Source organism: Nocardioides daejeonensis, from assembly GCF_003194585.1.
In the GTDB taxonomy this organism is placed as follows: Bacteria; Actinomycetota; Actinomycetes; order Propionibacteriales; family Nocardioidaceae; genus Nocardioides; species Nocardioides daejeonensis.
In genome coordinates this window covers 169256-225938 of the sequence record NZ_QHKZ01000001.1, presented here as the reverse complement: position 1 = coordinate 225938, position 56683 = coordinate 169256, and the positions used below count along the sequence as shown (strand labels likewise).

Here is a 56683-nt window from a genome sequence, read left to right as displayed (position 1 = left end):
GCACGGGCGACGTACGCCGCGGCGTCGGGTCGTGAGGCGACGACGATGTTGGTCTCCACCTCAGCCGGGTCGGTGCCGACCGCCTCGGCAAGGAGGCGCGCGTGAGCGTGGTCCTCGGCCAGGCGCTCCACATGGTGATCGAGCGCGTGCAGGGCAGCGGCGGCCAAGACACCGATCTGGCGCATCCCTCCGCCGAGGCGCTTGCGCCAGGTCCGGCATTCCGCGATCGTCTCCGCGCTGCCCACCACCATCGAGCCGACCGGGGCGCCAAGCCCCTTGGAGAAGCAGACCGCCAACACGTCGACCTGCGTTCCCCACTCCGCCAGCGGCACTCCGGTCGCCACGTGCGCGTTCCAGAGCCTGGCGCCGTCGAGATGGAGCCGGGCACCGACAGTGTCGGCGTAGCTCCGAAGCTCGCGCATCGTCTCGATCGGGGTGACCGATCCGCCGCTGAAGTTGTGGGTGTTCTCGACCGAGATCGCCTTGGTCCGCACGAAGTAGGGGCCGAGGTCGGGAGCGAAGAGACGCCGGATCTGCACGAGGTCCGGCAGGCCGCGGGAGTGGCTCCAGGTGCGGGTGGTCAGCCCGGTCACGGCGCCGTGCGCACCCAACTCGGCACGCACGATGTGGGCAGACGCCTCGCAGAGCACCTCTTCGCCTTCGCCGGCCAGCGTGCGCACGGCGAGCACGTTGGCCATGCTCCCGGTCGGGGTGAACAGCGCCGCTTCATGACCGAACAGCTCCGCGACTCTCTCCTCGAGCTGTCGCGCAGTGGGGTCCTCTCCGTACACGTCGTCCCCGACCTCCGCACGAGCCATCGCGGCCCGCATGGACTCGGTGGGACGGGTCACGGTGTCGGAGCGCAGATCGATCACGCTGCCACCTTAGAGAGCAGAGGGAAGCGCCGGTCAGCCGGCTCTCTTGTCTCTGGCTACAAGCGGGCGCGGCTTCTTCGTTCGATCGGACCTAGGAGTGCCGCCAGCGCGTAGGTGATCGTCGACGTGCACCAGATCACACGCATCCACGGAGGAATCCATGAGCCCCACCACCGCACTCGTGCCGCTCTTCGCGTTCATGCTGCTGCCGCTGATGATCCCCGTCGCAGCGGTCGCCATCGGTGCCGTCACGGATCGCCTGACACCGGGCCGGAAGTCGGCGGCGACCCTTGCCGTCGACGCAGCCAAGGAGCGCACGTCGGCACTCCGCGACGTCGGCGTCGTTACGGACATCCCGGCCGCACGGCACCGGGCCGAGGACGGCATCGCTGCCTGAGTACGCGTACTGAGAGTGGGGCCTGGCCGCGCCAGGAGCCCCGCAGCCGACCCGGCGCCCGTCAGCGCTGACGCAGGGTCTCGGCGACCAGGAAGGCGAGCTCGAGGGACTGCACCCGGTTCAGGCGCGGGTCGACGACCGACTCGTAGCGGTGGGCCAAGCCCTGCTCGTCGATCTTCTCACCGCCGCCGACGATCTCGGTGACGTCGTCCCCGGTCATCTCCACCATCATGCCGCCGGGCACGGTGCCCAGCGCCCGGTGCACGTCGAAGAAGCCCTGCACCTCGTCGAGGACGTCGGAGAAGCGGCGGGTCTTGTAGCCGTTGGACGTCTCGAAGGTGTTGCCGTGCATCGGGTCGGTCACCCAGGTCACGTTGACGCCCTCGGCGGCCACCTTCTCGACCAGCGGCGGCAGGACGTCGCGGATCTTGCCAGCGCCGAACCGGGTGATCAGCGTGAGCCGGCCCTCCTCGTTCTCCGGGTTGAGCTTCGAGGCGAGCGAGAGCACGTCGTCCGGCGTCGCGGTCGGCCCGACCTTGCATCCGATCGGGTTGCGCAGGTGGCGGAAGTACTCGACATGAGCGCCGTCCAGCTGCCGGGTCCGCTCGCCGATCCAGAGGAAGTGACCCGAGACGTTGTAGGGCTCATCGGTGCGCGAGTCGATCCGGGTCATCGCGTGCTCGTAGGGAAGCAGCAGCGCCTCGTGGCTGGAGTAGAAGTCGACCCGGTGGAACTCGTCGGGGTCGGCGCCGATGGCGCGCATGAACTCGAGCGCCTTCTCGATCTCGTTGGCCATCTGCTCGTAACGCTGCGCGAACGGCGAGTTGCGGATGAAGTCGGTGTTCCAGGTGTGCACCTGGCGCAGGTCCGCGTAGCCGCCGTTGACGAAGGCGCGGATGAGGTTGAGCGTCATCGCCGAGGCGTGGTAGACGTCCACGAGACGCTGCGGGTCGGGGATCCGCGACTCTTCGGTGAACTCGAAGCCGTTGACCGCGTCACCGCGGTAGGCGGGCAGGGTGACGCCGTCGCGGGTCTCGGTGTCGGAGGAGCGCGGCTTCGCGTACTGACCGGCCAGGCGGCCCATCTTCACGACCGGCATGGAGCCCGCGTAGGTGAGCACGACGGCCATCTGCAGGAGCACCCGCAGCTTGTTGCGCACGTTGTCGGCAGCGACGCTGTCGAAGGTCTCCGCGCAGTCGCCCCCAGCAAGCAGGAAAGCCTCACCCCGCCCGACCGCGGCGATCTTGTCCTGGAGCTCGTCACACTCACCGGCGAACACGAGCGGCGGGAATCCTCGAAGCGTGGCCACGGCGGCGTCGACCGCGGACGGGTCCGGGTAGGTGGGCTGCTGCGCTGCACCCTGAGCCTGCAGGGTCGCCAAGTCGGGGATCACTCCCCCAGCCTACGCGGGACGCTCTGCGCGCTCGTACGTGCGTCGCCTGGGTGGGACGCCGACGCCCGCGTCAGTCGTCGCCGAGGTGCTCCACGTCGGTGAACCGGCCACCCTCCGGGCGATGCACGATCATCGTGAGCACCCAGAGCACGATGCCGACCGCCAGCAACCCGCCGGCGATCTTGTACTGGATCATGTCTGCCTGCAGCCGGGCCCAGGGGCCAAGCAGGTAGGCACACGCGATCGCACCGACGACCGGCACCCACGACGGGGCCTTGAACGTGCCCGGCTTGCCGGGATCGCGGCGCAGGATCAGGACGGCGACGTTCACGAGGGTGAAGACGGCCAGGAGCAGCAGGGCGGTCGTACCGGAGAGGGCGCCGACGATGGTGCTCTCCGACTGGGTGCGCACCACGATGATCAGTGCGAGCGCGAGGCCGGTGGTGAAGATGATGGCGGCGTACGGCGACCGGCGACCAGGGAGCACCTTGCCCAGAACCGGAGGCAGCACGTCCTGCTTCGCCATGCCGTAGATGAGTCGCGACGCCATCAGCATGTTGATCAGTGCGGTGTTGGCCACGGCGAAGACGGTCATGAACGGGAAGAACTTGTCGATCGGGATGTCGGGTGAGCCGATCCGCACCACGTCGAGCAGGGCCCCGGCCTCCGGATTGACCGGATTGAGGATCTGGCCGGTCGGCACCACAGCGACCACGGAGACCGCGACCAGCATGTAGATGACCACCGAGATGCCCAGGCCGGTCAGCATCATCCGCGGGAAGATCTTCTCCGGCTCCTTGGTCTCCTCGACCATGTTGACCGAGTCTTCGAAGCCCACCATGGAGAAGAAGGCGATGGCGGTGGCGATCGTCACGGCCATGAAGAGGCCCTTGTCGTCGGGGGACTCGAAGACGGTGATCCGGTCGAGGCCCTCGCCGTCGCCACGGCCGATCACCCAGATGCCGATGGCGATGACGATCGCCAGAGCCGCCATCTCGATGAACGTGAGGATCACGTTGAACTTCACGCTCTCCCCCACGCCGCGCAGGTTGATCAGGGCGAGCAGCACCATGAAGGCCAAGGCGACCAGCAGTGTCGCGGTGTCTCCGGTCGGCACTCCCGGCACTACCTCGTCCAGCCCGATGAGCAGGTTCGAGGCGAGCAGGCCGGAGGAGGTCGAAGCGCTGGTGATGCCCGAGCAGACCACGGTGAAGGCCACCAGGAAGGTCACGAAGTGCACGCCGAACGCTTTGTGCGCATAGAGCGCGGCACCTGCCGCCTGCGGATACTTCGTCACCAGCTCGAGATAGCTGTAGGCCGTCAGCGTCGCCACAGCGAAGGCGACGAGGAACGGCAGCCAGGCGATGCCGCCGACCTGGCCGGCCAGCTTGCCGGTGACGGCGTAGACGCCGGCGCCGAGGATGTCGCCGACGATGAAGAGCAGCAGCAGGCCGGGGCCGAGGACCCGCTTCAGCTCAGGGTCCCGCTCCGGGGCGTTGGCCTCGCTCATCCGCACTCCTTCCGAGATCCCGGCGGCCCTGTCGTCGCCGTGTGCTCCAGGTCACTCTTCCCTGCCGTGTACCCCAGTGGCAACCACCGCAGCCCGCGTGCCGGAGGTCGATCTCCGGCCTCCGGTTAGGCCTGAGGTTGCGCCGGCGTCCACCCGCGCAGCGCAACCTCTAGGCTGCGGCCATGACCTTCTCGATCGTCGCTCGGTCCGCAGACGGTGAGTCCTGGGGCGTCGCCGTCGCCTCGAAGTTCCTGGCCGTGGGGAACGCCGTCCCCGCCGCGGTCGCCCAGCTCGGCGCGATCGCCACCCAGGCGGAGGCGAATGTCGCCTTCAAGGGCATGGCCCTGGCCCATCTCGACGAGGGTGCCACCGCCGGTGTCGCGTTGCAGCGGCTCCTCGAGGAGGATCCCGACCGCGACCATCGCCAGGTGGGGATCGTCGACGGGGAGGGCAACGCGGTCTCGCACACCGGCAGCGCCTGCTATCCGTGGGCCGGAAGCGTCGTCGGTGACGGCTACGCGATCCAGGGCAACGTCCTGGCTGGTCCCGAGGTCGTCGCAGAGATGGAGCGCGCCTTCCTCGCCAGCGACGAGAGCGCTCTCCTGGCTACACGACTCCTCGCCGCGATGGACGCCGGCGAAGCAGCCGGGGGCGACCGACGGGGGCGCCAGTCGGCGGCGATGCTCGTGGTCAAGGACGGCGCCGGGTACGGCGGCCAGGACGATGTGGCGGTCGACCTGCGGGTCGACGACCACCCGGAGCCGCTCACCGAGCTCGCCCGGCTGCTGGAGCTCAACGACCTGTTCCTGACCGCCTCGACCGAGGAGGACAAGATCCCCGTGACGCCGGAGCTCGACACGGAGATCACTCGGCTCGTGCAGGCCCTGGGGCACGAGGACCTGCGCGCCTGGACGGGCCACGAGAACTTCGAGATGCGGGTGGCCCCCACCGGCTCGTGGATCGACCGCCGTGTGCTGACGATCCTGCGGCGTACCGGGGAGGCCGCCGCCGGAGGAGAGGGCTGATGGCCGTCCTCGCCATCGACGCCGGCACGACCGGCGTCACCGCGCTGCTGATCGACGAGCACGGCTCGATCGTGACCAAGGCCAACCAGGAGTTCGCCCAGCACTTCCCCCAGCCCGGCTGGGTCGAGCACGTGCCGGAGGAGATCTGGCAGGCCACCTTGGAGGCGACGCGGACCGTCCTGGCGGCGTACGACGGCGAGGTGACGGCGGTCGGGATCACCAACCAACGCGAGACGATCATGCTCTGGGACCGCGAGACGCTGGCGTCCCCGCGGCGGGCGATCGTCTGGCAGGACCGGCGCAGCGCCCAGATCTGCGCCCGCCTGGAGGAGGCCGGCCACGGCCCCCGCGTCACAGAGCTGACGGGACTCCGTCTGGACCCATACTTCTCCGCGACGAAGTTGCGCTGGCTGGCCGAGCACGAGCCCAACACCTGGGCGCTGGTGGAGTCGGGCCGCTACGCCATCGGCACCGTCGACTCCTATCTGGTGGCGCGGATGACGCGGGGCACGTGGCACGTCACGGACGTCTCGAACGCCAGCCGGACACTGCTCTTCGACCTCGAGGCCGGGGACTGGTCCGACGAGCTGTGCGACCTCTTCGGCGTACCTCGCGCGGCTCTGCCGGAGCTGGTGCCGAGCTGGGGCGTCATCGCCACCACGGACCCGCGGACGTTCTGCGGACTCTCCGTGCCGATCGCCGGCATTCTCGGCGACCAACAGGCGGCGCTCTTCGGACAGACCTGCTTCGACCCCGGCGACGCCAAGTGCACCTACGGCACCGGGTCGTTCATCCTCACCAACACCGGACCCGACCTGGTGCGCAGCGACGCCGGACTGTTGACCACAGCAGCATGGCGCTCCCCCGACGGCACGCTCAGCTACGCCCTCGAGGGGTCCATCTTCGTGACGGGCGCCGCCGTCCAGTGGCTGCGCGACGGGCTGCAGATCGTCGGCTCTGCCGCAGAGACCGCCGCGATCGCCGCGACGGTGGACGACACCGAGGGCGTCGTCTTCGTGCCGGCGCTGACCGGCCTCGGTGCACCCCACTGGGATCCGCATGCCCGCGGCCTCCTCATCGGCCTCACCCGCGGTACGACACGCGCGCACATCGTGCGGGCGACCTTGGAAGCGATCGCCTTCGAGGTCCGGGACGTGATGGAGACGCAGGGCGCAGCAGCCGGCGGTGCCCTGCGCGTCGACGGTGGCGCCGCTGCCAACGACCTGCTCTGCCAGGTGCAGGCAGACCAGCTCGGGATCGCCGTGGAGCGTCCTCGGATCGTCGAGACCACCGGGCTGGGCGCAGGCTTCCTCGCGGGCCTGGGCACCGGCGTCTGGTCGTCGACCGAGGACCTGCGTGACACCTGGCAGCTCGACCGGCGGTTCGAACCCGCGGCCGACCGGAGTCGCGCCGACTCCGCACACGAGCGCTGGCTGACTGCCGTCGATCGTGCCAAGGGCTGGGCCTGAGCGATGACCGACGGCCTGGCCGACGTCGCAGACCGGCTCTACGGGCTTCCTCTCTCGGAGTTCACCCCCGCCCGCGACGAGGTGGCCAAGGCGCACCGCACCACGGACCGCGCCTTCTCCGACGCCGTACGCGCGTTGCGCAAGCCGTCCACCGCGGCTTGGGTGGTCAACCTCTTGGTGCGCCGCGACCCGGGCCAGGTCGATCAGGTGCTGGCCGTCGGAGCAGCGCTGCGCGAGGCGCAGGCGACACTCGCCGCCGACGAGTTGCGCGCCCTGACCCGGCAACGCCGCCAGCTCACCGCAGCAGTGACGCAGCGGGCGCGCACCGTCGCGCTGGAGCACGGCCAGCGGGTCACCCAGGCTGTCGCCGATCAGGTGGAAGCGACGCTGACCGCGGCGATGATCGACGAGGGGGCGGCTGCCGCCGTACGCAGTGGACTCCTGGTCGCACCGCTCGCCGCCACCGGGGTCGAGGCGGTGGACCTCTCGGCTGCGGTGGCGCTGCCGGAGCTGGTGGACTTCACACCGAGCCCTCTCGCCGAGCCTGTGCCAGGGCGTCCCGAGCTCCATGTGGTGCCCGACCCGGATGCCGAGGAGAAGCGCCGCGCCGCCGCGCGGGCCGAGCTCGAGTCGGCCTCCGAGGAGCTGAGCACCGCCGCGGACGCCGTCAGGACTGCTGAGGAGGAGCTGGCCTCCCTGGAGGCACGGAGCCTCCAGCTCCAATCGGAGATCGAAGAGCTGCGACGACGGCTGGCCACGCTGGAGGCGGATCAGGAGGAGGTCGACGCGCACCTGGGCGACGCCGGCGATGCCCTGCGGGACGCCCGAACCGATCTCGCCGCCGCCACCTCCGCGCGAGACCGTGCCCAGGCCGCCCTCGACCGACTCTAAGCATCGGCGCGAACCGTGCCTGCCAACGGCGGGGCAGCGTGTTGCGCGAGGCCCGCTCGTACGCCGCCTCGATCCGCCCGACCACCAGCTGCCGGTTGTGCAACTCCCCACCGACGACGGAGAAGTACTCGAGGCCGTGGTTGCGCAGGCTGACCTCGCGCGTGATGTCGTTGGCTCGCGAACGCGTCGCACGGTGGTGCCATCCGTCGTATTCGCCGACGACGCCGGAGGCGGGGTCGAGCAGATCCACGCGTCCCAGGAACAGGCCCGAGTCGCTGTAGAGCTCGACGTTCGGCACCGGTGGCCCGAGGAGCGCATCCAGTTGCCAGAGCAACCGAAGTCCAGACTCCGGCGGTGACTCGGCACCGGGTTTCGCCAGGTCGAGGGCGCGGCGTGCCAGCGCTACCCCTGGCACTGCGTGCACTCCGTCGAGCCACGCGCGGAACCCGCGCATCGTGGTCAGCCCCGCATGGAGGACCATGTCGATGGCAGCGACCGCGGGACGCAGCTGATGACGTGACCGGATCTCGTCGAAGAGCGCTTGATGCACCTCGGTGCACGGGACCCCGTGGCGCACGACCAGTCGTTCGGGTTCGACGTCGGTGCGCAGCAACCGCGCGTCGTCGGGGAGTCTGATCTGGCGGGGACTCACCACGAGCACCGGCAGGTCCCTGCCCCGGGAGTCCCGCCCCTCGAACCACCGCGCGCCGGCGAGGTGGAGCGCTGCCCATCCGCTGACGGCACCGGGCCGGTCGCCGAGGCGGAGTGAGGCCTCCAGGATACGTTGGGCGGGCTGTTGCAAGGCGGCGTCGACAGGCACGAAGAGCCGCGGCGCCACCCGACGCCACCGACGGCCGCGTGCGGTGCTCGGCTTCGGCCCCGTCACCCCACGAGCATCGGCGCGCGTCGGCCAGACCAGGTGCGGCGGTGGCAGCAGCGGAGGCGGAGCCCAGGACATGTGCCGACCCTGCCGGGTTCGAAGAGTCCGCTGCCTTCGTTCTCCACAGGCGGAGGATCCCGTGTGAATCCTGTGCACTTCTGCGGCCGAAGAAGTGCACAGGATTCACATGGGATCCTCCGGGTCCTCGTCGAGCCCCTGATCGATCGCCCAGCGGGTGAGCTGCACACGGTTGTGCAGTTGCAGCTTGCTCAGGGTGTTCTGCACGTGGTTCTGCACGGTGCGGTGCGAGACCACGAGGCGGTCGGCGATCTGCTTGTAGGAGAGCCCCTTCGCCACGAGCCTGAGCACCTCGGTCTCACGCGCCGTCAGCTTCGGACCGGGCTCCTCCTGGAGGCGGCGGTACTCCCCGAGCACCAGACCGGCGAGTCCGGGAGTGAAGACGGTGTCGCCCCGAGCGACGCGGCGTACGGCGGCGATGAGCTCCTCCCGGGATGCGGACTTCACGAGGTAGCCCGTGGCGCCCGCCTTCACTGCAGCAAGCACGTCCTCCTGCTCGCCCGAGGCGGAGAGGATCAGCACCCGGGTCGACGGGTCCTGGCGAATGACCTCGGCAGTGACCTCAACGCCACCCGGGCCGGGGATCTGCAGGTCCAGCACGAGGAGCTGGGGGCGGTCGGCGCGGAAGCGGGCGAGGGCCTCGTCGCCGCTGGCGGCGACGGCCACCACGTCGAAGCCCGCGGCCAACAGGTCGCGCCCCACCGCGTCGCGCCACATCGGGTGGTCGTCGACGACCATCACCCGCACCGGATCCGAGACGTCCTGGGTCATGGCAGCACCGTAGACGACGTGCCTCCGGTGTGCCCGGCAACCCGGTGGTGTCGGGGTCAGCCCTTCTTCGAGATGCTCTCGGCGATCGGGATGATCACGATGGCGGCGATCACCGCGACAACGAAGCCGATGAAGTTGAGCTCGTCGAGGCTGCCCGAACCGATCAGCGTGGCAACCACACCACCGATGAGGGCGGCGACCAGTCCAACGCCGATCGTCGCCATCATGCTCAAGGACTGCTTGCCCGGGCGGAGCACCCGCGCCAGGACACCGATCACGACACCGATGAGCAGGAAACCCAGGATCTGAATCATGTCTCCATGACACACCCACCGCCGACCGGTGTCCAGAACCCTCGCGGCGGGTCACTCCGGCCGGTGCCAGCGGCCACGCCGGTGCTCGAGCGGCTGGTGCTCCTCCCCCAGCGTGATCTCCTCGATGACGGCGCAGACCTCGGTGGACCACCCGATGTCGCGCAGTGACTCCACACGCACCCCCGCCCAGGTCGAGGCGGTCGCTAGCCGCGGCCCCCACGCGGTGTCGACGAACGGCGCGTGGGCGAACGGACCACCCGGTGCGGGCGCGGTGCCTGCGAACATCTCGGCCAGGTCCCGGTGCTCCCAGGCAAGCAACTGGACGACGCATGGAACGCCGATCCGCACCACATCGGCCAGGTCCGAGTCCGGGTCGACCAGTGCCAGCACCCGGGCCGGATCGCCGGGCGCCACCATGAGCGAGGAGACCGTGAGACCGGCCCGCGCGGCTGCCTCGCCCGTCGTCCAGAGGCTCACCGCGCCGCCGAGCCGCCCCCGGAGGCGTCGGGCCTGGTCGCGCTGCTCCGGCGGCTGGGCGAACGGGTGGGAGTCATGGATGGTCATGCGGGCGCCCTCCTCGGCACAGTGAACTCCCACTCGACGCCGAGGCCGGTGTCGGTGAAGAGCAACGCCTCCCCGCCCAGGTCGCGGATCCGACCGCGGATCGACTCCACCACGCCAAGGCGGCCCTCGGCGGCGGCCGCCTCCAGGCGGCCGGCCGGGATCCCCGGCCCCTCGTCCCTGATCGTGACGACCACTTGGTCGCTCAGGCTCTCCACCAGCACCCAGGCTCGCGCGTCGGAGCCCACGTGCCGGGCGACGTTGGCCAGGCACTCCGTGGCCACCGCAGCGATCTCGTCGACGGTGCCGCGCGCCATCTCGACCGGACCGCCCGGCCCGGAGGTCTCGACACGGAGGCCGCTCGACGCCGCGACCTGCTCCAGGGCACCGACCAGGTCGGCGACCGCCGACCACGGTGCCGCAGAGGTGTCCTGCTGCCGGATCAGGGTGCGCAGCGCCTGCTCCTGTTCGCCGGCGAGAGCACCTAGCTCCGCGGCCGGACCGCCGAGCTCCGTGCCTCTGCGCTGCACCAGGGCCAGCACCTGCAGCACGCCGTCGTGCACCACGCGAGCCAACCGGGCCCGCTCCGCGGCGGCTGCGGCAGCGCGCTCCGCCGCCGCTCGGGAGGCCGCCATCTCCTGCAGCGACCCACAGAGGTAGCCGACGATCGGCCCGGCGATCATCAGCAGGAAGACGTTGGCGTAGTTGGTCTGCGTGATGTGGTCACGGATCGCCAGGTCGACCGTGCTGATCACCGCAGCGGCCACGAGACCGCCACGCCACCGCCACTGGACGGCGCAGGCGAGCAGGGCTCCGGCGACCCAGAAGCCGGGGACCGAGGCGTTGAACCACGGCCCCTTCACGACCAGGGTCGACAGGAGTGACGCCACCGTCATCGTCATGTCGGCGATCAACAGGGCGGGCACCCGGCGTTGCGGGGCGGCGTACGCCCAGATGGCGAAGGCGGTCCAGGCGCCCATGGCGACCAGGACGGCGACGCCGAGGCGCGGGTGGGAGAAGTTGGCGCGATGCACGTTGAGCGCGATGGCGTTCAGCAGCACCACGATCCGCAGCACCGCCAGTGCACGGTACAGCCGGTCCTCGACAGCCACGACCGCAGGGTCGAGGGTGCGCGAGGCGAGCAGGGAGGGCATGGCCCGGCTCAGGAGGCCTGCTTGCGCTCGGCCGCTGCCTCCCGCTCGGCGCGCTTGGACTCCTCCTTGGCGCGCGTGGCGTACATGTCGACGTACTCCTGACCGGAGAGGTTCATGATCTCGTACATGATCTCGTCGGTCACCGAGCGCAGGATGTAGCGGTCGTTCTCGAGTCCCTCGTAGCGGGAGAAGTCCAGCGGCTTGCCGTAGCGGACGACCGGACGGGTGAAGCGGCCGAACTTCTTGCCGGGGGGCGCGACGACGTCGGTGCCGATGACGGCCACCGGGATCACCGGGACGCCGGTCTCCAGGGCGAGGCGGGCTACGCCGGTCTTCCCGCGGTAGAGCCTGCCGTCGTGTGAGCGGGTCCCTTCGGGATAGATGCCGAAGAGCTCACCGCGGTCGAGCACCTGCTTGGCGGAGATGAGTGCCCCCTCCGCCGCGTTCGCCCCCGAGCGATCGATGGGGATCTGGCCCGAGCCACGGAAGAAGTGCTTCTGGAACCAGCCCTTGATGCCCGGGGTGGTGAAGTACTCCGCCTTCGCCACGAAGGAGACGCGACGCGGCAGGGTGAGCGGCATGAAGAGCCAGTCGGCGTACGAGAGATGGTTGCTGGCCAGGATCGCCGGGCCCTCGGTCGGCACGTGCTCCAACCCGTCCGCCTGGGGGCGGAACACGAGTCGCAGCAGCGGCCCCAGCGCGATCAGCTTCAGGAACCAGTAGAACACCCGACCAGACCTCCTCGAGAACGACGTGTGTCGTCGGACGAAACACTATCCCCACTCGCCGCCCAGACCGATGCTCGTGCGGCAGAATCGAGACGTGACCGACGACTCCTTGCAGCCTCTGTCCCTGCCCGGCCAGCCGTTGGGCCCCGACGGCCTCCGCATCGGCGTGCTGGTCTGTCACGGGTTCACCGGCTCGCCGGCATCGATGCGACCGTGGGGCGAGCACCTTGCCGCCGCCGGTTTCGCCGTCGAGCTCCCTCGTCTGCCGGGGCACGGCACAACGTGGGAGGAGATGGACGGTACTCGCTGGCCGGACTGGTACGCCGAGGCGAAACGGGCGTTCGCGATCCTGCGGGAGCAGAACGATCTCGTCTTCCTCGCCGGCCTCTCCATGGGCGGCACGCTCTCGTTGCGGCTCGCCGCGGACCACCCCGGCGAGGTTGCCGGACTGCTCCTCGTGAACCCCGCCGTGCGCTCCGACAACAAGCAGCTTCTCGCGCTCCCGTTGTTGAAGTGGGTCCTGCGCAAGATGCCGGGCATCGGCAACGACATCAAGCTGTCCGGCGCCGACGAGCGCGGGTACGACGTCACTCCGCTGAAGCCGCTCGCCTCGATGGTCGGCGCGTGGAAGGAGCTGCGGCCCGTTCTGCCCACGATCACGACCCCGCTGCGGCTCTTCCGCTCCACCGAGGACCACGTCGTGGACCCGTCGTCAGCCGCCCTGATCATGGCGACCGTCGGTTCGTCGGACAAGCGGGAGATCCTGCTCGAGAACAGCTACCACGTCGCCACGATCGACCATGACGCACCGCTGATCTTCGCCGAGTCGGTCGCCTTCATCCGCTCCGTCGCACATCTCCCGGACTGAGGGGTTCCGGGGTCGTCTCCTGCTTCGGGAGGGTCGTAGGCTCGTAGGCGTGAAGCCCGGGGACGAGGACGAGGCCTGGCGGCAGATCGTCGAGAACTACGGCGATACGCCGTCCGTGGGCGATCTCGCCTCGACCGATGAGCCAGGCGCCTCCTCGCAGCTTCCCGAGGAGACCTCAGCCGAGGCTCTGGCCGCGTGGAGCGTGGATCCGGACCCGGAGCCCGAGCCTGCACGGTGGACCCCGGAGCCCTGGGAGGACGAGGGCGGCTTCGTCCCTCCACCCACCCCGCCGTTCCCCTGGGCGGAGCCGAGGCGCCTGGTTGCCTGGCTCGGCGTCTTCCTCGCGCCCTCCGTGATGCTGATCGGCCTGGTCCTCGCCCAGCGCTTCCCCGGCTGGCTGAGCGGCCTCCTCGTCGCCTGGTTCGTCGGTGGCTTCCTCTATCTCGTCGCCACCATGCCTCGCGGCGGTCGCGACCCCTGGGACGACGGCTCGCGGATCTGAGCCGCTCGCTCAGCCCTCCAGCTTGCCGTTGCCGCCCGTCGGCGCGCGTGTGTAGCGGGCCGGGGTGATGCCGAAGACCGCCTTGAACGCAGAGATGTAGGAGCTCACGTTGGAGTAGCCGACGTGATGCGCCGCGTTGCTGACCGACAGACCGGCGTTGAGCACCTCGATCGAGCGAACCACACGGACCCGTTGGCGCCATTGCTTGAAGGTCAGCCCCGTCTCCTGCCTGAAGAGGCGCTCCAACGTCTTGGAGGACGCCCCCACGCGGCGGCCCCAGTCGTCCAGCGTCAGCTCGCTCTGCGGCTCCTCCAGGAGCGCCTCCGTCACCTTCATCAGCCGGTCGTCCTGACCGGTGGCCAGGTCGATCTGCACCACGTCGAGGTCCGCGAGCTCATCAAGCAGCACCCGGGCCAGGTTGCCGGTCGAGTCGCGCTGGTCGTAGTGCATGTCACGTGAGGTGAACTCAAGCACCAGATGCCGGAGGAAGTCCGACATCTGCACGGCACAGGCGGCAGCGGGGCCGGTCGGCCGCGCTGCGGTCACATAGATCGTGCAGTGCAGAAGCGGGCCGTCACCCACCCGGATCGCATGCTCGACCATCGGGGGGATCCACAGTCCCTCCCGAGGCCCGATGATCCATCGTCGGCCCGGCGTGGTCAGCGTCATCGTGCCGTAGTCGGCGAAGACCAGCTGCGCGCGCGCATGGGCATGCGGCGTGATCACCGCGCCGGCCTCGTGATGACGCGTGACGGCGACGACCGGTTGCTGGTGCGGCAACCACGGGGAACGCAACTCCACCCGGCCACCCTAGACCATGATGTCGTTTCATCAGTATTTCTTGGCCAGATATCGCTACAACTCCCGCGCCTCCCGCTGCAAGCATGGCCCGCATCACACGCCCCGATCCTGCCGCGGGCGGTGTTCACCCAAGGAGATGAACCCCGAAAATGACTCCCCCACCGTCCTACGACGTGGTTGTCGTCGGAGCCGGCAACGCCGCTCTCTGCGCCGCCCTGTCGGCGCGCGAGCACGGCGCATCGGTGCTGATCGTCGAGGCTGCCCCCGAGAACGAACGCGGTGGCAACAGTGCCTTCCACGGCGGCATCTTCCGCTTCGCCTTCGACACCGTGGACGACCTGCTTCAGGTCTGCCCCGACATCAGCCAGCACGAACTCGACACGATCGACTTCGGCAGCTACCCAAGCAGTCAGTACTACGAGGACCTCGCCCGCCTCAGCGGCTACAAGGCCGATCCCGACCTGATCGCCCTGATCGCCGACGAGAGCTTCTCCGCCGCACGCTGGCTCTACACCCAGGGCGTGCGCTTCCAGCCCAGCACCGGTCGCCAGACCTTCCGCGTCGAGGGCAAACAGAAGGTCTGGGGCGGCGTCGGCCTGATCATGTCGGGTGGTGGAGCCGGCGAGATCGAGCGGCTGTTCCGCCGGGTGGCTGAGGAGTCCATCGACGTCTGGTACGACACCGAGGCTCGCTCGCTCGTCAGCGACGCAGCAGGCGTGCACGGCGTGCTGGTCCACCGCGGGAAGGAGACCATCGAGATCTCGTGCAAGTCCGTCGTCCTGGCCTGCGGCGGGTTCGAGGCCAACGCCGAGATGCGGGCCCGCTACCTGGGCGTCGGCTGGGACGCCGCCCACGTGCGGGGAAGCCGCTTCAACACCGGCCGCGGCCTGCAGATGGCGCTGGATGCCGGCGCCGCCTCCTGCGGGCTGTGGTCGGCGAAGCACGCGGCCGCTACCGACCTCAACACGCCGCCCTTCGGCGACTACAAGCTCGGCGACCGCTTCCAGCGCCACAACTTCCCCATGGGCATCCTGGTGAACCGGGACGGCAAGCGCTTCGTCGATGAAGGCTCCGGCATCCAGAGCTACATCTACTCACGAGCCGGGGACTGGATCATCCAGCAGCCGGGCAACATCGCCTATCAGGTGTTCGACCAGCGGGTGGTGCCCATGCTGCGCGACGAGTACCGGACCAGGGAGGCCACCCGGATCGAAGCCGACACCCTGGACGGGCTGGCTGCGAAGCTCCCGCAGATCGATGCTCAGCAGTTCGTCGAGACGGTCCGGGAGTTCAACGAGGCCGTGGATGTGACGAAGGAGTTCGACCCGAACGGCCTCGACGGTCGCGGCACCCGCGGCCTTGCGATCAACAAGTCGAACTGGGCGAACCCCTTGGACGCCCCTCCGTTCGTCGCCTTCCCGGTGACCGCGGGCATCACCTTCACCTTCGGCGGCATCCGGGTCGACACCTCGGCCCAGGTGCAGTCCACCGTCGGTCAGGCGATCGATGGTCTCTACGCCGCCGGCGAGATGGTCGGCGGCCTCTACTACGACAACTACGCAGGCGGCACCGGTTCGGTCTCCGGTGCGGTCTTCGGCCGGATCGCCGGTCGTGAAGCGGCGCTCAGCGCCCAGAAGGGACGATGACCCATGACCATCTCGCTCATGAAGCGCGTCAAAGTGGCGATCGTGGCCCTCGCCCTGGTCGCCGCCGCATCCGCCTGTGCCGTCGGCGAAGGCAGCGGCAACGGTGACGAAGGCGGCGACTACCCCAGCCAGGCGATGGACTGGACGATCGCGTTCGGCCCCGGCGGGGGCAACGACCGGCTCTCTCGGCAGATCGTGGAGATCCTGCAGCAGGAGGACCTCTACCCCGAGGACATCATGCTGGAGAACCGCGAGGGCGGGAGCGGTGCTACCGGTTGGGGCTACCTCTACAGCCAGAAGGGCTCCGGCTACGGCATCGCCACCACCTCCGGCTCGTTCATCACCACGCCACTCCAGGCCGACACCGGCTGGACCGGAGCCGACTTCACGCCTGTCGGATCCCTGGTGACCGAGGACTCGTTCTTCATGGTGCGTGGCGACTCGGCGTTCAAGACCTGGGCCGACTGGGTGGCCTACGCCAAGGAGAAGGGCACCGTCACCGTCGGCGGCACCGGACTGATCCAGATCAACTTCATCCTGCAGAAGCTGATCGCGTCCGAAGCCGGCTACAAGATCAAGTACGTGCCGTTCAACGAGGACGGCCAGGTCCAGTCGGCTCTGCTCTCCAAGTCCATCGATGCGATGTTCGCCGGCCCCGGCGAGGTGCTCGGCCAGATCGAGGCGGGGAAGATGCGAGCGCTGATGTTCACCGGGCCTGAGCCGTTGGCCCAGGCGCCCGACATCCCCACAGCCGAGTCGCTGGGCATGGCACCGCTGCCCTCTCAGCCCTACGGCCTGGTCCTGCCTCCCGATGCTCCCGACTCGGCCAAGGATTGGTGGATCGCCACCATGAAGAAGGTCGTCGAGACCCCGGCGTGGAAGAAGTTCATCGAGCAGCAGGGCTTCTCCGAGAACGTGATGTGGGACGCCGAGTTCACCACCTACCTCGAGCAGACGACCGAGACCTTCAAGCGGATCCTCACCGAAGAGGGCGCCCTGTGACCAGCGCACGCACGAACGTGGCCTCGGCTCGGGCCGAGGCCACGTTCCTCGGGGCGATGGCGCTCGTCCTGGCCTGGTACACCTGGCACGGGTTCCAGCTCGCCTGGAGCACCCCGTCCTCCGCCATCGGCCCGGGCCTCTTCCCGCGCAGCATCGGAGTCGCAGGCCTGGCCATGACGCTGGTGCTGTTGGCGCGCACCCTGGCGGGCCGGGCCACCTCGGGCGAGGACGGCGCGGGCGCGAACCGCCACTGGCTGCCGCTGGTAGCCGCCCTCGTGGGCGTGTACGTGTGCTTCGTCATGCTGTTCTTCGTCCTCGGCGCCTTCCTGGCCACCGGTCTCTTCTCGATGGGGCTGCTCTCCGTCATCAACCCGGGGCGCCACCTCCTCAACGCCGTCCAGAGCGCAGGGCTCGCGGGCATCCTGCTCCTCCTCTTCGACGGGCTGCTCGGCACCAACTTCCCGAGCGGCATGTTCCTGCCGTTCTGATCCGGAGACGACATGGAAACCATCAACTATCTCGTGGACGGGCTGGCCGCGATCCTGACGGTCAAGAACCTGCTCCTCCTCTCAGCCGGCGTCCTCCTCGGCCAGATCATCGGCGTCATGCCGGGACTCGGCCCGACGGCGGGCATCGCCATCCTTCTTCCTCTGACCTTCAACGCCGACCCGACCGGCGCGATCATCATGCTCGCTGCGATCTACTACGGCTCGATGTATGGCGGCACCATCACCGCAGTGCTCATCAACACGCCAGGCGAGTCAGCGACGGTGGCTACGACGTTCGACGGCTATCCCATGGCGAAGAAGGGACGCGCCGGGCAGGCCCTCGTGATCGCCGCGGGCGCATCGTTCATGGCCGGCATCGTCGGCGCCGTCCTGATCTGCGTGGCGGCTCCCCTCGCCACCAGGGTGACCACGAGCTTCGGACCGCCGGAGATCTTCCTCCTGGTGCTCGCCGGCCTGTTGACGCTCGTGGTGATCATCGACGGAAGCATTCTCCTGGGCCTCCTCTCAGCCCTGCTCGGCTTCGCGATCGCCACCGTGGGTCTGGACGTGGGCACCGGGGCCCAGCGATTCACCTTCGGTTCGCCCGACCTGATCGGCGGCATCGACTTCGTGCCGGTGGCGATCGGCATGTTCGGCGTCGCCGAGGTTCTGCAGGCCTTGCTGCGCGGCGAGCACCGCGGTCCCGGCTCACCCGTCGACTCGAGCGGACGGCTCCGCGACATCTGGCCGAACCGCCAGGAGGTGCGGGAGTCCACCGGGCCGGCTGCCCGCGGCTCCGTGCTCGGCTTCTTCGTCGGAGCCACGCCCGGCGCCGGAGCAACCATCGCCTCGCTCATGTCCTACAACCTGGAGAAGTCGATCTCCAAGGAGCCGGAACGGTTCGGTCAGGGAGCTCCGGCCGGCGTCGCCGGGCCGGAGGCTGCCAACAACGCGGCCGCCACCGGCGCGCTGGTCCCGATGCTGTCGCTCGGCATTCCCGGCTCGTCCTCCACCGCGATTCTGCTCGGCGCGTTCCTGATGTGGGGTCTGCAGCCAGGCCCTCTGCTGATGGAGCAGAACCCGGAGTTCGCCTGGGGGCTGATCGCCAGCATGTTCTTGGGCAACGTCATGCTGCTGCTGATCAACGTGTTCACGATCCCGGTGTTCGCCTCGATCGCGAAGGTGCCGCTCCGCTATCTGGCCACCCCCATCATCGTCCTCGCGACCTACGGCACCTACGCGATCAACAAGAGCGTGTTGGACGTGGCGGTGATGCTGGCCGCGGCGGTCCTGGGCCTCTTCATGCGGAGGTTCGGCATGTCCTGCGCGGCGCTGATCATCGCCCTCGTTCTCGGTCCCCTGGCCGAGATGTCGCTGCGGCAGACGCTGATCATCTCTGACGGCAGCCTCGGCATCTTCCTCGAGCGTCAGGCGTCCGTGGTGCTCCTCGCCTGCCTGGGCGCGATCTTCGCCCTTCCCTTCGCGATCAGCCGGATCCGGAGGCGGCTCTCCGCCTCGTCTGCGAAGCCATCGGAGACCGACGAGCCGAAGCTCCCCACTCCCCTGGGATGACCACCTGGCGGATGCTCCTGGCACATACCTGCCTGCTGCACGCGATCGCCTCGCTCCAGCGCCCGACCGCTACCTATCGGGCGCTGGAGCTCGGCGCCTCCGTGACGGAGATCGGCATCGTGGGCGGCGCGTTCGCGCTCCTTCCGCTCATGCTCGGGCGCCGGGTCGGCGTGGCGATGGGCCATCGGGGCGGGCGCTGGGCCCTGATCATGGGTTCCGCGCTCGTGCTCGCCTCATGCACTCTGGCCGCCCTCGCGAACAGTGTCGCGTTGCTCATCCTCTCCATGCTGCTTCTCGGCCTCGGTCATCTGGCCTGTGCGCTCGGCCAGCAGTACGAGGTGTCGCTGTCTGCATCGGCCGAACGGCTGGATGAGCGTCTGGGCCACTACACGGTGGCCGGGTCCATTGCCCAGGCCGTGGGACCGGCACTCCTCATGCTCGGAAGCAGCGGCTCCGCCGTACCCAGCCAGCGGCTGCTCGGCATCGGCGCGGTGCTGGCGGTGGCCATGATGCTTGTCGGCTGTGCGACATCGGGTTCGGTCCTGCGCGCCGGCTCTGCCGCGGCCGAGCAGGTGGACGCCGCTCCGCGTCGTGGCGAGCTGCGCAGCGCCCTGATGACGGGCGCGTTGGTCCTGGCCTCGGTCGACATCCTGGCCGTCTATCTGCCGCTGGTGATCAGCGAACGAGAAGGCCCCGCCTATGTCGCCGGCCTGCTGCTCACACTGCGCGCTGTCGCCTCAACCCTGTCGCGGGCCGGGTTCGGCCGCCTGATCCGCCGCCTGGGCCGAGAACGGCTTCTGGTCGCATCGCTGCTCGGCGCCGGGACCGGGATCGGGCTCCTTGCCTTCGACCTGCCGGTGGCGGTGCTCGTCGTTACCGTGCTGGTCGCGGGCTTCTGCCTCGGGGTCGGCCAACCCATCACCATCTCCTGGGTGGTGGCCATGACCTCGATCCACCGCCGGGGCGAGGTGCTCGCCACGCGACTCGTCGCCAATCGCGCTGCGCAGCTGGTCCTGCCTGTGGCCGGAGGTGGTGTCGCTGTGCTCGGCGGCGCGGGGGCGGTGCTGCTACTCACTGCCGTGTGTCTCCTCGGGGTGGGGGTCGACGTACGACGCGTCACCTCTCGATGAAGCGCCTCGCGAGGTCGGCAGCGCCGAGGAGGCCGGCATCGGGGCCGAGGCCGGCGGGAAGAACCGGCGGTACGTCGCGGTGCCCGGCCCCGACCAAGGAGTGCTGGAGTCGATGGCGTGCCGGTTCGAGGAGCCGGTCGCCGGCCGCCGCGACCCCGCCTCCGACGACCACCACTGCCGGGTCGAGGGCAGCGACGACGTTGGTGAGGCCGACGCCGAGCCAGTCGCCCACCTTCGAGAAGGCCGCCAGCGCGGCCGTGTCTCCCTGCTCCGCCGCCTCACTGACCATCGGTCCGGTCAGCGCCGCGGGGTCACCACCACAGAGGTCTGCCAGGATCGAGGGGCCGCGGGCGAGAGCCTCCCGGGCGAACCGCTGGAGGGCGTTGCCGCTCGCATACTGCTCCCAGCAGCCGCGGCCACCGCATGGGCACTGCACTCCGTCCGGCACCAGTCGCATGTGGCCGAACTCCCCCGCCATGCCGTTGCGCCCGCGCACCACCCGCCCATCGACGACGAATCCGCCCCCGATTCCGGTGCCCACGGTGATCAGCAACGCCTGGTCCGCGCCGGCGGCCGCGCCGAAGCTCGCCTCCGCATGCGTGGCCGCGGTCGCGTCGTTGTCGAGGACCACCGGCAACGCCCAGCGCTCGGTCAGCCGGGTCCGCACCGGCGCGTCCCGCCACGCCAGATGGGGTGCGAAGCGGATCGCGTCGCCGGACGCGTCGACGAAGCCTGCGGCCGCCAACCCGACTGCTCCGACCTCATGCCCCTCACGCACCTGCACGAGCAGGGCGTCGATCGCGTCCTCGAGCGCACGCTCTCCCAGCGCCCTGGCGGGGGTCACGGCGCGGGCGGTAGCCAGCAGCTCGCGCCCGGCGGAGACCAGCCCGGCAACGATCTTCGTACCACCGACATCGATCCCGACGACGGCCGGCGCCGCGGTCACGCCCGCTCCATCAGGGCCAGATGGGCGGCGCCGACCAGACCCGCGGTGTTGCCGAGCAGCGCCGGCACCAGGCGCGGCGCCGGCCGCTCCGGCCCGCCGGGCAGCTCGGCGAGGAGCGCGGTGCGCGCCGGCGTGAGCAACAGGTCACCGACCTCTGCGACCCCGCCGCCGAGCACGATGACCTCGGGGTCGAGCACCGCGACCAGCGAGGCCAGGCCCACCCCCAGGTGCGTGCCCAGCTCCTCGAAGAGCCGGACCGCGCCGGCATCTCCGGACTGGGCCAGCTCTGCGAGCATGGGGCCGTCCGTGTCGGGCGGGGCAGCCGCGACGAGCGCGCTTCCGCTGGCGTACTGCTCCAGGCAGCCCCGACGGCCGCACCCGCACGGCCGACCGTCCGGCACGAGGGTGACGTGACCGATCTCGGCTGCCATGCCATGGCCGCCCCTGCGCAGTTCGCCACCGAGCACGATGCCACCACCGACGCCGGTGCCGACCGCGACGAGCAGCAGGTCATCGACGCCCCGCCCCGCGCCGAACGTGCGCTCGCCCCAGGCCGCAGCGTTGCCGTCGTTCTCAACGACCGCCGGAAGACCGGTCCGTGACGAGACGAGGTCGCGTAGCGGTACGTCTCGCCAAGCGAGGTTGGGCGCGGTGACCGCCCGCGCGCGATCACGGTCGACGAAGGCGGCGACGGAGAGCCCGACCGCCTCGACGGCATGGTCCGTGCGGAGCGACTCGACGAGGCCGACCACCGCCTCGACCAGTTCGTCGCTGGAATCGGACGGGGTCGCCGTACGGCGCGAAGCGAGGACGTGCCCGTGTTGATCCACCACACCGGCCGCGATCTTGGTGCCGCCGACGTCGATCCCGACGGCAAGCCCCCTGCTCATGGCGTCGGACGGTCCCCGTGCTCCGGCACCTCCGAGTCCGGCCACTCATCGTCCACGGGGATGTGCTCCACGTCGTCGGAGCGTCTCTTGGGCGCGTCGTCCGGCACCGCGGTCGCCATCAGCGCCGCGGCTGCCTGCAGCAGGTTGGCGCCGGCGACCGCAAGGTGGGACTTCACCTCGGGGCTGAGCTCACGGATCGTGTGCACTGCCCGGCACACCGGGCAGTAGGTGCACTCCGAACTGCCCGTTGCGATGTGCTCGTTGACGTCGTTGAACGCGTGCGCGGCCCCGGTCGCGAAACCCGAGAGTCCATCGCCGAGGTCGCCGCCCTGATCCTTCGCCCAGTCCGACAAGGCACCGAAGAGCTTCATCGCCTCTTCGGCGACCGAGCCGACCGGCTCGCCCGTCGGGCCGCCCGGGGGCACGTGGCCGTCGGTTCCACTCACTTGCCCACCTCCTCGAATCTGACCTGTAGGGCACCGTCCACCACCCGCGCGCCGCGCACCGCGTGCCGCGACAGTCCGGGTGGGAGGGTGAGCAGTCGACGATAGGCCCCCACGGTCACCACGAGGTCATCTCCGTGCCGAGCGAGATCAACGTCACTGCGGTCCACGTTGGGCAGCTCCAGGGTCAGCACCGCGCCGGCGGAGGTGCGCGAGAGCCGCAGCGGACCGTCCCCGAGCGGTGGCGCGAGCGGGTCGCTGTCGGCGTACACCTCGTCGGCCAGCGTATGCAGCGCCGGGACGCCGACCGGCTCTGCAGCCCGGTACGTCGAGCGCCACCGGGTCAGGCCACTGAAGGACTGGTCGACCTCGGTCAGCACCTTGCTCTGGGCGGCCACCCAGCCCTCACGCCACGGATCGCCGGAGCCGGCCGGGAAGATCCGGTTCACGACCACGCCGTCGACGCGGTAGCCGAAGAGCGACAGCGTGGTGAAGGAGCGCCGCGCCTCCGCGAGCACCACCGTCTCCGGTGTCATCACGATCCGCACGCTGGCGTCAGGCCCCGACAGCAGCCGACGTACCTCGTCGAGCTCCGCGTGCAGCCGCTCGACGGCGTCGAAGACCGTGTCCTGCGGCATCGGCACGCCGGCAGCCCGCGTCAGCACCGGCTTCAGCGCCTTGACCACCTTGCGCTCGAACGGGAAAACCCGCTCCATGTACCAACCGAGCGCCTCCGGCAGCGCGAGCAGCCGGAGCGTCTCGGCGGTGGGCGCGCAGTCGACGACGATCACGTCCCAACCTCCGGAGAGCGCGTGCAGACGCAGCTCGAGGAGGGCCAGCACCTCCTCGGCGCCGGGGATCACGGTCAGCTCCTCGGCAGCCACCGGGTCGACGCCGGCGACATCGAGCACGGAGAGCAAGTAGCGCTGGATGTCGGACCAGGACTCCTCGAAGCGACGCTGCGCGTCGACCTGCTGCACGTGCAGGTTGGCGGAGATGAGCGTGGGCTCGGAACCGACCTGGACTCCGAACGCATCGGCCAGGGAGTGTGCGGCATCGGTCGAGAGCACCAGCGTGCGCAGGCCCCGCGCTGCAGCCTGGGCGGCGGTCGCGGCGGCCACGGTGGACTTGCCGACGCCTCCCTTGCCGGTGAAGAGCAGGATCCTCACGCGGTCAGGCGGACTCGACGCGCTTCTTGAGACCCTTCAGCGCGGTGTCGATGAGGATCTTCTCGCCCTTGCGCTTGAGCATGCCGATGAGCGGGATCGAGACGTCGAGGGAGAGCCGGTAGGTGACCTCGGTGCGACTGCCGCCGAGGTCGCGCAGCACGTAGGCACCGTTGAGGGCACGCAGCATCTTGCCCTCCACGAGGGTCCAGGTGACCTGGCGGTCGCCGTCCCAGATGTAGGCGAGCGTGTATTCGTCCTTGATCGGCGGCACGTCGAGCTCGAAGTAGACCTGCTCGCCGCGACCGTCGGCGGTGCTCCGACGCACGTCGGCGGTGCGTACGCCCTTGGCCCATTCGGGGTAGGCGGCGAAGTCGGCGATCACGGCCATCACGGCGCTCGGCGCCGCGTCGACGATGATCGACGACGTGGTCTGTTCAGCCATCGCGTTCCCCTGCCATGTGTGGGCCGACCGGTTCGGCGAGCGTACCGGATGGCGGCGACGGCCCTACGGGGCGGTAACGTGCAGCGACACTGTATGGGACGAGTGCCAGCGGCACCGCACTTTCAGGAGGTATCCCCTTGCGTGAGTTCTCCACGCCTCTGACTGTCGAGATTCCCGCCACGGGCAACCTCACCGACGATGTGGTCACCAACGGACGCGACCACGCCGATACTGTCGTCTTCAGTCGCAACGTCGCCGGCGCGTGGGAGGACGTGACCGCCGCGGCGTTCCTCGCCGAGGTGCAGCAGGTCGCCAAGGGGCTCGCCGCCTCCGGCATCGAGCCCGGCGATCGCGTGGCGCTCCTGTCCAAGACGCGCTACGAGTGGACGCTGCTCGACTATGCGATCTGGTTCGCCGGCGCCGTGACCGTGCCGATCTACGAGACCTCCTCCGCCGAGCAGATCACGTGGATCCTGGAGGACTCCGGCGCCAAGGGGCTCGTCGCCGAGACCGCCGCACATCGCGACCGGGTCGAGCCGCTGCGCTCCGAGCTGCCCGAGCTCGCGCACCTGTGGACGCTCGACGACGGCGCCGTGGCCGCCCTGACCGAGGCCGGTGCCGGTTTCGACGACGGCGAGCTCGAGACGCGCCGTACGACCGCCTCTCCGGAGAGCCTGGCCACCCTCATCTACACGTCGGGCACGACGGGCCGCCCCAAGGGCTGCATGCTGACGCACGGCAACTTCATGTTCGAGCTGGGCGTGGCAGTCGACGAGCTGGAGCGTCTCTTCGGCGCGCAGAAGTCGTCAACGCTGCTCTTCCTGCCGCTGGCGCACGTCTTCGCCCGGATCATCCAGATCGGTTGCGTGAAGGCTCGCGTGCGTCTGGGACACAGCGCTGACATCAAGAACCTCGTCGACGACCTGGGAGCCTTCCGTCCGACCTTCATCCTCGCGGTACCGCGCGTCTTCGAGAAGGTCTACAACACGGCCTCGCAGCGAGCCGCCGCGGACGGCAAGGGCAAGATCTTCCAGCGCTCCGCCGAGGTCGCCATCGCCTGGAGCCGCGGCCAGGACACCGGCAAGGTGTCGCTGCCGATCCGTCTTCAGCATGCGCTCTTCGACAAGCTCGTCTACTCCAAGCTCCGCACCACGCTGGGCGGCCAGTGCGAGTACGCCGTCTCCGGCGGGGCTCCGCTCGGCGACCGGCTCGGACACTTCTACCGCGGGATCGGCCTCACCATCCTCGAGGGCTACGGCCTGACCGAGACGACGGCCGCGCTGACGGTCAACCTCCCGGACGCGATCAAGATCGGCACGGTCGGTCGCCCGATCGGCGGTACGACGGTGCGCGTGGCCGAGGACGGCGAGCTGCTGTTCAAGGGCGGCCAGGTGCTCACCGGCTACTGGAAGAACGAGACCGCCACCGCGGAGGCACTCACCGACGGCTGGTTCCACACCGGCGACGTCGGCGAGGTCGACGACGAGGGCTTCGTCCGCATCACCGGCCGCAAGAAGGAGATCCTCGTGACCGCGGGGGGCAAGAACGTCGCCCCCGCCGTCCTGGAGGACCGACTGCGCATGCACCCCCTGGTAAGCCAGTGCATGGTCGTCGGCGACGGTCAGCCCTTCATCGCCGCGCTGGTCACGATCGATCCCGAGTACTTCCCCTTCTGGGCGAAGGAGAACGGCAAGACGGGCAGCATCGCCGACCTGGTGGACGACGAGGACCTGCGCGCGGCCGTCGAGTCTGCGGTCGAGGATGCCAACGGCGCCGTCTCGAAGGCGGAGTCGATCCGCAAGTTCACCGTGCTTCCGGTCGACTGGACCGAGGAGGGCGGGCAGCTCACCCCCAGCCTCAAGCTCAAGCGCAACGTCGTGATGCGCGAGTTCCGTGAGGACGTCGAGGCGCTCTACGCCCGCTGACGGAACTCCGCACCGCACCGCTGGCTCCCCGGTTCTCCAGGACCGGGGAGCCAGCCGCATGCATGGGCCCGCTCCAACAATCTCTTGGACATTCGTCCCACAGCCGCCTGGCTCGCGACCGCGCATCCGCTTTGACGGTTTTGCGACTGGTCTAGTCATTTCGAGCCATATGCAGGCAACAATGCTTCACACGCGTCACATATTTGGCATCTTTGACCCCGCGTCGGCCGAGAACCCTCGTGGGGAGGGCTTGGGCGTCTCGTTACGACTCAACGGAAAGTGGTGGTCATGGACCGTCGGAAGATCCTGCTCGTTCTCGCGGCAGTGATTGCAGCTCTCGGCACCCTGTTGGTCTTCCTCTATGTGCAGGGAGCCGATGAGCGGGCGAAGAAGGACATCGAGGCCGTGTCGGTCCTCCAGGCGGTCGAGGACATCGACCCCGGCGAGGCGTTCGACGACGCGGTCACCGCTGGGAAGATCAAGGAGGTCGAGGTACCGAAGGACCAGATCCTGGCCGGTGCCCAGAACGACTCGGAGGCGCTCAGCGGCCTCCGCGCAACGACCCGGATCTTCGCCGGGGAGCAGATCACGTCGAACAAGTTCGGCGGTGGCGTGGTGGAGAGCGAGACCCTGGCCATCCCGGAGGGCATGATGGCGATCTCGATCAACCTGACCGATCCCGCGCGCGTGGCCGGCTTCGTGAACCCGGGCTCCGAGGTGACGCTCTTCGTCACCAAGGTCGACAAGAACACGCAGCTGCCCGTCTACACCGGCACCCTGCTGGAGAAGGTCATGGTGCTCGGCGTGGGCACGACCTCGACGATCACCACCACCTCGACGAACGAGGACGGCGAGTCGGTCACCGAGCAGCTGCCGCGGACGCTGATGACCCTCGCGGTCAACCAGGAGCAGGCCACCAAGATCACGTTCGGCTCCCACGAGGGCGAACTCTCGTTCGGCCTGCTCAACGACGAGTCGAAGGTCGGTCCGGGTCCGGTCGTGAAGCCGGAGAACTTCTTCCCGAGGGCCCGCTGATGACCGTCATCGTCGACAAGGACCCTGCGGTCATCGAACGTCTCTCAACGGCGCTCCCCCGAGCGCACGGCGTCGACTCCGCGGAGACCATGCACGCCTGGCTCGGTCGGCACACCGGCGAGTACGCCGTCGTGTGCGGGCCGAGCCTGGCGCTGGCCGATGCGATCGACATCGCCGAGGGCATGCGCTACACGCGGCCCTCCACCAGCGTCATCCTCGTGCGCGAGGAGGTGGACGCGGAGGTCCTCTACAAGGCGATGCAGTCGGGCGCCCGCGACGTCGTACAGACCGACGACGCCAGTGGTCTGCTCGCGGCGATCGGCCGTGCCGAGCAGTACTGGAAGGCGCTGCACGGTGGTCAGCAGGCCAACATCGTCCGCGACGGCACCGTGGTCACGGTCTTCTCCCCCAAGGGCGGAGTCGGCAAGACGACCACCTCGGTCAACCTGGCGTTGGCCCTGGCCGACGGTGGCACCCGCAAGGTCTGCCTGGTCGACCTCGACCTCGCCTTCGGCGACGTGGCGATCACGATGCAGCTCTTCCCGCACCACACGATCGAAGAGGCCATCGGCGGCGAGGACTCGATCGACTTCGCGATGGTGGAGTCGCTGCTGACCCGGCACGAGCAGTCGCTGATGGTGCTGGCCGCGCCGAGCCTGCCCGATGCCCGCGACCGAGTCACGGCGACGCTGGTGGCCCGGATGATGCGCACCCTCAAGCGGGAGTTCGACTACGTGGTGGTCGACACCTCCCCCAGCTTCGACGAGCAGACGCTCCAGGCGCTGGACGAGACCGACGAGTGCGTGATCGTGGCGACCCTCGACGTGCCGACCCTGAAGAACGTGAAGGTCGCGCTGGAGACTCTCGACCTGCTCAATATCGCGCAGGGCAGCAGGCACCTGCTGCTCAACCGGGCCGACGACGCCGTGGGACTGGACAGCACGAAGGTGGAGGCGATCCTCGGGATGCCGATCACCACGCTCATCCCCTCCTCGATCGACGTCGCCGCCGCCACCAACGCCGGCAAGCCGATCGTGATCGGCGCTCCCTCGCACCCGGCCAGCATCGAGTTCCGCAAGCTCGCGGCGAAGCTGGCCGGCGAGGAGCACGCCGAGCGCAACGAGGAGGTCGCTCCCGCGAAGCAGGAGAGCGGCAAGAGCGGCGCCCTGTGGCGTCGCAAGAAGTGACCTGAGGCAACGCCGGGCAACGGAAGCCGCTGAGCCCTCGGGCACAGGCTATGGGGAGGAAAAGCAATGAGCAGCTTGGGTGATCGGATCGCACGAGCGAAGGCGGGGATCGACGCGCCGACCGACAGTCGCGACGTCGATGCTGCCGAGAGCGTGGTCAACACCGCAGGTACGGCGAGCCGGCCTGGCAAGCGCGCGGCCGTCTCCAGCGAGGTCGACCCGTCGGTCAGCCGCCGCCTGGCGCACGCCGCGACCCAGCACGCGGACCGGCTGGAGGAGCTCAAGGGCAGCATCCACGCCGAGCTGCTTCGCCAGCTCGGCCCGCAGCTCTACGACCTCAACGTGGACCAGGCCGACCTGGAGCAGCGCGTCAAGACGGTGCTGCGCGAGGTGCTGGGCTCCCAGGACCGCCCGCTCAGCGCCTCCGACCGGCAGCAGGTGACCCTCGAAATCACCGACGACATCCTCGGCTACGGCCCGATCGAGCCGTTGCTCCGCGACGACGAGGTCAGCGAGGTCATGGTCAACGGCCATGACCAGGTCTGGGTGGAGCGCAAGGGTCGCCTGCAGTGGGTGGACGTGAAGTTCACCGACGAGGCCCACCTGCGCCGTACGATCGAGAAGATCGTGTCGCGGATCGGTCGCCGGGTCGACGAGTCGAGCCCGATGGTCGACGCTCGGCTCCCCGACGGCTCCCGTGTGAACGCCGTGATCCCCCCGCTCGCGATCGACGGCTCCAGTCTCACGATCCGCAAGTTCGCAGCCGACCCCCTGACCGCCGCCGACCTGGTGCGCTTCGGCTCCATGTCGCAGCGGACCAGCGACTTCCTCGACGCCTGCGTACGCGGCCGGCTCAACATCGTCGTCTCCGGCTCCACCGGCGCCGGCAAGACGACGACGCTCAACGTGCTGTCGTCGTTCATCCCCAGCGACGAGCGCATCGTCACCATCGAGGACGCCGCCGAGCTCCAGCTTCACCAGGAGCACGTGGTGCGCCTGGAGTCGCGCCCGGCGAACCTGGAGGGCAAGGGCGAGGTCGACATTCGCGACCTGGTGAAGAACAGCCTGCGCATGCGCCCCGACCGCATCATCGTCGGTGAGGTCCGTGACGCCTCCGCGCTCGACATGCTGCAGGCGATGAACACCGGCCACGACGGCTCGATCTGTACCGTCCACTCCAACGGTCCCCGCGACACCCTGGCACGCATCGAGACGATGGTGCTGATGGCAGGCATGGACCTGCCGGTCCGGGCTATCCGCGAGCAGGTGGCGTCGGCGGTGGACCTGATCGTGCACCAGGCACGCTTCAAGGACGGCTCCCGCCACATCACGCATGTGACGGAGGTGGAGCGCATGGAGGGCGACGTCATCACGCTCCAGGACATCTTCGTCTACGACCACTCCGCCGGGTTCGACGAGAACGGCCGCAGCCTCGGCCGGCTGCGGGCGACCGGCCTCCGGCCGAAGTTCCTCGAGAAGATGGCCTACGCCAACGTCTCGGTCGACCCGGCCCTCTTCGCCATGGACGGCATGTGATGCGACGCCCCATGATCCGCACGCTCGCGGGAGGGCTGCTCGCCACGGTCGCGACGGCCACCGCCCTGCTCGGCGTCTCCCCCGCCACCGCCGCAGACGGCGACCTGTCGATCAGCCACGCCGAGGCCGACGGCGACCAGCTCAACCTGGTGCTCTCGGTCCCGGCCGGTGCACAGGTGGCGCCGACCGACGTCACCGTGAAGATCGCCGGCAAGTCCGTCGACGTCTCCGCAGAGCTCGCCGAAGACGCCGGTGAGACGATCCTGCGTACGACGGTGCTGGCCATCGACACCAGCAACTCGATGGTGAACGCGAACCGCTTCGAGCCGGCCAAGGCCGCCGCGCTCGCGTTCCTCGACGCCGCACCCGACGATGTGCGGATCGGCGTGGTGAGCTTCGACTCCGACGTCGTCGTGGAGCTTGCCCCGACCACCGATCGGGCGCAGGCCACATCGGTGATCGAAGGACTCAGCACGGCGAAGAAGACCTCGCTCAACGACGGGGTGCTGGAGGCGATCAAGGCCGCGGGGACCGAGGGCGCACGGCAGATCCTGGTACTCTCCGACGGCCGCGACACCACCAAGACGCCGGACAACGCCGTGGTCGACGCGATCACCGCCGCCGGCGTGCAGGTCGACGTGGTCGCCCTCGACCAGGCGCCCGCGGATCTCGGCCCACTGCAGAGCTTCGCGGAGGCCGGCAACGGATCCGTCATCCCGGCGACCACCGAGGCCCTCACCGCAGCCTTCAACGAAGAGGCCGCGAGCCTGAGCCGCCAGATCGTGGCCACCGCGACCATCCCCTCCGAGGTGACCGCCCGTGAGGGCACTGTCGAGGTGACCGCGGGTGAGCTCTCCGCGAGCCGCCTGGTCTTCCTCCGCTCCGGCGCGCAGACGCCCGCACTGGAATCGACGAAGAAGGAGGACTCCGGCTCGCTGCAGATTCCGACAGCCGTCGTCTACCTGGGCATCGCCGCTGTGGGCGTCGGTCTGTTGGTGCTGCTCGGTGGCCTCATGTACACCGCCACCGAGCCGAAGGCCGCCCCCAGTGCGGAGGATCGGATCTCGGCCTACACGGGCGGGCAGGGTGCGCCCGGCGGCAGCGGCGGCCCGGCGATCACTCTCGACCAGGCCAAGGGCGCTGCCGCCCAGGTGCTCAAGCGCAACAAGGGCCTGGAAGAGCGGATCTCGGCTCGCCTGGTGGCGGCCGGCTCGCAGATGAAGGCGGCCGAGTGGATCCTCATGCACGGCGGCATCACCGTGGGCGCGGGTCTGGTCGGGGTCCTGCTCGGTGGCGGCGACTGGGTCTTCCTGCTGCTCTTCCTGCTGCTGGGTGCGCTGGTGCCGTGGCTCTGGTTGGGTTGGAAGCGGAAGCGACGTCTTGACGCCTTCCAGAGCGGGCTGGCCGAGACGCTGCAGCTGATCGCTGGCTCGCTCAGCGCCGGCATGTCGCTGGCCCAGTCGATCGACGCCGTGGTCGCCGAGGGCAGCGAGCCCATCGCCGGAGAGTTCCGGCAGGTGCTCGTCGAGGCGCGCCTCGGCGTTCCTCTCGAGGACGCCCTGGACCAAGTCGCTGAGCGGTGCCAGAGCAAGGACTTCGCCTGGGTGGTCATGGCGATCCGGATCCAGCGGCAGGTCGGCGGCAATCTGGCAGAGCTGCTGACCACCGTCGCCGCCACGCTGCGCGAGCGGGAGTACCTGCGGCGGCAAGTGAAGACGCTCTCCGCCGAGGGGCGGTTGTCTGGGTGGATCCTGGGCCTGCTGCCGATCGGCATGTTCCTCTACATGCTTTTGTTGCGCAGGGAGTACATCCGACCGCTCTACACCGAGTTCCTCGGCATCGTGATGCTCGGTGCAGCCGGCGTCTTTCTCGCTCTAGGCGTGTTCCTGATGAGCCGTATCGTGAAGGTGGAGGTCTGAGATGGTGCTTCTGGTAGGCGCTGCCTTGATCTTCGGCGCGCTCTTCTTGGTCTTCTCGTCCGTGGGTGGGTTGAGTGCCGAGCGGCAGGGAGTCAACAAGTCGCTTGAAGTTCTAGAAGCGATGACTGGTTCTTCGACTGCCGCTGACGAGCTGGGCAAGGAAGCCGACAAGCCGTTCGCGGAGCGTGTGCTGGTCCCGCTCCTTGAACGTTTGCAGGGCCTCGGCAGGCGGATCACCGGAGCGGACCAGGCGGAGCGGATCCGACAGCAGCTCGACCGCGCTGGAAACCCGGCCGGCTGGACCATCGACCGTGTCTCTGCGGGAAAGATCCTCGGTACGGTCGTCGGAATCGGAGCAGGTGCCTACTTCACCCTCCTGACAGGTATGTCGCTCCCCGTGATTCTGCTTGGTCTCGTCGCCGGCGCGGCTCTCGGTTTCTTCGGGCCGAACATCTGGCTCTACAACACCGCAGTGAAACGCGAGGAGGCGCTGCTCAAGGAACTTCCCGACGCGATCGACCTACTCACCATCTCCGTCGAGGCCGGACTCGGCTTCGACGCCGCGCTGCAACAGGTCGCCCGGAAGACCGAGGGGCCGCTGGCGGGCGAGCTCTCCCGGGTCCTCCAGGAGATGCAGATCGGCCGGAGCCGCAGCGAGGCACTCCGCGCGCTGGGTGAGCGGACCCAGGTCAAGGATTTGAAGTCCTTCGTCGCAGCCATGGTGCAGGCCGACGCTGTGGGCATCCCGATCGCCCAAGTGCTCCGGGTGCAGTCGGCAGAGATGCGCACCAAGCGGCGGCAGCGCGCCGAAGAGAAGGCCGGCCAGGTGCCGGTCAAGATCATGGTACCGGTCATTCTCTTCATCCTGCCCTGCCTGCTCATCGTGGTGATCGGGCCCGGGATCCTCAGCATTATCGACGCCTTCTCGCGGACGTGACCTCTCTGGACGATCGGTCCCGCTATGCCTCGGTCACGGCCGGGGCACGTGTCTTCGCGCTGCTCATGCTGGCGCTCCCGGTGGCAGTCAACGGCACCATCGGCCCGATCCTCTCGGTCGTGCTGTTGGCAGCGGTCTGGCTGGCTGCGGTCTTCGTCGAGGGATTCGCCCGAGTGCCGATCATGCCGGCGCTGGTCATCGAGGCCAGCCTGGTCACCCTGCTCGCCGCCCTGACGCTGGCAGAGTCGCCGGTCCTGCTTCCCGCTCTCGGCGTCCCCCTCTTCGTGGCCGGGTTGGTGCGCGGCTCCCGGGGCCTCCTGGAGGTGCTGGGCGCCGAGGCAATGGTATTGGTCGCAACGACGGTGCCGAATGATCGCATCCGGGTCGAAGTCGACCTGGTCTCCACCGTGTTCACCTGGCTCATGGTCGGCGTCGGGCTGGGAGCCATCGGTGCCGTGGTGCACAACCTCAAGGGCGAGGAGTCCAGCACCGCCGGCTCCTACCGCGAGGCGCGCTCACTCATCACCAGGTTGCTGGACCTCTCCGGCGACCTGGTCGACGGCCTCGACCCCCTCAGCATCGCCCAGAACATCATCGACCTCTCCAAGGAGGAGGTGCCGATCTCGGGCGCTGTCGTCTTCACGCGCGATGAGCGCGGCATCACTCCCTTGCTTGAGGGCGACGTCCGTGTCGACCATACGCTGCGCGACGGATTGGTCACGCAGGTCTTCCGCGGCGGACGCGCGGTGGTGCAGGGTTCGGACCTCGCCTTTCCGCTGCTCACCGAGGCCGGCGTGATCGGGGTTGTCCAGGCCACCATGCACCCCGCGTTCGGACAGCCCAAGACTGCCACCCTGGCCGCGCTCAACCACCTCTCCCAACGCCTGGGACCGGAGGCCGTCCAGCTGGACACAGCCCTGCTCTTCGCGAGCATCCAGGCCGATGCGACCTCCGAAGAACGCCAGCGGCTGGCCCGCGACCTGCACGACGGCATAGCTCAAGACCTTGCCGCGTTCGGCTACCTGATCGACGGAGTGGAAGACCTCGCAGACTCCCCCGAGCAGCAGGAGGCCGCCCAGGAACTGCGCGACGAGCTCTCGCGCGTGGTCACCGAGCTGCGCCGTTCCATCTTCGGGTTGCGCAACGAAGCAGCCTCCGAGCTCAGCCTCGGGGAGAGCGTGCGCGCGATGGCCGAGCACATCACCTCACGCACCGGGCTGCCGATCGACATCACCCTCGATGAGGATGAGACGAGGCTGCGCTCCGATGTGGAGACCGAGTTGTTGCGCATCGTGCAGGAGGGGATGAATAACGCGGTGAAACACGCCCGGGCTTCGCGGATCCGCGTCGCCTGCGTGGTCCATCCGCCCTACGCCCGGGTACGCGTGATCGACAACGGCCGGGGCCTGCAAGAGAGTCGCGACGACTCGCACGGCCTACGGATCATGCGCGAGCGGGCTCGGCGGATCGGTGGAAGCCTCGAGTTGCGCAACCGCGATGGCCGACCGGGTACGGAGCTCTCTGTGGAACTGAATCGGGCGTCCCGCCCCAAGCACCTTGCAAATACGACAGAGTGGGAGGCATGACAGTGAGTGACGGCGAGAACCGACCGCTCCGGGTCGTCTTGGTGGACGACCACGAGCTGATCCGCACCGGCCTCTCCCGGGCCTTCGACCGCGAGAACGACATCAGCGTTGTCGGCGTCGCCGGCAGCGTCGGGCAGGCCCTGCAGGTGATCAGCGAGCACCGCCCCGACGTCGTGGTCACCGACCTGCAACTGCCCGACGGCACCGGCCTCGACATCGTGAAGACCATCCGGCAGCGCAACGACCGAGTCGGCCTCGTCGTGCTCACCATGCACTCGGGCGACGATCACATCTTCGCCGCCATGGAGGCGGGCGCCTCCGCCTTCGTCGGCAAGGATGCGCCCAGCCGGGAGGTGGTCAGCGCCGCCCGTCACGCTGCGGTCTCACCCCGCACCTTCCTCTGCTCGGGTCTGGCGGGTGCGATGATGCGACGGGCCAACGACGACCGGCCGCGCCTCTCCGAGCGCGAGAAGGAGGTCCTCGACCTGCTGGCCGAGGGGCTGGGCACTGCCGCCATCGCCGGCAAGCTCTACATGAGCGAGTCGACCGTGAAGACCCACATCGCCAAGCTCTACCAGAAACTGGGGGCCACCAACCGAGCCCAAGCGCTCGTCACCGCGATGCGGACCGGCCTGTTGTCGGCGGTGAACCCTACGTAGTCATGGTGTCGGAATAGTCCGAAAGAACTATTCAGCGGCGACCGAAGGCCCGATGTTGCCCCCGCGACAACTCCGGCAGAGTTCTACTTGTGAGCGGGCCACCCGGCCCGGACCGAACATGTGGGATAGACCAAAGGGGAACACCATGAACGAGAAGCTGATCGCCCTCTACGCGAACATGATGGCCTTCGTCACCGCCGACCGCGAGGACGAGAAGGGCGCGACCGCCGTCGAGTACGGTCTGCTGGTTGCCCTCATCGCTGGTGCCATCATCATCACCGTCACCGCTCTCGGCGGCGCCCTTGACGGCCTCTTCGAGCGGCTTCGCGAGGCGATTGCCGGCGCCTGATCAAGAGCCTCGATGCGGTGGCTGCAGGGTTATCCCTGCGGCCACCGCATCATTTTTGGCAGACTAGTCTGGATGCCAGTTTCTAGAGATGAGCCAACAATGCGCCGAGAAGAAGACCGTTCCAGGGAGAATCGCTCCGACTGCGGCGCATCGGCAGTCGAGTACGCACTACTTGTTTCCGGTGTTGCCCTAGGCATCTTCGTCACTGTGGGTGCTCTTGGCGGGGATGTCCTGGGTCTCTACGAACGCGTCTGTCCCGCCTTCGGCGGTTGCTAGGCAAAGCCCGGTCCTGGTGCGCACTCGCGAGGAACGCCTCTGCTCCGCGAATGCCGCGCCGGGTCCCCAAGCGTCGAGAGCCCATCCGCCACCCTTTCAGTGCTCTCGCTGGCGCCCGTGCGGCACGCAGCAAGGTCGCCACAGCAGCGGCCACGGTCAGCCCGCGTGCCGTGCTAAGGCGATCCGCTGCAGCACGGTGGGGTGGGTGCCAAACCACCACTGCGCCCAGGCAACGGGGGTGGGGTCGCAGACCGCGCGGATGCAGAGCTGCTTCTGCAACGCGATGAAGGCCCGGGGGTCCTGGGTCGTCTCCAGAGCGACCACGTCAGCGCGAGTCTCGATCTTGCGGCTGATCCCGGACTGCACGGGGCTGGCGAGCAGCGACCCCACCGCGACCAGCGCCAGCACCAGCGGTACCACGGTCGGCCGGGCCACACCTTCCGTCCCGGTGCGGCGGCGTACGGCTGCGGAGGAGCAGAGCAACGCCAGCAGGCCGACGCCGAGAGCGGCCCCGGCAGCGCCCAGCGAAGTTCCGACAAGGACGTCGTTGTTCTTGGCGTGCGCCAGTTCGTGGGCCACCACGGAGAGCACCTGATCGTCGGGAGCGCTGTCGAGGAGGTTGTCATAGACGACCACCCGGCGCGTGCCCGCGAAGCCGGAGACATAGGCGTTCAACGTGGTCGTACGTCTCGACGCATCGGCAACCAACACCTCGTCGACGTCGACTCCCTCCTCGTCTGCCAGCTTGAGGATCTGCGCCTTGAGCTGCTCGTCGGCCATCGGCGAGAAGTCGTTGAAGATCGGTTCGACGACGACCGGGTAGAGGAACGAGCCCACCACGACGAGCCCGGCTGCTCCCCCGGCTGCCACCGCTGGCCACCACCGCCGCCATCGGCGAGCGCAGCCGACCAGCAGCACGAGACCCAGAGCGGTCATCACCCCTTCGACCGCGATCCCCCGCAGCAGGTCGACAAGCCACGCGCCCAGCGTCTGGTGCGTCAGGTTGTAGTCGAGCCGCCGGCCCCTGGAGAGGAGCGCCAAAGGCAAGGTGGCGAGGCTGCTCACCACGGTGAGCCCGAAGCCGGCGCCAGCGGTCCAGAGGATCCAACGACTTCCGCCCCGCGAGAGGAGGCGAGCGCCGACCCGCGTGAATCCGAAGACCGCTGCCACGACGAGCGAGACTGCGAGGGCCGACCAACCGATCCAACGCGCACCCGAAGCGTAGGTCTCACCGCGCTCGAGCACGGCCTGGGTGAACGTCCCCCGCGCGGGCGCCGCCTCCGGCATTCCCCCGGGGACGGGCGACCACGGCACCAGCCACCAGGCCAGGAGGCCGAAGACGACCGCCCCGACGACCAGCACGCCCAGCGCGACATCGCGCTCCGAGGCGGTCACTTGATCAGTCTGCTCAACTCGGCTCGCCACAACTCCACCAATTCCGTCACCGATAGGTCGAAGGTCGCTCGCAGAGCGACCTCAAGCTCCGCCCCTCGCGCCAGTCGCCTCTGCAGTTCCAGCAGCGGCGCGGCGCCCCCGCGCTCGCCTAGGACCCGAACCAGGAGCCATGACACCTCGTAGGCAGCGCCGAGGTGAGTAGTCCGGGAGCCGAAGTCCTCATCGGCGGGCAAGCTCCCCGGCAGGCCGTCGGCCTTCACCTGAGCGATCGCCTGCGCGGCGCTCACCCGATCGGGAACCGTGCTGCGCCGCAAGGCCACCCAATCGGCGAAGCCTTCGACGAGCCACAGCGGGACGCCGAGCTCAGTGGCCGCTCCCGTCACCAGATGAGCGATCTCGTGAGTGGCGACGACCTGTGCACCGTGCGCGGTCAGCTTCGCGAAGACCGGATCGTTGACGAAGACGTGCACTGGTGACCCGGGAGCATCAGAAGAGTCCGTGGTGGTCGTGACCGCAGCGATCGCCTCGTAGCTCCCGGGTTCGGCATTCAGCACCCGCTCCAGCTCAGCTCCGTTGGCCGGCACCTCGATCACCAGCCCCTGCGAGGTACGGATGTCCGGCAGCGCCGCCTCGACCTGCCGCAGCCCGACCGCGCCAAGCTCCTCGTAGCTACGCGCCTTGACCTGCTGGTTGCCGGCGACCATGACCAGCAGATTGTCACGAGCACGCACGGTCACCGGCCCGGAGAGCCAGAGCGGCTGCACCCGCGCCCCGCCGCCGAAGGCAGCCACCCGAAGATCGCTCCCCGAGCCGTCGAAGATCACCGTCACCTCAGCATGCGCGGCATGGGGATCACGCCCCTGGAAACGCCAGGCAACCTCGACCGAGGCCGCCCACTGTCCCCCGGGAAGTCCCTGGGAGACGCTCGAGTCGTCAGTCAGGTAGCGCACCGAGAAGTCGACGACGTCGGCAGCCTCCGCGTTGGTCACCAGGTACGACGGCCAGGGCGCCGCAGCAGTGTCGCGCTCGGCGACCGCCCGGGTCAGCTCTTCGAGAACCTCGATCGCGGCCGCAGGATCGACTGCGACCGCGGTCGGTGCGTCCTCCAGCGGAGCGCTGTCGTCGCAGCCCACCAGGCTCGCGAGGAGGAGCACCCCGGGAAGCACCAGACCGGCCACCCAACGTCGTGGGTGGCCGGTCTGAGAAGTGCGGGTGTCCAGGGCGTCAGCCCGGGCGTACGGCGCCCGAGTAGGGCATCGAGAAGACCCCGGAGATGACCACACCGGTGCTCGGGTTCGCAGCGTGCACGATCCGGCCGCCGCCGATGTAGATGCCGACATGGCTGACCGGGCTGTAGTAGAAGACCAGGTCACCTGGCTGAAGGTTGTCAGACGACACCGGAGTGCCGTAGCCCTGCTGCGCCCGCGAGCTGTGCGGCAGGCCGACGCCGGCCTGCGCCCAGGCCATCATGGTGAGACCCGAGCAGTCCCAGGCGCTGGGACCAGCAGCGCCGTAGACATAGGAGTCGCCGAGCTGGGAGAGCGCGAACTTCACGACGGCGGCCGCGCTGCCTGTCGCCTTGACGTCGGTCGGCATCCGGGTGGAGTTGCCCGACCGGGAAGCCTCAGCGACCCGGGCGGCCTCCTCGGCCTTGAGGTCCGAGAGCAGGTCCTTCGCCTCGGCAAGCTTCTTGTCCGCGGTCGCCTTCTCGTCGGCGAGGGTCTCCTCGACGTCGGCGAGCTCTTCTGCCCGCTCCTCCGTCGCCTCACGGCGCAGCTCCAAGGTCTGCTGCTCGCGCTCCAGCTCGTCGACCGTGCGGGACTGGAAGTCGTTGTAGGCAGAGAGCGCGGTCAGCTCGCTGAGGAAGGCCGCGGGGTCGTCGGAGAGCACCAGCCGACCGGTGGCCGAGAGAGACTGCCCCTCGTACTGCGCAGCCAGAGACTGGTCCACCTCGGCCTGCAGGTCGGCGACCTTGACGGCTTGGGCCCTCTCGTCGGTCCGCAGATCCTTGAGGTCCGCCTGCAGGTCGGTCAGCCGAAGCTGCGCGTCATGGTGACGCTCGGTGGCTTGCTCCGCCTCGTGGAAGAGACGGTCGACCTTCGCCTGGACATCATCGATGTCAGGTTCAGCGTTGCTGGGGACTCCCGCGATGAGGATGGTCCCGATGACAGTGGTAGCGCTAGCGAGCCCTGCGATGAGCCGCAACCGTGCAGAAGGCACGAGCTGACGTTCTCCTCTTTCTCGACGTCGATCCCCGCGGCATGATCACGCATATGCCTGGCGGGAGCACCCCCACTCCCGCTACCGGAACCGGCGCGGCGCCCGAGCCGGTCCGGTCTGACCAACTGGTACGGGCAACCAAGTCGGCATCAGGTTAGTCGCTCACCTCGGTGCCACCAAACGCATCCCGGTCATTGATCGGGATTCCTTGCGTCACTTGCGTCTCACAGGTCACACAAGACACACGTGCCTCAGCAGTGCGTGATCAGGCGGAGTCCACGACGGGCTCGGTCACCGGCGTGACCAAGCGCAGCGGGGGGACCAGGCCGCCAGCCGCCAGCACCTCGAGCGCGCGGCGCTCCTCCTCGTCGAAGGAGAGTTCGGGCGGCGGACCGAGCAGCACGCTCACCACGCAGTCGTGGCAGGCGGGTCCGCGCACCACGCAGGTGTCGCAGTCGACGCGGGTAGCGTCATCCTGGATCAACGGAAGATAGGGGCGGTGCTGGTGTTGCTGGTGGTGTTGCTGGGTCACGGAGGACCTCCTCTCTCGGGCCAGGAGGGGAAGTTCCCGGCACGACGGGAGCGTGACACCACCCTCCGACACTTGCCCCTCAGCGCGTCAGCAGCCCCAGCAGCGACCCGGCGCCCACCACCCGGGCACCCGCCCGGCGTACGTCCCGCGCCACTGCCTGGTCGGAGGTGACGACGACGACGGGCCGGCCCTCGGGTTCGGCTGCGACCAGGTCGCGGATCACGTCGTCGGCGATCACTCCCGTCGGGCTGAAGAGCACCTTCACGCCGCGAGGCGGGTTCACCAGCGGTCGGTTGGTGGTCTCCGCCGCGTCGAAGACGACCGTCGTCTCCGCACCCGTCCGAGCGATCAGCGCCGCCATCCCGTTGAGCAGGCGGATCCGCTGGGCCTCCAGCGAGGAGCCCGGCCATCCCTCCTTGCTCACGTTGTAGCCATCCACCAGCAGGCGAACGCGCGGCATAGCCAGGTAGTTCTCCAAGAGCATCGGTTCCGAGGGTCGGTGCTCGTGGGCCGTCGGTCCGCGCGCCGCGGCGATCCGGGCCTCCAACTCCTCCGCCGGCGCTCCGGTCACCGGCGGCAACGCCAACTCGCGGCGCAAGCCCTGGCTCGCGTCCAGCAAGGTGTCCAGCAGGAGCCGGGCTCGCAACGTGACCTGATCACGCTCGGAGCGGGCATCTCGGCGTTGCGCCGTCACCTGCTGCTGCAACTCCTCGACCTGCCCGCGTAGGCGGCGTACCTCCGCCTCGGCCGCCAGGGCCGTCGCCTCAGCCGCGGTCACCCGCTGCTCCGCCTCTTCACCGGCCTGGCTCGCATCCGCGGCGACCGCTCGCTGGGCGGCACGCGCTTCACCCAGCTTGCGGCGCAGGCTGCTGTTCTCCGACTTCAACTCGTCGATCCGCTCCCGACTGCGCGCACGCTGCTCCCGGGCCTGCTGCTCGCTGGCCTCCAGACGCTCCCGAAGACGCTCGATCGCACCGTCGTCGCGGGGTGCCGCGGCCTCCGCCACTCGTCGTACGGCGTCCTCGTAGATCGGCACCCATCCCTCGGGACGGCCCAACCAGGCCAGTGCAGCGACGTCCACGGGGTCTGCCGCCGCGGGCGGCGATCCGGCGACCACCGCCTCTGCCAACTCGCCGTGAGTGGCCAGCACCTGGGTCGCCAGGTGCTGGCGGAAGTCGTCGTCGGCCTCGAGCGCAGCGGCGATCGTGTTGCCGCCGAGCTTGGCTCGGCGCTGAGGGGCGAAGCTCGCAACGCGCTTCAAGGCGGCTGGCGGCTCGGCAATCAGGGGCAGCGCTTCCGCGGCCCAGGCGATGACTCGGGCGCGCACCTGCCCAGGGAGAGCCGGTGTCGACTGCTCGGTCTCCATGCTCCCCCTCTCAGCGTCGTTGGTAGTGCTCCGTCCCGGTTCGCTCTGCTGCTCAGTTGCCGGCCGCGTCGGCCTCGACCGCGTTGCGGTCGACCAGCTCAATGGCGTCCGTCCGGGTGCACCACCGGCAGGTCACCGTCTCGACCGTCTCGGCCAGCAGCTCGGTGCTCTCGACCTGCGGCTCGCCCGACAGGTCGAAGTGCCAGAACTCCGTGGTCCGACGAGTCCGGGTGACGTCGAACCGGGTCAAGTTGCCGCAGCCTGCGCACCGCCAGCGCTTCGTCGCGTCGGGAAGGGATGCAGTCACGGGAACTCCTCATGGTCGAACGGTCGTCAGGTGCAGCCTATTCCGCGTGGCGGACGAGTTGTGTCGGAGGCTCTGACTACGGTCCCCGACATGAGCAGCACCAGGCAGGGTGCGCGTCCCCGCTGGGAGACGCAACGGACCTTCGACGAACTCGGTCGCCCCCTGCACGACATCACCTTCACCGTCGTCGACCTGGAGACCACCGGCGGCTCGGCGCAGGCAGGGTCGCGGATCACCGAGATCGGCGCGGTCAAGGTGCGCGGCGGCGAGGTCCTCGGCGAGTTCCAGACCCTGGTCAATCCCCACACCGAGATCCCCGCGTTCATCGCCGTGCTCACCGGCATTACGAACTCGATGGTCGCCTCGTCGCCGCCGATCGACTCGGCCCTGCCCGCATTCTTGGAGTTCGCCCGCGGCACCGTGCTGGTCGCCCACAATGCGCCGTTCGATGTCGGTTTCCTCCAGCACTTCGCCGACGAACTCGGCCATCCATGGCCGGCCTTCGAGGTGCTTGACACCGTCAAGCTCGCCCGTCGCGTGATCAGCCGCGACGAGGCGCCCAACTGCAAGCTCTCCTCGCTCGCGTCACTTTTCCGGTCTGCCACGACGCCCAACCACCGTGCCCTCTCCGACGCCCGCGCCACCGTCGACGTACTGCACGGTCTGATGGAGCGCCTAGGAGGCCAAGGAGTGCAGACCCTCGAGGAGCTGCAGACCTACTCGGCGCGGGTCGACCCCGCCCAGCGCCGCAAGCGACACCTCGCCGAGCCGCTCCCCCACGCCCCCGGCGTCTATCTCTTCCGCGACGACCGTGCCCAGGTCCTCTACATCGGCACCTCCCGCGACGTTCGCAGCCGTGTGCGCTCCTACTTCACGGCGTCGGAGACGCGGACGCGGATGAGCGAGATGGTCCGCCTTGCGGCACGGGTGGACGCCGTCGAGTGTGCGACGCCGCTCGAGGCACGTGTGCGCGAGCTTCGACTCATCGCGCAGCACAAGCCGCGCTACAACAAGCGCTCCCGTTTCCCGGAGAAGACCCACTTCGTCAAACTGACCCGAGAACCCTGGCCGCGGCTCTCACTGGTGCGCAAGGTGCTCGACGACGGTGCCGACTATCTCGGGCCCTTCGCCAGCAAACGCACCGCCGAACGATGCTTGGCTGCCCTCCACGATGCCTTCCCGGTGCGCCAATGCACCGACCGCTTCGGCCTCTCCCCCGAGCGCGCCGCCTGCGCGCTCGGCGAGATGGGCCGGTGCCTGTCACCGTGCGATGGCTCAGTGGATCAGGAGGGCTACGCAGCAGTGGTCGGCCAACTGCGGCATGCGCTGCTCCACAACCCCGATCAGGTGGTTGAAGCAATCCACCAGCGCATGGAGCGCTATGTCGCCGAAGAGCGGTTCGAGGAGGCGAGCGTGCATCGTGATCGGCTGGCCAGCTTCCTGCGCGCTGCCTCCCGCACCCAACGTCTGAGCACCCTTGCCCGTTGCCCGGAGTTGATCGCAGCCCGCCGGGAGGAGGATGGGCGCTGGGCGGTGCATGTGGTCCGGCACGGCCGCCTGGCGGCCGCGGGAGTGATTCCCCCTGGCGTCGATGCGCACTGCTGGGTCGAGCAGCTGAGGGCCGAGGCCGAGACGGTCTTCGCCGGCCCCGGGCCGGTGCCCGCCGCCTCAGCGGAGGAGACCGAGTCGATTCTGCGCTGGCTGGAGTCGGGTGGGATCCGGCTGGTCGACGTGGAAGGCGAGTGGACCTGCCCGATGGGTGGCGCCGGACGGCACCTTGCCCTGTACGACGCGGCGCAGGCGTCCCGCCGCACGCTCGTCCCCTTCGACGAATCCCGGCAGTAAGGTGAGGCCGTGATCACCGCCATCGCCTTCGTCAACGCCGACGTCCACCGGATCCCCGAGGTGGCCGAGCAGATCGCCGCTCTCGAAGGCGTCAGCGAGGTCTACTCCGTCACGGGCCAGATAGACCTGATCGTCCTGGTGCGCGTGAGTCACATCGACGACGTGGCCGGCGTGATCGCCGACCGCCTCAACAAGATCGAAGGCGTCACCTCTACCGAGACCCACATCGCCTTCCGCACCTTCTCGCGTCACGACCTCGAGGCGGCGTTCTCACTCGGGCTCGACTAAACCACTCGACTGAACCAGGCGGCGAATTCGCACCACCTGGACATCTCCGCATGGCCCGATCGGGCCATCCCCCTCCAGAGCCCACGATGAACGACCTCCGCGTGACCTACTGTGACCGCACGTCCGGCGGTTCTAGGGGGAGTCATGTCCACGTGTCTGTCACGCCTTCGTGTCTCTGCTGCGTTGAGTGCAGCAGTCCTCGGGGTGGGAGCACTCACCTCTTTGCCCGCGCATGCGGCCCCGGGAGCACCTGGTGGGCTCTCCCCTACCGGCGAGGTGCAGGAGAACACGCCGGTGATCTCATGGACGCGACCGACCGGAGCCGCCAAGTTCGAGGTCCACATCGACGACGACCCGGGTTTCGGCTCCCCTGAGCTCTCCCTGACGACGGTCAACACAAGCGCCGTGCCCACGAAGCTCCTACGTGCTGGAGAGCAGAATGTCCGCGTGCGGGCCTTCGACAAGGCAGGCACGGCGGGCCCTTGGAGCGAGACGTCCTTCTTCATCGCCGACTTCGCCCCACCGAGCCCTGTGAGCCCCGCCAGTGGCGAGACGCTTGAGCAACCGGACAACCCGCCGCTTCTCTCGTGGACCCCCGTGGCCGGAGCAACCTCCTACGTCGTGGAGGTCGATCGTGAGGACGACTTCGTGGGCGTGGACTCATTCAAGACCGAGACCACGACGCTGCTCTATCCGAAGGCCCTGACCGCAACCCAGACGCCCTACTTCTGGCGGGTCAAGGCCATCAAGGCCAGCGGCATTGAGTCCGCCTTCTCCGAGGCCGCGAGCTTCAAGGTCACTCCCCTCCCGACTCCGACACCGGTCGACACCGGAGCCGACGTGCAGGACGTTGTCATGGACTGGGAACCGGTCCCTGGAGCCAAGTGGTACCAGGTACGGGTTGCACTCGACCAGGACTTCAACACCATCATCGACACCCAGACGAAGGTCCTGGGCACCCGCTACTCACCAGCGGTGACCTATGACAACAACCAGTACTTCTGGCAGGTGCGTCCGGTCGACCTGAACGGACAGGCTCCGGAGTGGCCGCTCGAGGCCCAGACGTTCCGTCGCTCGTGGCCCGACGCGCCGACCTTGGTGCATCCGAGCAACGGAGCCAGCACCTCCAGCGGGCTCTTCTATGAGTGGACCCCGGTTCCGCATGCGACGCAGTACCAGATCCAGTTCAGCACCGATGCCAACTTCTCGACCTCCAAGCTCTGCCAGACGGCAGGCACGACCTATACCCCGTTCGCCTATGCCACGGACGAGGCGAGGGGCACCGGTGTCATCCGGATCCCGCACGAGGAGTGCTACCCGAAGGAACCCGGCACCACCTACTACTGGCGCGTCCGCGCCCTCGACCTGCCGTTCAAGACGCCGGGCGTCGAAGGGATCTACTCCGAGACGCGCTCCTTCACCTGGGCAGACCCGGGCGTGGTGGTCCCGGACGCGGCACCGACCTCGCCCGTCACGGGGCAGTCGATCGCACTGACCGGCACCGGCTTCGCCGCCGGCCAGCAGTGCACCGACCGCAGCCCGAGCATCTGTGGAGACGTCCCATCGACCCCGGTCTTCAGGTGGGATGCTGTCCCCGGTGCCAACGAGTACCGCATCTACCTTGCCGAGGACAGCGAGTTCACCCAACTCCTTGAGCCGGTAGCCAAGATCGCATCCACCAGCAACACCATCTGGGCACCGACGATGGCCAGCGAGAAGTCCGCCTTCCCCGACAGCGAGGCCGGCGGCTCGTACTACTGGATGGTGCGCGCATGTGCACGGACCTCCCGAACCGTCGTCAAGTGCGGACCGAGCCCGATATCGATCCCTGGCATGGCCACCGGTCAGTTCCGCAAGGTCTCTCCGTCCGTCCAGGTGGATTCGACTGTGGTGACCGGCGCCAGCGAGGTCACGTTCAACTGGGCGGACTATCTCGCCACCAACCAGACCACGGCCTGGCGCGGCGCGAAGAGCAACCAGGCGGCGAAGCAGTACCGCATCCAGGTTGCCGACAACCCCAGCTTCACCAGTCCCCTGACCAATGCCACCGTCGACCAGACCACCTACACGGCACCGGACAAGCTCTACCCGGAGGGGAACCTCTACTGGCGTGTGCAGGCGATCGATGCGGACAACAACGCGCTGACCTGGTCGCCCGTGCAGACGTTCCAGAAGTCGACCGCCGCCGTGCAGCTGACCTCCCCGGGTGACGGCGAGTCGATCAGCGGCCTGGACGCCTTCCGCTGGGAGGCCCAGGCGTTCGCGGGCAGCTACGACATCGAGATCTACAAGGAGAACGACACGGCGTTCTCCAGCGTCAATCGGGTCGTCTCTGCAAAGGCAACGCAGAGCGCCTTCACCTGGGACCGCCAACTGCCGGCGAGCAATGTGCCCTACGTCTGGAGAGTCCGCCGCGCGGATGCCAGTGGCAACAAGGGACCGTGGAGCCGCACCGGTAGCTTCCGAGTCACAGGGTCCGCTCCCGAGCTGTTGAGTCCCAGCGACAAGGTCGACGTGAAAGCCGACGGGGCACGCTTCTCGTGGGCGCCCGTCGGTGCTGCCAGCAGCTATGAGCTGGAGATCCGCAGCACGTCCGGCACACGTAACTGGGCGACGATCAGCACTCCCGCGCTCGGGTGGGCCAACGACAAGGTCATTCCCGACGGCAGCTGGCAGTGGCGCGTGACCGCGAGGAACGCGCGCCGCAACCCGATCGGCACCTCTGGATGGCGCACCTTCTACACCGACGGAAACGCACCGAAGGTCGCCTCGGTCACACCCCGGAGTGTCGCCAAGGCCAAGAACTCCTTCAAGGCCACCTTCAACGAGCCCGTGAACGGGGTCTCGAAGAAGTCCATGAAGCTCTACGTCAAGGGCAGCAAGAAGGCCCTCAAGGCCAAAGTCAAGTACAAGGGCGTCACCGCCACCCTGAAGCCTGCCAAGAAGCTGAAGAAGGGCAAGACCTACACCGTCAAGCTCAGTTCTGCGATCAAGGACCGCAAGGGCAACCGCCTCACGCCCTACTCATGGTCTGTGCGCGTCTACTGAATCCGTGTGCGCGGCGGCTCAGACCGCCGCGCAGGCGGCAACCCAGCGCTCGAGCGCTGCGGTAGCCGCGCCCGAGTCGATCGCCTGAGCGGCGCGCTCCATACCGGCAGCGATCGCGGTGGTGAGGTCGTCGACCGCCCCACCATGCACGGCGAGCGCAGCACCGGCGTTCAGCACCACCGCGTCACGGACCGGGCCGGTCTCGCCGGCGAGCACGCGGCGTACGACATCGGCGTTGTGGCTCACGTCGCCACCGCGGAGCGCCTCGGCGGTCGCCGGGGCGATCCCCAGGGCACGCGGATCCAGCACCTCCGCGCGTACGCCGCCCTCCCCGACCACCCAGACGTGCGAGGTGGTCGTGGTGGTCAACTCGTCGAGTCCGTCGTCGCCGCGGAAGACCAGCGCATCGACGCCACGCGCCGCGAAGACTCCCGCCAGAACCTCGGCCATCCGCAGGTCGGCACAGCCGATGGCCTGCGCCGCCGGGCGTGCCGGGTTGGCGAGCGGCCCCAGGAAGTTGAAGAAGGTCGCGATCCCGAGCTCGGAGCGGGTCGCGCCCGCGTGCCGGAGCGCCGAGTGGAAGATCGGCGCGAAGCAGAAGGTGATGCCGGCCTGTCCGGCAACCGTGGCGACCTCGTCCGGCTTGAGGTCGAGACGCACGCCAAGGTGCTCCAAGACGTCCGCAGAACCGGCCTTCGACGAAGCCGAGCGGTTGCCGTGCTTGACGACCAGTGCTCCAGCGCCCGCGGCCACGATCGAGGACATGGTGGAGATGTTGACCGAGAAGGAGCGGTCACCTCCGGTGCCGACCACGTCGAGCGCGCGCCCGGACACGGTCAGCGGTGCCGCCTTGGCGAACATCGCCTCGATCAGGCCGCGGACCTCCTCGACCGTCTCACCCTTGCTGCGCAGTGCGACCGCGAAGCCCGCGATCTGCGAAGGCGTCGCCTCGCCGGCGAGGATCTCCCCCATCGCCCAACCCGCCCGGTCGGCGGAGATGTCCTGCCGCGAGACGAGGTCGGTGAGCAGCTGCGACCAGGTCGGCGTCATCGGGCCGGAACACGCGGGCGAAGCAGGCCGACGACCGCCTCAGCCAGCTGCAACGGGTCGATCGGGTGCGGCACGGCTGCCTCGGCGCGAGACCAGGTGGCCAACCAGGCGTCCTGGGGGCGGCCGGTCAGCACCAGCACCGGCGGGCACTTGTAGATCTCGTCCTTGAGCTGCTTGGCGATGCCCATCCCACCCGCAGGCACCGCCTCACCGTCGAGGATCACCAGGTCGATCGCGCCCGAGTCCATGTGCTGGATCACGACCGGCTCGGTGGCCACCTCGACGTACTCCGCCTCGGGCAGGTCCGGGTGCGGCCGTCGACCGAGCGCCAGGATCACCTGCTCCCGCGTGTTGACGTCGTCGCTGTAGACCAGGACCCGAAGGCGCGCAGCAGTGGTGTCAGTCACCCCGCGATGGTAGCCCGCGTCCAGCCCGGCGGTCGCGGGGGCTCACTGGTCGGCGGCCGACCCCGGTCCGGAGTCGCTCGCCACACCCTCCTGGGCCGCCCGCGCAGCGGCGCGCGCCTCCTCCCGGTCGAGACGCCGATCCACCTGCTCGGCCTCCTTCATCGACGACCGCACCCACTGGGCGAACAAGGTGGCGAAGAAGATCATCCCGATCGCGTCGCCCGACGCCCACAGGATCGCACCGGCCAGATGCTGGTCGGAGGCCATCGACGGGAGCCAGTCGGCCATCGGCCCCTCGCGCAGGGAGGCGTAGTGGTCTCCGCCGATGATGGTCTTCTGGTCCATGATCGTGATGCCGAGGAACGCGTGGAACGGCAGCGTGAGCAGCAACAGGAGCAGACGCATCGGATGGCTCACCCGGCCAGGCACCGGGTCGAGGCCCAACAGCGGCCAGAAGAAGAGCGTGCCGACGAGCACCAGGTGGATGTGCATCATCTGGTGCACGTACTCCGAGGTGAGCGACGCGTCGTACCAGCCGGAGAAGTAGAGCGCCCAGGGCGAGAGCACGTAGAGCGCGAGCGTGAAGGGCGGGAACGACAGCACCTTCGCCACCCGAGAATGGAGTACGGCGAGCAGCACCTTCTTCGGTCCCGTGCGGGTGCTCCCGGGCAGGGCCCGCAGCGCCAGCGTGACCGGGGCGCCCAGCGCGAGCGCGAGCGGCACCCACATCGACAGGATCATGTGCTGGACCATGTGGGTGCTGATCAGCACGGTGTCGTAGCGCGAGATGCCGCCCTGGGTGGCGAGGAAGAAGCCCCCCATGCCCGCCACCACGAACCAGAGGACCCGCGAGATCGGCCAGTCGTCGCCGCGACGGCGCAGCACATGGACGCCGTACAGGTAGAGCCCGGTGACCCAGACCCCCACCACGAAGAGGAACGGGTCCATCGACCACATCGTGACGGCCTTGCTCCAGGTGAACTCAGGGAGGTCGGCAGAGGCCGGTGACGCGGTGATTTGAAGGACTCCAAGCACGATGTGAACTTTATGACGCCCACAAACCGGGGGTCGGGGTGCCCTCGGCAACCGATACGTACATAATGAGGCCCGTGGCGACTGCAACTGCGATTCCGGCGTCCCGTCTTCACGGGCATCACGACCGTCCTGGCATGGTCAGCGTGGGAACGATCATCTGGCTCTCCAGCGAGCTGATGTTCTTTGCCGCGCTGTTCGCTTGCTACTTCACCATCCGGGCCCAAAGCCCGGACCTCTGGGCCAGCCAGACGGAGCTGCTGAACATCCCGTTCTCGACGGCGAACACCACGATCCTGGTGCTCTCCTCGGTGGCCTGCCAGCTCGGCGTCTTCGCCGCGGAGCGCGGCCAGGTGGGCCGCACCGGCTCCCTGCTGCAGGTCAACAAGTGGGGACTGCGCGAGTGGTTCATCCTGACCTTCATCATGGGCGCGATCTTCATCGGCGGTCAGGCGACCGAGTACGCCGAGCTGGTGCACGAGGGCGTGACGCTCTCCTCCAACGCCTACGGCTCCGTCTTCTACCTGACCACCGGGTTCCACGGCATCCACGTGACCGGCGGCTTGATCGCCTTCCTCTTCGTGCTCGGCCGCACCTACATGGCGCGCCGCTTCACACATGAGCAGGCGGTCAGCGCGGTCGTCGTGTCCTACTACTGGCACTTCGTCGACGTGGTGTGGATCGGCCTCTTCGCGACCATCTACCTGATCAAGTAGCACCCGACCGTCAAGATCAAGGACTGAATTCGTGCGTTTCCTGAACCGCTCCGCAGGCCGGCTGTCGCGTCATCGCCGCAGCCGCGTGGCGGGCCTCCTGGTCATGCTGCTCGGGCTGCTCTTCATGGGCGGCCTCTACCAGGTCGTCCTCTCCCCCTCCAACGCGGACACCCAGACCAAGTCCGACGAGGAGCTGATCAAGGAGGGCCGCGAGCTCTTCCTGGTCGGCTGCGCCTTCTGCCACGGCCAGAACGGCGAGGGCATCAAGAGCGCCGATGGCCAGTACGGCCCCTCGCTCGTCGGCGTTGGCGGCGCAGCCGTCAACTTCCAGGTCTCCACCGGCCGGATGCCCATGCAGAACCCGGGCCAGCAGGCGCCCGCCAAGGAGCCGGTCTACAGCGAGGACGAGATCGACGCCCTGTCGGCGTACGTCGCCTCGCTCGGCCCTGGCCCCGAGGTGCCGACCGCAGCCGAGTACGACATCGACAAGTACGGCCTGAGTGCCGACGAGCGTCGTGACGCGGTTGTCCGCGGCGGTCAGCTCTTCCTGACCAACTGCACCGCCTGCCACAACTTCGACGGCTCCGGTGGCGCCATGCCGTGGGGCAAGTACGCGCCGAGCCTGCGCAGCACCAGCGAGAAGAACCTCTACCAGGCCATGCTCACCGGCCCGCAGCAGATGCCCGTCTTCTCCGACGAGGTCATGCTCCCGCAGGACAAGGCCTCGATCATCGCCTACCTCGAGTCCATCAAGGAGGAGCCGTCGCACGGCGGCTTCGGCCTCGGTGGTCTGGGCCCCGTCAGCGAGGGCATGTTCGCCTGGCTGTTCGGCATCGGTGGCCTGGTCGGCTTCGCCTACTGGATCGCCGCCCACACCACCCGCTCCACCAAGACCAAGTCCAGTGAGGGGACGCAAGCGTGACCGACCAGACCGACAACCTCCCGGTCGAGGAGCCGATCGCCAACCCGGGCCTCCCGGAGCACCACTGGCGACCGACTGACGTCGACCCGGCCGCCGAACGGCGTGCCGAGCGGCAGGTGGCCTCGTTCTTCCTGCTCTCCGTCGTGTGTGCGGTGCTTTTCATCGTGGCCTACTTCACGATCGAGCCGGGCGACACCTTCATGCACATGGGTGCCATGAACGTCGCCCTGGGCAGCTCACTGGGCTTCGCCCTGCTCTTCATCGGCATCGGAGTCATCCAGTGGGCACGCAAGCTCATGGGCGACCACGAGATCTCCGAGCTCCGCCACCCGGCGTCCTCCTCCGAGGAGGACCGGGCCGCCACCATCGCCGCCCTCCAGCAGGGCCTGGAGGAGTCCGGGCTCGGACGCCGGCCGCTGGTGCGCAACACCATGCTCCTCGCGATGGGCGTCGTGGGCCTTCCGCTCATCGTCGGCCTGCGCGACCTCGGTCCGCTGCCGGGCAAGAAGCTCGAGCGCACCGTGTGGAAGAAAGGCACCCGCATCGTCAACGACGTGACCGGGCGTTGGATCCGTCCCACCGACCTGGAGATCGGCCAGTTGGTGAACGCCGAGCCCGAGGGCCTCGTACACCCGCCGGACGCCGAGCACCTCGCCGGTCTGGAGAAGCGTGGCGGCGAAGTCCTCGAGGGCGTCGACCTGCAGGTCGAGAAGGCCAAGTCGGCCGTCATCATCGTCCGGATGGAGCCGAAGGACATCACCGACGAGACCCAGAACTGGGGTCACGAGGGCATCCTGTGCTACTCCAAGATCTGCACCCACGTGGGTTGCCCGATCGCCTTGTGGGAGCAGCAGACGCACCACCTGCTGTGCCCCTGCCACCAGTCGACCTTCGACCTCGGCGACAAGGGTCGCGTGGTCTTCGGTCCGGCTGCGCGCGCGCTGCCGATGCTCCCGATCGAGGTGGACGAGGACGGCTACCTGGCCGCTCGCCACGGCTTCTTGGAGCCGGTCGGACCGAGCTACTGGGAGCGCAACTCGCCTTCTTACTGGGAGAAGAAGGAGAAGAAGTTCTTTGAGGAGGAGGCCAAGTGAGTACGGCACCCGTGGCCAACACCAACGGCAAGCAGGCCACCTCGGCCGGCAAGCCGAGCAAGGGCACCCGCGTCGTCGGCTGGGCTGACGAGCGCCTCGGCCTCGCCACCGCTGCGAAGAAGAACCTGCGCAAGGTCTTCCCCGACCACTGGTCGTTCATGCTCGGCGAGATCGCTCTGTGGAGCTTCGTCGTCCTGCTGCTCACCGGCGTCTTCCTTACGCTGTGGTTCCGCCCTTCGATGGCGGAAGTCGAGTACATGGGCACCTACGAGCAGCTCCGCGGTCTGCACATGTCCGAGGCGTTCGTCTCGACGATGAACATCTCGTTCGACGTGCGCGGCGGTCTGCTCATGCGGCAGATGCACCACTGGGCCGCGATGCTCTTCATCGCCTCGATGCTCGTCCACATGATGCGCGTCTTCCTGACCGGCGCCTTCCGCAAGCCGCGTGAGGTCAACTGGGTCATCGGCGGCGTACTGATCCTGCTGGGCATCCTTGAGGGCTTCTCCGGCTACTCGCTCCCCGACGACCTGCTCTCCGGCACCGGTATGCGGATCGCCCAGGGCCTGGTCCAGGCGACGCCGGTGCTCGGCACCTACATGTCGTTCTTCATGTTCGGCGGCGAGTTCCCAGGCGACGCGGTCATCTCGCGCCTCTACATGGTGCACATCCTGTTGCTGCCGGCGCTCATCCTCGCGCTGATCGCCGCCCACATGCTGCTGCTCGTCTACCACAAGCACACGCAGTGGCCTGGCCCTGGCCGCACCGAGGAGAACGTCGTCGGCTACCCGATGCTCCCGGTCTACATGGCCAAGGCTGGCGGCTTCTTCTTCATCGTGTTCGGTTTCTCCGCCTTCATGGGTGGCTTGATGACCATCAACCCGGTGTGGAAGTACGGCCCGTACGACCCGACCAAGGTCACCGCGGGCTCGCAGCCCGACTGGTACATGGGTATCGCCGAAGGCACGCTGCGCATCATGCCCGGCATCGAGTCTCACTTCCTCGGGGTCACACTCTCGTGGAACATCTTGATCCCCGGCATGATCGCGCCGATCGCCCTGCTCGCTACGGTGCTTGCGTGGCCGTTCCTGGAGGCCTGGGTGACCGGCGACAAGCGGGAGCACCACCTGTTGCAGCGTCCGCGCAACGCTCCGACGCGTACGGCGTTCCTCGTCGCCATGATGAGCCTCTACGGCCTGCTGTGGATCGGCGGCGGTAACGACGTCCTCGCCGTGCTGTTCCACCTCAACCTGAACCACATCACCTGGTTCCTGCGGGCCGCGATCTTCATCATCCCGCCACTGGTGTTCATCTTCGTCAAGCGTTGGTGCATCTCGCTCCAGCGTCACGACAACGAGATGCTGCTCCACGGCTACGAGACCGGCATCATCATGCGCTCCGCCGAGGGCGGCTACAGCGAGCGGCACCTGCCGGTCAGCGACGACCGCGCCTACACCATCACGGCGCGTGACCGGGACGAGATCTACGACCCGGCCACCGACGTGGACGCCAACGGTGTCGCCGCCCCGGGCGGTCGCGCCACGGCATTGCGGGAGAAGCTGTCGCAGGCCATGTTCGCCGACAACGTGCAGAAGCCGACCGCGGAGGAGCTCGAAGAGGGCCACCACCACGCCGAGCACGAGCACGAGCTCGAAGCTGGTCTCGACCACGCTGCCGACGGACACCAGTTCGACGGCCGCCACCCGGTCGAGGGCGAGGAACTGCGCAAGCACTGATCCGCCTGGAAGCACCTGACGAGAGGCCCCGGAGCATCATGCTCCGGGGCCTCTCGCTATCGCTTCGGGAATCAGCGGCCGCCGAACGGCGTTGGGTCGATATCGTCAAACTTTCAATGAATGCCGGAGGTAGGAATGACCACGGAGCTGCAGTTCGGCCTCGACACATTCGGTGACGTCACCGTGGATCTGGCCGGGGCCCCGCTCCCCCAGCACCAGGTGATCCGCAATGTCCTCGCCGAGGCCGTCCTGGCCGACGAGGTGGGCGTCGACGCGTTCGGCGTGGGCGAGCACCACCGCGACGACTACGCGGTCAGCGCGCCGGACGTGGTGCTGGCAGCGGCCGCCGCGCGTACCTCCCGGATCACCCTGGGCACGGCCGTGACCGTGCTGAGCTCCGACGACCCGATCCGGGTCTACGAGCGCTTCGCCACGCTGGATGCGCTCTCGGACGGTCGCGCCGAGGTGACGCTCGGCCGCGGTTCCTTCACCGAGTCGTTCCCGCTCTTCGGTCTTGACCTGAACGACTACGAGCGGCTCTTCGAGGAGAAGCTCGACCTCTTCGCCGCGCTGCGCTCCGAGGACAAGGTCGCCTGGCAGGGCAGCATCCGTACGCCCCTGGAGCCCACCCACGTCCACCCCAAGACGGCGCGCGGCACGCTGCCTGCCTGGATCGGGGTCGGAGGCTCACCGGAGTCGGTCGTCCGCGCAGCCCGCTACGGCTTCCCGATGATGCTCGCCATCATCGGAGGCGACCCCGCCCGCTTCGCGCCGTACGTCGAGCTCTACCGGCACGCCCTCGAGCAGCTGGAGCAACCGATCCTGCCCATCGGCGTCCACTCCCCCGGCTTCGTCGCCGCGAGCGACGACGAGGCACGCGAGCTGCTCTACCCCCACTTCCAGGCGAACCGGAACCGGATCGGCCGCGAACGTGGCTGGGGGCCGGCGACGCGCGCCCAGTACGACGCCGAGGTCGACCATGGCTCCCTGTACGTCGGCTCCCCCGAGACGGTCGCCCAGAAGATCGCCGCCACCGTACGCACCCTGGGCGTGAGCCGCTTCGACCTGAAGTACAGCAACGGCACCATGCCCCACGAGCACCTGATGGAGACCATCCGCCTCTACGGCACCGAAGTCGTCCCCCGCGTTCGCGAGCTTCTCACGTGAGGGCGGAGCCCTGCTTCCAGTCCTTGAAGCCGAGGTTCCAGTCGCCGTAGCCGTTCTCAAGGGTCATGGGGCGGTCGGTGCCGGTGTATTCGACGACGTCGCCGCGGCGGCTCATGTCGTAGAGGAAGCCGGCGTCGGCGGTGCTCATGCCGGTGCAGCCGTGGGAGACGTTGGCGTGTCCCTGGGAGCCGACGGACCAGGGCGCGGCGTGGATGAACTCACCGGAGTAGGTGACTCGCATGGCGTACTCGACATCGTCGATGTCATAGGACTCCGAGCTACCCGCCGGAATGCCGACGGTCTCCGAGCGCATCCTCCGGTAGCGGAACTTCTCCATGATGACCTTCGTGCCCGAGCGGGTCACGAAGCCCGACTTGCCGGTCGTTATCGGGAAGGTCCGGATCAGCTTGCCGTTGGTGAAGACCTTCATCTGATGGGTCTGGGCGTTGACCCGGTAGACGTGCGAATCGCCGACAGTGAAGTGCACGGTGCGCGACTCCTGGCCGTAGCGCCCGTCGCCGGCCGGGACGCTGTTGACGTCCGCCTCGATGGTCACCTCGGTCCCCGGCTTCCAGTACGACGCGGGGCGCCAGTGCACCTCGGTGTCGGAGATCCAGCGCCAGGCGCCCTTCTGAGCGGGCTCACTGGTCACGCTGAGGTGCTTCTCGATCGAGGCGCGATCGGTCACCGGGAGGTCGAAGGTGACGATCGCCGGCATGCCGACACCGACGGTCTCACCCTCGAGGGGCGCGACGGACGGATAGACCTGCTGGTCGAGCGTGAGGTCGACGGTGGTGAAGCGGCGGCGTACGGTCGTCTGCTCGCCGTCGGTCGAGCGCACCTCCGTCGTGACGACGTACGACGTCCCGGGCTCCAGTCGCTCGGCGGCCGTCCACGAGGCACCGTCGTCGCTCACCTCTCCCGCGATGGTCGCACCGTCTGCACTCCGCAGCCGAACCGCAGCCAGCGTGCCGCCGGAGACGTCGACGTTGACCAGGCGGTCGACAGGGACCGGCTTCGTCTTGTTGACGTTGACGGTGACGCGGGCAGGCTCCGCAGCCGCGGGGCTGTCGTCACGGTGGCCCGGGTCGGAGGCGCCGTCCGAGCTCTTGTCACCCTGGCAGCCGACGGCGAAGGTGCCCACCAGTGCCAGGCCGACCCCCAGCGCAACGGATCGGCGCAGGCGGTGGTGGTGGAACGACATGGACTCCCCCGTCAGATGCGACAGACAACAACTGACTCAGGGTAACGCCAGCAGCAAAGCCTGACGGCCCCGCCGATGAGTGAAGGTGATCACCTCGGACGGGGCCGTCAGGCTTGTCGAATCAGTGCGCGTGCTCTCCGCGGTAGAACTCGAACACCCAGCCGATGAGCGCCAGGGTGCCCAGGAAGAGCCCGATGATGAGCAACCACCAGGCGGCCAGCGCGATCGCGAAGGTGCAGGTCGCCATGGTCAGCGCGCACCACAGCGGCCACCACGAGTAGGGCGGGAAGAAGCCCAGCTCACCGGCGCCGTCGGCGATCTCGCCGTCCTTGCGGTCCTCCGGACGCGGCTCCATGCGCCGGGCGTGGAAGCCCAGGTAGAGGGAGATCATCGCGACCAGCAGTGCGGTCATGGTGAGTGCCGTGGTGCCGGCCCAGTCGGGACCGTGCTCGTTGATCGCGTCGGTCGCGAACCAGTAGGCGGGGGCGACGAGCGCGAAGAAGATCGTGCACGCCACGAAGACCCAAGTCTCAGCCTTCATCAGTTCTTGTCCTCCGTGCCCTCGGTGCGTTCCTTCAGCATCTCCTCGCGCCCCTCCACGTCCGGCGCGTCGGCCAGGTCACCACGACGCTCGGCGTCGTTGTGGGCCAGCTCCAGCGCGGCGATCTCGGGGTGGTGCAGGTCGAACGCCGGCGACTCCGAGCGGATCCGCGGGATCGAGACGAAGTTGTGGCGCGGCGGCGGGCAGCTGGTGGCCCACTCGAGCGAGCGACCCCAGCCCCACGGGTCGTCCACGACGACCTTCGGGCCCTTCGAGGACACGTAGACGTTGTAGAGGAACGGCAGCGTCGAGGCGGCGAGCAGGAAGGCACCCACCGTCGAGACCTGGTTGAGGACGGTGAAGCCGTCATCGGGCAGGTAGTCGACGTAGCGACGCGGCATGCCCTCGACACCCAGCCAGTGCTGGACCAGGAAGGTGAGGTGGAAGCCGACGAACAGC

Annotated in this window: 55 protein-coding genes (2 of these 55 cut by a window edge); 29 read left to right on the top strand and 26 right to left on the bottom strand. The window is 68.7% G+C overall.

Annotated features, from left to right (window positions below; genetic code table 11):
* Window positions 1–875, bottom strand: the 5' portion of a protein-coding gene (locus DNK54_RS01080; RefSeq protein WP_110205113.1) for a threonine aldolase family protein. Its footprint begins 118 nt before the window's first position; only the first 875 of its 993 coding nucleotides appear in the window; it begins with the start codon at window positions 873–875; the stop codon falls past the left edge of the window.
* Window positions 876–1035: 160 nt separating this feature from the next.
* On the opposite strand from DNK54_RS01080, the gene DNK54_RS01075 reads away from it, so the two are divergent.
* Window positions 1036–1272: a hypothetical protein gene (locus DNK54_RS01075; protein WP_110205112.1), complete on the top strand. Its 237-nt coding sequence runs from the start codon at window positions 1036–1038 to the stop codon at window positions 1270–1272.
* 61 nt (window positions 1273–1333) lie between these two features.
* Here DNK54_RS01075 and DNK54_RS01070 read toward each other — a convergent pair whose 3' ends face one another.
* A complete protein-coding gene (locus DNK54_RS01070; protein WP_110205111.1) occupies window positions 1334–2665 on the bottom strand; it encodes a class II 3-deoxy-7-phosphoheptulonate synthase in 1332 nt (443 codons plus the stop codon).
* Window positions 2666–2735: 70 nt separating this feature from the next.
* Window positions 2736–4175 carry an APC family permease gene (locus tag DNK54_RS01065; RefSeq protein WP_110205110.1) on the bottom strand — a complete coding sequence of 480 codons (1440 nt, stop codon included), beginning with the start codon at window positions 4173–4175 and terminating at the stop codon, window positions 2736–2738.
* A gap of 182 nt (window positions 4176–4357) precedes the next feature.
* Here DNK54_RS01065 and DNK54_RS01060 point away from each other — a divergent pair, with 182 nt between their 5' ends.
* From DNK54_RS01060 to DNK54_RS01040, 4 genes are all read left to right on the top strand, one after another.
* The gene (locus DNK54_RS01060; protein WP_110205109.1) at window positions 4358–5200 is read left to right on the top strand and encodes a DUF1028 domain-containing protein; all 843 of its coding nucleotides are present in this window, start codon (window positions 4358–4360) and stop codon (window positions 5198–5200) included.
* Window positions 5200–6669, top strand: coding sequence for a glycerol kinase GlpK (gene glpK / locus DNK54_RS01055; RefSeq protein WP_110205108.1), 1470 nt, complete (start codon window positions 5200–5202; stop codon window positions 6667–6669). The genes DNK54_RS01060 and glpK overlap by 1 nt, the downstream gene beginning before the upstream one ends.
* A 3-nt stretch (window positions 6670–6672) precedes the next feature.
* The gene (locus tag DNK54_RS01050; protein WP_110205107.1) at window positions 6673–7560 is read left to right on the top strand and encodes a hypothetical protein; all 888 of its coding nucleotides are present in this window, start codon (window positions 6673–6675) and stop codon (window positions 7558–7560) included.
* 544 nt (window positions 7561–8104) lie between these two features.
* On the top strand, window positions 8105–8329 hold the full coding sequence (locus DNK54_RS01040; protein ID WP_110205105.1) for a hypothetical protein: 225 nt from the start codon (window positions 8105–8107) through the stop codon (window positions 8327–8329).
* Between the two features lie 294 nt (window positions 8330–8623).
* Here the strand turns inward: DNK54_RS01040 and DNK54_RS01035 are convergent, their stop codons facing one another.
* Genes DNK54_RS01035 through DNK54_RS01015 form a run of 5 tightly spaced genes read right to left on the bottom strand, consistent with a single transcriptional unit; the run spans window position 8624 to window position 12046 of the window.
* Complete coding sequence (locus DNK54_RS01035) at window positions 8624–9289, bottom strand: response regulator (protein ID WP_110205104.1); 666 nt, start codon at window positions 9287–9289, stop codon at window positions 8624–8626.
* 56 nt (window positions 9290–9345) lie between these two features.
* On the bottom strand, window positions 9346–9603 hold the full coding sequence (locus DNK54_RS01030; protein ID WP_239459843.1) for a GlsB/YeaQ/YmgE family stress response membrane protein: 258 nt from the start codon (window positions 9601–9603) through the stop codon (window positions 9346–9348).
* Between the two features lie 51 nt (window positions 9604–9654).
* Window positions 9655–10167: a flavin reductase family protein gene (locus DNK54_RS01025; RefSeq protein WP_110205103.1), complete on the bottom strand. Its 513-nt coding sequence runs from the start codon at window positions 10165–10167 to the stop codon at window positions 9655–9657.
* On the bottom strand, window positions 10164–11318 hold the full coding sequence (gene macS / locus DNK54_RS01020; protein WP_110205102.1) for a MacS family sensor histidine kinase: 1155 nt from the start codon (window positions 11316–11318) through the stop codon (window positions 10164–10166). The genes DNK54_RS01025 and macS overlap by 4 nt, the downstream gene beginning before the upstream one ends.
* 8 nt (window positions 11319–11326) lie before the next feature.
* Entirely contained in the window at window positions 11327–12046 is a 720-nt protein-coding gene (locus DNK54_RS01015; RefSeq protein WP_110205101.1) for a lysophospholipid acyltransferase family protein, read from the bottom strand.
* Window positions 12047–12140: 94 nt separating this feature from the next.
* Here DNK54_RS01015 and DNK54_RS01010 point away from each other — a divergent pair, with 94 nt between their 5' ends.
* Complete coding sequence (locus DNK54_RS01010) at window positions 12141–12914, top strand: alpha/beta hydrolase (RefSeq protein WP_239459842.1); 774 nt, start codon at window positions 12141–12143, stop codon at window positions 12912–12914.
* A gap of 49 nt (window positions 12915–12963) precedes the next feature.
* Entirely contained in the window at window positions 12964–13416 is a 453-nt protein-coding gene (locus DNK54_RS01005) for a hypothetical protein (protein ID WP_110205099.1), read from the top strand.
* A 9-nt stretch (window positions 13417–13425) separates the two neighbouring features.
* Here the strand turns inward: DNK54_RS01005 and DNK54_RS01000 are convergent, their stop codons facing one another.
* Window positions 13426–14217, bottom strand: coding sequence for a helix-turn-helix domain-containing protein (locus DNK54_RS01000; protein WP_110205098.1), 792 nt, complete (start codon window positions 14215–14217; stop codon window positions 13426–13428).
* Window positions 14218–14366: 149 nt separating this feature from the next.
* On the opposite strand from DNK54_RS01000, the gene tcuA reads away from it, so the two are divergent.
* Genes tcuA through DNK54_RS00975 form a run of 5 tightly spaced genes read left to right on the top strand, consistent with a single transcriptional unit; the run spans window position 14367 to window position 20055 of the window.
* A complete protein-coding gene (gene tcuA / locus DNK54_RS00995; RefSeq protein WP_110205097.1) occupies window positions 14367–15863 on the top strand; it encodes an FAD-dependent tricarballylate dehydrogenase TcuA in 1497 nt (498 codons plus the stop codon).
* Window positions 15864–15866: 3 nt separating this feature from the next.
* Window positions 15867–16865 (top strand): Bug family tripartite tricarboxylate transporter substrate binding protein, encoded by a 999-nt coding sequence (locus DNK54_RS00990; protein WP_239459841.1) that lies wholly within the window; start codon window positions 15867–15869, stop codon window positions 16863–16865.
* Window positions 16862–17353, top strand: a complete 492-nt coding sequence (locus tag DNK54_RS00985; protein ID WP_110205096.1) for a tripartite tricarboxylate transporter TctB family protein — start codon at window positions 16862–16864, stop codon at window positions 17351–17353. Before DNK54_RS00990 ends, DNK54_RS00985 begins: the two co-directional genes overlap by 4 nt.
* 12 nt (window positions 17354–17365) lie before the next feature.
* Window positions 17366–18925 (top strand): tripartite tricarboxylate transporter permease, encoded by a 1560-nt coding sequence (locus tag DNK54_RS00980; protein WP_110205095.1) that lies wholly within the window; start codon window positions 17366–17368, stop codon window positions 18923–18925.
* Window positions 18922–20055 (top strand): MFS transporter, encoded by a 1134-nt coding sequence (locus tag DNK54_RS00975; RefSeq protein ID WP_110205094.1) that lies wholly within the window; start codon window positions 18922–18924, stop codon window positions 20053–20055. The genes DNK54_RS00980 and DNK54_RS00975 overlap by 4 nt, the downstream gene beginning before the upstream one ends.
* Here DNK54_RS00975 and DNK54_RS00970 read toward each other — a convergent pair.
* The 5 genes from DNK54_RS00970 to DNK54_RS00950 are packed head-to-tail and all read right to left on the bottom strand — an operon-like array spanning window position 20042 to window position 23945.
* Complete coding sequence (locus tag DNK54_RS00970) at window positions 20042–21001, bottom strand: ROK family protein (protein ID WP_110205093.1); 960 nt, start codon at window positions 20999–21001, stop codon at window positions 20042–20044. The two genes, DNK54_RS00975 and DNK54_RS00970, sit on opposite strands and share 14 nt — an antisense overlap.
* Window positions 20998–21891 (bottom strand): ROK family protein, encoded by an 894-nt coding sequence (locus tag DNK54_RS00965; protein ID WP_110205746.1) that lies wholly within the window; start codon window positions 21889–21891, stop codon window positions 20998–21000. Before DNK54_RS00965 ends, DNK54_RS00970 begins: the two co-directional genes overlap by 4 nt.
* Window positions 21888–22337 carry a hypothetical protein gene (locus DNK54_RS00960; protein ID WP_110205092.1) on the bottom strand — a complete coding sequence of 150 codons (450 nt, stop codon included), beginning with the start codon at window positions 22335–22337 and terminating at the stop codon, window positions 21888–21890. The genes DNK54_RS00965 and DNK54_RS00960 overlap by 4 nt, the downstream gene beginning before the upstream one ends.
* On the bottom strand, window positions 22334–23503 hold the full coding sequence (locus tag DNK54_RS00955; protein WP_110205091.1) for an ArsA family ATPase: 1170 nt from the start codon (window positions 23501–23503) through the stop codon (window positions 22334–22336). The genes DNK54_RS00960 and DNK54_RS00955 overlap by 4 nt, the downstream gene beginning before the upstream one ends.
* Before the next feature lie 4 nt (window positions 23504–23507).
* On the bottom strand, window positions 23508–23945 hold the full coding sequence (locus DNK54_RS00950; RefSeq protein WP_110205090.1) for an SRPBCC family protein: 438 nt from the start codon (window positions 23943–23945) through the stop codon (window positions 23508–23510).
* A gap of 137 nt (window positions 23946–24082) precedes the next feature.
* On the opposite strand from DNK54_RS00950, the gene DNK54_RS00945 reads away from it, so the two are divergent.
* From DNK54_RS00945 to DNK54_RS00905, 9 genes are all read left to right on the top strand, one after another.
* The gene (locus tag DNK54_RS00945) at window positions 24083–25870 is read left to right on the top strand and encodes an AMP-dependent synthetase/ligase (protein WP_110205089.1); all 1788 of its coding nucleotides are present in this window, start codon (window positions 24083–24085) and stop codon (window positions 25868–25870) included.
* Between the two features lie 288 nt (window positions 25871–26158).
* The gene (cpaB, locus tag DNK54_RS00940; protein WP_162602257.1) at window positions 26159–26905 is read left to right on the top strand and encodes a Flp pilus assembly protein CpaB; all 747 of its coding nucleotides are present in this window, start codon (window positions 26159–26161) and stop codon (window positions 26903–26905) included.
* Window positions 26905–28092, top strand: a complete 1188-nt coding sequence (locus DNK54_RS00935) for a CpaE/TadZ family protein (protein ID WP_110205087.1) — start codon at window positions 26905–26907, stop codon at window positions 28090–28092. The genes cpaB and DNK54_RS00935 overlap by 1 nt, the downstream gene beginning before the upstream one ends.
* 66 nt (window positions 28093–28158) lie before the next feature.
* Complete coding sequence (locus DNK54_RS00930; RefSeq protein WP_110205086.1) at window positions 28159–29628, top strand: TadA family conjugal transfer-associated ATPase; 1470 nt, start codon at window positions 28159–28161, stop codon at window positions 29626–29628.
* Between the two features lie 11 nt (window positions 29629–29639).
* Window positions 29640–31547, top strand: a complete 1908-nt coding sequence (locus DNK54_RS00925) for a type II secretion system F family protein (protein ID WP_162602256.1) — start codon at window positions 29640–29642, stop codon at window positions 31545–31547.
* 1 nt (window position 31548) lies between these two features.
* Window positions 31549–32484 (top strand): type II secretion system F family protein, encoded by a 936-nt coding sequence (locus tag DNK54_RS00920; protein WP_110205084.1) that lies wholly within the window; start codon window positions 31549–31551, stop codon window positions 32482–32484.
* Window positions 32481–34070, top strand: coding sequence for a sensor histidine kinase (locus tag DNK54_RS00915; RefSeq protein WP_110205083.1), 1590 nt, complete (start codon window positions 32481–32483; stop codon window positions 34068–34070). Before DNK54_RS00920 ends, DNK54_RS00915 begins: the two co-directional genes overlap by 4 nt.
* Window positions 34067–34729, top strand: coding sequence for a response regulator transcription factor (locus DNK54_RS00910; RefSeq protein ID WP_110205082.1), 663 nt, complete (start codon window positions 34067–34069; stop codon window positions 34727–34729). The genes DNK54_RS00915 and DNK54_RS00910 overlap by 4 nt, the downstream gene beginning before the upstream one ends.
* Before the next feature lie 145 nt (window positions 34730–34874).
* The gene (locus DNK54_RS00905; protein WP_239459840.1) at window positions 34875–35078 is read left to right on the top strand and encodes a Flp family type IVb pilin; all 204 of its coding nucleotides are present in this window, start codon (window positions 34875–34877) and stop codon (window positions 35076–35078) included.
* Window positions 35079–35510: 432 nt separating this feature from the next.
* Here the strand turns inward: DNK54_RS00905 and DNK54_RS00895 are convergent, their stop codons facing one another.
* The 6 genes from DNK54_RS00895 to DNK54_RS00870 all read right to left on the bottom strand — a co-directional run bounded on the left by DNK54_RS00895 (window position 35511) and on the right by DNK54_RS00870 (window position 41174).
* Window positions 35511–36749 carry a M48 family metalloprotease gene (locus DNK54_RS00895; RefSeq protein WP_110205080.1) on the bottom strand — a complete coding sequence of 413 codons (1239 nt, stop codon included), beginning with the start codon at window positions 36747–36749 and terminating at the stop codon, window positions 35511–35513.
* Complete coding sequence (locus tag DNK54_RS00890) at window positions 36746–37927, bottom strand: hypothetical protein (protein ID WP_110205079.1); 1182 nt, start codon at window positions 37925–37927, stop codon at window positions 36746–36748. Before DNK54_RS00890 ends, DNK54_RS00895 begins: the two co-directional genes overlap by 4 nt.
* Window positions 37928–37973: 46 nt before the next feature.
* Window positions 37974–38969: a C40 family peptidase gene (locus DNK54_RS00885; protein WP_110205078.1), complete on the bottom strand. Its 996-nt coding sequence runs from the start codon at window positions 38967–38969 to the stop codon at window positions 37974–37976.
* Between the two features lie 265 nt (window positions 38970–39234).
* The gene (locus DNK54_RS00880) at window positions 39235–39501 is read right to left on the bottom strand and encodes a hypothetical protein (RefSeq protein ID WP_239459839.1); all 267 of its coding nucleotides are present in this window, start codon (window positions 39499–39501) and stop codon (window positions 39235–39237) included.
* A 79-nt stretch (window positions 39502–39580) separates the two neighbouring features.
* Window positions 39581–40867, bottom strand: a complete 1287-nt coding sequence (locus DNK54_RS00875; protein ID WP_110205077.1) for an NYN domain-containing protein — start codon at window positions 40865–40867, stop codon at window positions 39581–39583.
* A gap of 52 nt (window positions 40868–40919) precedes the next feature.
* On the bottom strand, window positions 40920–41174 hold the full coding sequence (locus DNK54_RS00870; RefSeq protein ID WP_110205076.1) for a hypothetical protein: 255 nt from the start codon (window positions 41172–41174) through the stop codon (window positions 40920–40922).
* A gap of 90 nt (window positions 41175–41264) precedes the next feature.
* Between DNK54_RS00870 and DNK54_RS00865 the strand changes: the two genes are divergently transcribed.
* The 3 genes from DNK54_RS00865 to DNK54_RS00855 all read left to right on the top strand — a co-directional run bounded on the left by DNK54_RS00865 (window position 41265) and on the right by DNK54_RS00855 (window position 46355).
* The gene (locus tag DNK54_RS00865) at window positions 41265–43019 is read left to right on the top strand and encodes a DEDD exonuclease domain-containing protein (RefSeq protein WP_110205075.1); all 1755 of its coding nucleotides are present in this window, start codon (window positions 41265–41267) and stop codon (window positions 43017–43019) included.
* 9 nt (window positions 43020–43028) lie between these two features.
* Window positions 43029–43307 carry an Lrp/AsnC family transcriptional regulator gene (locus DNK54_RS00860; RefSeq protein ID WP_110205074.1) on the top strand — a complete coding sequence of 93 codons (279 nt, stop codon included), beginning with the start codon at window positions 43029–43031 and terminating at the stop codon, window positions 43305–43307.
* A 294-nt stretch (window positions 43308–43601) separates the two neighbouring features.
* The gene (locus DNK54_RS00855) at window positions 43602–46355 is read left to right on the top strand and encodes an Ig-like domain-containing domain (protein WP_162602255.1); all 2754 of its coding nucleotides are present in this window, start codon (window positions 43602–43604) and stop codon (window positions 46353–46355) included.
* 18 nt (window positions 46356–46373) lie between these two features.
* Here the strand turns inward: DNK54_RS00855 and trpD are convergent, their stop codons facing one another.
* The 3 genes from trpD to DNK54_RS00840 are packed head-to-tail and all read right to left on the bottom strand — an operon-like array spanning window position 46374 to window position 48847.
* A complete protein-coding gene (trpD, locus tag DNK54_RS00850) occupies window positions 46374–47405 on the bottom strand; it encodes an anthranilate phosphoribosyltransferase (protein WP_110205072.1) in 1032 nt (343 codons plus the stop codon).
* Entirely contained in the window at window positions 47402–47812 is a 411-nt protein-coding gene (locus tag DNK54_RS00845) for an Rv3143 family two-component system response regulator (RefSeq protein ID WP_110205071.1), read from the bottom strand. Before DNK54_RS00845 ends, trpD begins: the two co-directional genes overlap by 4 nt.
* Before the next feature lie 42 nt (window positions 47813–47854).
* Complete coding sequence (locus DNK54_RS00840) at window positions 47855–48847, bottom strand: cytochrome c oxidase assembly protein (protein ID WP_239459838.1); 993 nt, start codon at window positions 48845–48847, stop codon at window positions 47855–47857.
* Window positions 48848–48912: 65 nt separating this feature from the next.
* On the opposite strand from DNK54_RS00840, the gene ctaE reads away from it, so the two are divergent.
* The 5 genes from ctaE to DNK54_RS00815 all read left to right on the top strand — a co-directional run bounded on the left by ctaE (window position 48913) and on the right by DNK54_RS00815 (window position 54479).
* Entirely contained in the window at window positions 48913–49560 is a 648-nt protein-coding gene (ctaE, locus tag DNK54_RS00835; protein WP_110205069.1) for an aa3-type cytochrome oxidase subunit III, read from the top strand.
* A 31-nt stretch (window positions 49561–49591) separates the two neighbouring features.
* On the top strand, window positions 49592–50482 hold the full coding sequence (gene qcrC, locus DNK54_RS00830) for a cytochrome bc1 complex diheme cytochrome c subunit (protein ID WP_239459837.1): 891 nt from the start codon (window positions 49592–49594) through the stop codon (window positions 50480–50482).
* On the top strand, window positions 50479–51576 hold the full coding sequence (qcrA, locus tag DNK54_RS00825; protein ID WP_110205068.1) for a cytochrome bc1 complex Rieske iron-sulfur subunit: 1098 nt from the start codon (window positions 50479–50481) through the stop codon (window positions 51574–51576). Before qcrC ends, qcrA begins: the two co-directional genes overlap by 4 nt.
* Window positions 51573–53312, top strand: a complete 1740-nt coding sequence (qcrB, locus tag DNK54_RS00820; protein WP_110205067.1) for a cytochrome bc1 complex cytochrome b subunit — start codon at window positions 51573–51575, stop codon at window positions 53310–53312. The genes qcrA and qcrB overlap by 4 nt, the downstream gene beginning before the upstream one ends.
* Window positions 53313–53447: 135 nt before the next feature.
* Window positions 53448–54479, top strand: a complete 1032-nt coding sequence (locus tag DNK54_RS00815) for an LLM class flavin-dependent oxidoreductase (RefSeq protein ID WP_110205066.1) — start codon at window positions 53448–53450, stop codon at window positions 54477–54479.
* On the opposite strand, the gene DNK54_RS00810 is transcribed toward DNK54_RS00815, so the two are convergent.
* The 3 genes from DNK54_RS00810 to ctaD form a co-directional block, all read right to left on the bottom strand.
* Window positions 54472–55683 (bottom strand): L,D-transpeptidase, encoded by a 1212-nt coding sequence (locus DNK54_RS00810; protein WP_110205065.1) that lies wholly within the window; start codon window positions 55681–55683, stop codon window positions 54472–54474. The genes DNK54_RS00815 and DNK54_RS00810 overlap by 8 nt on opposite strands.
* 121 nt (window positions 55684–55804) lie before the next feature.
* Entirely contained in the window at window positions 55805–56224 is a 420-nt protein-coding gene (locus DNK54_RS00805) for a cytochrome c oxidase subunit 4 (protein ID WP_110205064.1), read from the bottom strand.
* Window positions 56224–56683 carry the 3' portion of an aa3-type cytochrome oxidase subunit I gene (ctaD, locus tag DNK54_RS00800; RefSeq protein ID WP_110205742.1) on the bottom strand. It continues 1226 nt past the right edge of the window, so 460 of the gene's 1686 nt are visible here — the last part of the coding sequence; the start codon falls outside the window, past its right edge — the gene reads right to left on this strand; its stop codon occupies window positions 56224–56226. The genes DNK54_RS00805 and ctaD overlap by 1 nt, the downstream gene beginning before the upstream one ends.

What these genes read in the sequence shown, in the direction of transcription:
- cpaB (WP_162602257.1), top strand. Translation starts at nt 26,159, where the DNA reads ATGGACCGTCGGAAGATCCTGCTCGTTCTCGCGGCAGTGATTGCAGCT.
- ctaE (WP_110205069.1), top strand. Translation starts at nt 48,913, where the DNA reads ATGAGGCCCGTGGCGACTGCAACTGCGATTCCGGCGTCCCGTCTTCAC.
- DNK54_RS00980 (WP_110205095.1), top strand. Translation starts at nt 17,366, where the DNA reads ATGGAAACCATCAACTATCTCGTGGACGGGCTGGCCGCGATCCTGACG.
- DNK54_RS01065 (WP_110205110.1), bottom strand. Translation starts at nt 4,175, where the DNA reads ATGAGCGAGGCCAACGCCCCGGAGCGGGACCCTGAGCTGAAGCGGGTC.
- glpK (WP_110205108.1), top strand. Translation starts at nt 5,200, where the DNA reads ATGGCCGTCCTCGCCATCGACGCCGGCACGACCGGCGTCACCGCGCTG.
- DNK54_RS01050 (WP_110205107.1), top strand. Translation starts at nt 6,673, where the DNA reads ATGACCGACGGCCTGGCCGACGTCGCAGACCGGCTCTACGGGCTTCCT.
- DNK54_RS00935 (WP_110205087.1), top strand. Translation starts at nt 26,905, where the DNA reads ATGACCGTCATCGTCGACAAGGACCCTGCGGTCATCGAACGTCTCTCA.
- DNK54_RS00925 (WP_162602256.1), top strand. Translation starts at nt 29,640, where the DNA reads ATGATCCGCACGCTCGCGGGAGGGCTGCTCGCCACGGTCGCGACGGCC.
- DNK54_RS01025 (WP_110205103.1), bottom strand. Translation starts at nt 10,167, where the DNA reads ATGACCATCCATGACTCCCACCCGTTCGCCCAGCCGCCGGAGCAGCGC.
- DNK54_RS00950 (WP_110205090.1), bottom strand. Translation starts at nt 23,945, where the DNA reads ATGGCTGAACAGACCACGTCGTCGATCATCGTCGACGCGGCGCCGAGC.
- DNK54_RS00810 (WP_110205065.1), bottom strand. Translation starts at nt 55,683, where the DNA reads ATGTCGTTCCACCACCACCGCCTGCGCCGATCCGTTGCGCTGGGGGTC.
- tcuA (WP_110205097.1), top strand. Translation starts at nt 14,367, where the DNA reads ATGACTCCCCCACCGTCCTACGACGTGGTTGTCGTCGGAGCCGGCAAC.
- DNK54_RS00875 (WP_110205077.1), bottom strand. Translation starts at nt 40,867, where the DNA reads ATGGAGACCGAGCAGTCGACACCGGCTCTCCCTGGGCAGGTGCGCGCC.
- DNK54_RS01035 (WP_110205104.1), bottom strand. Translation starts at nt 9,289, where the DNA reads ATGACCCAGGACGTCTCGGATCCGGTGCGGGTGATGGTCGTCGACGAC.
- DNK54_RS00920 (WP_110205084.1), top strand. Translation starts at nt 31,549, where the DNA reads ATGGTGCTTCTGGTAGGCGCTGCCTTGATCTTCGGCGCGCTCTTCTTG.
- macS (WP_110205102.1), bottom strand. Translation starts at nt 11,318, where the DNA reads ATGCCCTCCCTGCTCGCCTCGCGCACCCTCGACCCTGCGGTCGTGGCT.
- DNK54_RS01040 (WP_110205105.1), top strand. Translation starts at nt 8,105, where the DNA reads ATGCACCTCGGTGCACGGGACCCCGTGGCGCACGACCAGTCGTTCGGG.
- DNK54_RS00965 (WP_110205746.1), bottom strand. Translation starts at nt 21,891, where the DNA reads ATGAGCAGGGGGCTTGCCGTCGGGATCGACGTCGGCGGCACCAAGATC.
- DNK54_RS00905 (WP_239459840.1), top strand. Translation starts at nt 34,875, where the DNA reads ATGAACGAGAAGCTGATCGCCCTCTACGCGAACATGATGGCCTTCGTC.
- DNK54_RS00930 (WP_110205086.1), top strand. Translation starts at nt 28,159, where the DNA reads ATGAGCAGCTTGGGTGATCGGATCGCACGAGCGAAGGCGGGGATCGAC.
- DNK54_RS00815 (WP_110205066.1), top strand. Translation starts at nt 53,448, where the DNA reads ATGACCACGGAGCTGCAGTTCGGCCTCGACACATTCGGTGACGTCACC.
- DNK54_RS00865 (WP_110205075.1), top strand. Translation starts at nt 41,265, where the DNA reads ATGAGCAGCACCAGGCAGGGTGCGCGTCCCCGCTGGGAGACGCAACGG.
- DNK54_RS01075 (WP_110205112.1), top strand. Translation starts at nt 1,036, where the DNA reads ATGAGCCCCACCACCGCACTCGTGCCGCTCTTCGCGTTCATGCTGCTG.
- trpD (WP_110205072.1), bottom strand. Translation starts at nt 47,405, where the DNA reads ATGACGCCGACCTGGTCGCAGCTGCTCACCGACCTCGTCTCGCGGCAG.
- DNK54_RS00990 (WP_239459841.1), top strand. Translation starts at nt 15,867, where the DNA reads ATGACCATCTCGCTCATGAAGCGCGTCAAAGTGGCGATCGTGGCCCTC.
- DNK54_RS00805 (WP_110205064.1), bottom strand. Translation starts at nt 56,224, where the DNA reads ATGAAGGCTGAGACTTGGGTCTTCGTGGCGTGCACGATCTTCTTCGCG.
- DNK54_RS00975 (WP_110205094.1), top strand. Translation starts at nt 18,922, where the DNA reads ATGACCACCTGGCGGATGCTCCTGGCACATACCTGCCTGCTGCACGCG.
- DNK54_RS01060 (WP_110205109.1), top strand. Translation starts at nt 4,358, where the DNA reads ATGACCTTCTCGATCGTCGCTCGGTCCGCAGACGGTGAGTCCTGGGGC.
- DNK54_RS00910 (WP_110205082.1), top strand. Translation starts at nt 34,067, where the DNA reads ATGACAGTGAGTGACGGCGAGAACCGACCGCTCCGGGTCGTCTTGGTG.
- DNK54_RS01030 (WP_239459843.1), bottom strand. Translation starts at nt 9,603, where the DNA reads ATGATTCAGATCCTGGGTTTCCTGCTCATCGGTGTCGTGATCGGTGTC.